The following is a 57,671-nucleotide window of genomic DNA, read 5'->3' on the forward strand; positions in this document are numbered from 1 at the left end:
AAATAATTAACCTAAACCTTCCTAGCTTTCAAAAAAACTACCCCAGCTAAGTCGGTTTAGAGCGTCCCGACGGAGGTCGGGAAGGTCATGGGCCTGTCTACTGACAGGTAGATTCGAATCCCCTAGGTCCCACTTTTTTAGACTTTGAGAGGTGAGAGTTTAGATACAAGATGCAAGACTCAAGATAAAAGATACAAGACTTAGTTTTTCCCAAAAAACATCCCATTTTCAATTATTCCTTCTATGAAAATTTAGGTTTAGAAATGGAGGATAAGAATGCATTGCAAAACTAGCTTGATTTAGTAGTGGAAGTGCACTTTGGTTCAATAAGTAAATAATAAGGAGTAAAGAACAAATCACAGCATTTGATGATGCTTTTCAGTCTTGGTCTCCACACACCACCTAAAGAAGAAATATCTATTCAAAATCCCGAATATCTCCTCTACAAAAATCATCTTGTCCCCTACTGCAATTCCCATTATCTTGCCAGCTTAAAGAAAATACCTATGAAGAAAATATACTTGCTAGTTCTAAGCATATCGCTGACTTTTCAGGTTTTCGCCCAAAAAAGCCCGGAAGAATTCCTGGGATATAAAATGGGAGAAAGATTTACTCCCCATCACCGTGTAGTTGCCTATTTTGAACATTTGGCTGCCACACTCTCCAATGTGAAAATGGTGTATTATGGAGAAACCTATGAGCACAGACCCTTATTTGTGGCTATTCTTTCCAGCCCGGAAAACATCAATAATCTGGAAAATTTAAGGTTAGATAACCTTAAAAGGACAGGTTTGGTGGAAGGTCAGGCCTCCACAGAGATAGCCTTTAACTGGATGTCTTACAATGTCCATGGAAATGAGGCAGTGGGAACCGAAGCAGCCATGAAAACATTCTGGCAACTGGCGGATCCAACTAATAGTCAATCCAAAGATTGGTTGAAAAACCAGGTTCTGATTATGGATCCCTGTGCCAACCCTGATGGCAAAGACCGTTATACCAATTGGTATAATCAAAAGCAGAACAGCAGACTTCAACCAGACCCTCAATCTACGGAACACTTTGAACCTTGGCCTGGAGGCAGACCCAATCATTATATGATCGATCTAAATAGAGATTGGGCCTGGCAAACACAAAAAGAAACGCAACACAGGCTTGAACTTTATCATCAATGGATGCCCCATTTATTCGTTGATTTTCATGAGCAAGGCATCAATGATCCTTTCTATTTTGCCCCTGCAGCACAGCCGCTCCATGAGCAATTGACTGCCTTCCAACATGAATTCCAGGAAATATATGGTAGAAATACGGCAAAATATTTTGACCAAAACGGCTGGTTCTATTTTACCAAAGAAAGATTTGATCTCTTGTACCCTTCCTATGGGGATACCTATCCCATGTATAATGGGGCCATTGGAATGACCATCGAAAAGGGCGGTTCTGGAAGGGCTGGATTAGGAATGTTAGATGCCTTAGGAGATACGGTCACTTTGAAAGACAGAATTGCACATCAACATATGGCTGGAATTTCTGCTGTGGAAGTGACTGCCCAAAATGCCTCTAGAATTACTGCTGAATTTGCCAACTATTTCAAAAACAACAGTTCAAACCCAAAAGCGAAATATAAAAGTTTCCTGATCAAAGGAGATCAAAATCCAGAGAGACTTAAGGCACTTTTGGCATTAATGGACAAAAACCATATCCAGTATGGATTTGCCGGCAACCGTTCCGGATTACGGGGATTGGATTACAACACAGGAAAAACTACCACTTTTTCCACTACAGAAAAAGATATTGTCATCAATGCCTTCCAACCCAAGTCTGTGCTAACCCAGGTCCTATTTGAACCGGAAGCAACCCTTCAGGACAGCATTACTTATGACATAACCAGCTGGGCATTGCCTTATGCTTATGGATTACAGGCCTATGCTATGGAAACCCGCTTGGATGCCACAAAAAAGTATGAAAATGCCGGTTTTGAAGCGAATAAAGTGGAAGGGAAACCTTTAGCCTATCTGGTACCATGGCATGCAACCAAACATGCCAAATTCCTTGCTTCATTGCTAAATGCAGGAATTCGGGTAAGATTTACAGAACATGAATTTGAAATTGGCGGTAAGTCTTATCCTTCCGGAACATTGATCATCCATAGAAATGGCAATCAATATATAAACAACTATGACCAAAAAGTGGTGGATCTGGCCAATAAGTTTGAAATAACCTTGGAAACCAGTAACTCTGCTTACGTGGATAAAGGAAAGGATTTTGGTTCTTCGGATGTAAGACCTATCGTAAAACCCAATGTAGCTATACTAGGGGGTAATGGAACATCCTCCCTGAATTTCGGGGAACTTTGGTATTTCTTTGAGCAGGAACTGGATTATCCTGTCAGTATTCTGGAAGCCGAAAACCTTGGCAGGTTTGATCTTTCCAAATACCATGTGCTTATTCTTCCTTCCAGTTGGGGATCCTATCTAACTGAAAACAATATGAAAAAAGTAATGGATTGGGTTAGAAGCGGAGGAAAAATTATTGCTTTTGAAAACGCAGTCAGTGCTTTTGCGGATAAGAACGGTTTTGACCTAAGCCGATATGATACGGAAGAGGAAAAAAAGGCCGCTGAAAAAGAACAAAAAGAAATCCTGAATGTGGAAAGACTGGAACCTTACCGGGATAGGGAAAGAATGGGGATTTCCACCACTGCTGCAGGCGCGGTATATCAATTAAAAATTGACCAGACCCACCCCTTGGGTTTTGGACTGGGTGATAAATTTTATACCCTTAAAAATAACGGTTCCAGATATTCTTACCTCAATCAAGGAGTCAATGTGGGCATTATCCAAAGTAATGAGGATTACAGGTTTGGATATATAGGCAATAAAATCAAACCAAAAATGGCCCAATCCATGGTTTATGGGGTAGAAAATCAAGGAAGGGGACAAATCATTTATATGGTAGATAATCCTATGTTCCGTAACTTCTGGGAAAATGGAAAGCTTTTGGTAGCCAATGCTGTTTTCTTTGTAGGACAGTAAAAGAAACCTTTGGGGTCTTTTTTGATCCCGAAGGTTTTGAACCAAAATTGGAGCATTATAAACCTTTGAAGTTTTTTGAACCTCAAAGGTTTTTTTCTTTATCTAATCCCCATTATAAAGACTAACTTTTTAAAGCAAAAGGCTCTATTTCCCTAAAACCCTCGAGGTATTGAAGACCTCAAAGGTTATTTCCCGGAATTGCTGACAAATGCTATGGACTGACTATCAGGAGACCAGGAAGGAACATTGATGGTACCCTGTCCTCCGTAAAGGTAAGCGATTACCCTCGGGGCTCCTCCTGAAGTAGGCATCAATTTAAGCGTTACCCTTTGGTAGGAAGGATGGCTGTTCATAGGAATATCTTCCGGAAATGAAATATAGACAATCCATTCCCCATCCGGTGATATATGAGGAAACCAATTATTATATTGATCAAAAGTCAATTGCTCAGGATCTGAGCCGTCAGGTTTCATTCTCCAGATCTGCATGGTGCCTGATGCACTTCCATTATAATATATATATTTCCCGTCAGGGGAATATTCACATCCATCTACATGCTCCCAGGGTTTGGTATCGGTGAGTGCAATTTCCTTTCCCCCATGAATGTTCTTTTTATAAATATCAAAAGATTGTTTTTCTCCTCTCTGTCCCACATAGATAACTTCTTCATTGTTTGGTGCCCAACCATGCCAGTAGGAAGGTGTTTCTTCAGTAACCAATTTGGGTTCTCCACCTTCCAAAGGAAGCACATAAACAGTAGAGCCCCATCCAGGATATCCTTCCCTTTGGTGACTGATTGCCAATAATTTTCCATCAAAAGAAATCCCATGGTCATTGTTATTTCGATTTGCAAATCCTGTATTGAGCTTTTCCAGATCGCCTCCCTCTACAGGAATAGTATACAAAAAACCATCCATATTGATCAACAACTTTTTGCCATCCGGCATCCAATTGGGGGCTTCAAATCTTCCATCTTTTTCATAAATCACTTTCCTGACACCTGTAAACACATTCATTGTCTCCAACCTACAGCCCAAATACCCCTCACGGCCAGGATTGTAATTAGCTGCAACCGGCTTATCCAATCTCACATTCCACACTTTGGCCTGTTCCAAAACATTTTCGTTGTGGGAACTGATAAAAATACCACCCAACACGCTTCCTTTTAGCGCTGCCATTTTGTGCGAACCGATTAAATGAAGTGGCTCTCCTGGATGCGCTGCTCTCATGAAGAATTCCTCCCCTTTACGTTCTAATTGTAAGATGGAATAATGACTTTTTGGTGAAAAAATCTCATCTTCCGGGTCTCTCATAAAGGCTCCTTTTAACTCTCTCCATTGCAGGACCGTCAATCCATCTCCATGTAAGGTGGCGGTAATATGGGCAGAATTGTCTTCTTCTGATTCCCTGACCATCAACCCAACTTTTCGGTGCGGGTCAGCTCCATTTCCTATAAACTCAAAATTGGCTGTTAAAATGAAATCCCCTTCAATTTTTTCAAAGGCATAGTGAAACTCGTCCTTTTCAAACCAGATATTATAACCTGCTCCCTTGAGATGGTAGGTCTGGGTTTGCGAATCATATATCGTTTCACCTTTTAGTTTGGGCATACCTATATCTTTTACATGGCTAAATATTCCAACTTTTGTTTCTTGTGCAATGGCAAATTGAACAAGAATAAAACCAATTAAGGCAATTAAGTATTTCATTGTCTTGGTGTTTAATAAGAACTATATCAAAAAATCGGGTGCTCATCATCATTTTCTGATGGTTTTAAAATTTAGGAAAAAAAATCCACATTCAAGCCAAATCCGCTTTTCTTTAAACAATGACAGCATTTTTCTTCCTCAAACTTAGAAACTCCAGTCATTTTACATTTCAATCACCAAATTCTACACTTCAGTCAGTTTAAATTTTTTGGGGCTGGATTCTGACCCAATTTTGGATGAAATCATATTGCTATGAGAATTTTATTTGCGATTTGTTTCCTTTTTATCATCAATCTGAGTGAGGCTCAATCCTTAATCAAAGGTACAGTAAAAGACGCTAAAGGGATTACCATCCCTGGTGTGAACATCTATCTTAAAGGAACTTTTGAAGGAACTTCTTCTGAAATAGATGGGACATATAGCCTGGAAATTGAGAAGGAAGGAAACTATATCCTGGTTTTCCAGTCAATGGGATACAAATCCCAGGAAATTGAGGTGCTATTAAATGGAGTAGAACTGATTTTGAATCCTACATTAAAAGAAGCAATTAATGAAATGACCGCTGTCACAATAAGCGCCGGGGCCATGGAAGCTTCGGATGAGAAAAAAGCAGTGGTTTTACGTCCTATAGATATTGTAACCGTCCCTTCAGCCATGGGCGATATTATTGGAGCCTTTCAAACTTTACCGGGAACCGCAAATGTTGGAAATGATGGACGTCTATTTGTAAGAGGTGGTGATGCAAGTGAAACCTCGATTTTTATTGATGGGATGAAGGTAGGTAATGCTTTTGGGACAACTGCCGCAAATGTACCCACCCGAACCCGGTTCAATCCCAACCTATTCAAAGGTTCATTTTTCAGTACAGGGGGGTATTCTGCTGAATATGGACATGCCCTTTCCTCAGCCCTAGCTTTGAACACAGTTGATTTTCCACAAAGAAGCCAAGGTGATATCAGTATCATGTCGGTAGGTGGCGGATATACCCAAACTTTGGCCAGTGAAAAAAATAGTATAACGGCTTCTGCAAATTACTTTGATCTCTTGCCTTATCAATCCCTTGTAAAGCAAAACTTTGATTGGGAGCGTGCACCTTATGGATGGGATATGGAGGTTTCTGCCCGACAAAAATGGGGAAAAAATGGCATGGTCAAAGTCTTTGCACATACCGAAGCGGGTGGTATGAAAATCTGGCAGCCCATCCCTGGTATTGAAGGCCGTGGTCAGTTAGTGAATCTCAAGAACAACTATTCTTTTGCCCAGACTTCTTTCAGGCAATTTGGGAAAAATGATTGGACTTATTATGGAGGGGTTTCTTTTTCCCATAACGTAGATGAATACTTGGTCAATTCCATAGATATGCGAAACCAAAACCAGGTATTGCACAGCAAATTGGTTGGCGTAAAAGAATTTTCGGATAGATTTTCCTTAAAAAGTGGCATTGAATCTTACCTGTTCAACTATGAAGAAAGACTTCGTTCAGAAAACCTGGAAAGAAATTTCCAGGACATTCAAATGACCTTATTTACTGAGGCAGACTATTATTTAAACAATAATCTAGTTCTGAGAGGTGGATTAAGAGGAGGAAACAGCAGTCTTGCAGGTCAGTCTTGGTTAGATCCAAGATTATCTTTCGCTTATAAGTTTAAAGATGGCGGTCAACTTTCGATTGCTGCAGGTAAATTCAGCCAAATGCCTATAGATGAACTCAGAGTCATTGAGACTTCAGTACAAAATACAAAGGCTGATCATTTCATCCTGAATTATTTCCTGATAAAGAATGGAAGGACTATAAGAGCAGAAGCCTTCTACAAGGATTATAATAATTTATTGAACTATGAAGGTATTAGATTTCAATTTCATTCAATCAATCAAATTGGAGAGGGCTTTGCACGTGGATTTGATTTCTTTTACAGGGATCAGAAAAGCTTCAAAAATACAGACTTTTGGATTACTTACAGTTTTGTGGATAGCAGGAGACAATTTGCCCAATTTTCTGAAATGGTACAGCCAGGGTTTGCCCCAAGGAATAACGGCTCAATTGTAGTAAAACATTTCATTTCACCTCTCAAATCCCAATTAGGTTTTTCATTCAGTATCAATGATGGTTACACCTATCATGACCCAAATTTACCTGGACAGATGAATTCAAAAACCAAAGGATTTCAGGACTTGAGTTTGAGCTGGAGTTACCTTGCCAAACCCAATTTGATCATCCATCTAGCTTGCTCGAATGTCCTTGGCAGGGACAATATCTTCGGCTATCAGTTCAGTCCTACTCCCAATGAAAACGGAGTTTATGAATCACTTCCCATCAGGCAGACCGCCCCAAGATTTATATTCTTAGGAATTTTCCTAACACTAAGCAAAGACAAAACAGCCAATCAATTGAATAACTTATAAACTATAAAAACCATGAAAAAGTACAGTTTAGCAATTCTTGTCATGATGTTGATTTCAATGCTTTCCCAAGCTTCCAATGATGCTTATGAACAAGCCATGATAAAAGAACTATTGGAAATGAAAAAAGCTATCAGTTCATCAGACCTTCAAAAGTCAGCCAATGGATTTGCAAGAATCGCAGCCATGATGCCGGAAGAATGGCTTCCGGATTATTATGCTGCTTTGGCCTTGGCAAATGCCGGTTTTAGAAGCCAGGGAGGCACGGAAGAGAAAGATGCCTTTTTTGCCCAAGCAAAAAAACATGCGGATAAAGCTGCAACCAATTCACCCAACAACTCGGAGATTGTCGCCCTTCAGGGTTTTATCACCATGGGAGAACTTGCAGTAGATCCAAACTCCAGGGGACAGCATTTATCGGGTGTGGCCATGCAGGCATTTGGTAAAGCAGTGGAATTAAACAGGCAAAATCCAAGGGCCATCATGATGCTTGGACAGATGGAATTGGGTATGGCCCGGTTTTTTGGCCAGGGTCCGGAAAAAGCCTGTGGCCTAATCAAATCCAGTTTGGAATTATTTGAAAAAGAGGAGGCAAATAGTCAAGAAGGCACTATCCAACCTACCTGGGGAAAAGAGATGGCGCTTCAACTGAAAGGAGTGTGTGAATAAATTTAAGAGATTATGGAGTACATCAGAATAAAAATTGGATTTAGAGCAATTTATATTGGTTTCTTAGGGTTTTTGTTTTTGGCGGTTCAGCAAGCAAATGGACAGCAACATGTAAATCAGGGTTTGGGTTTAGGTTTTCAGATCAACCAATTTCAACAGGATTTTGGCTTTGGGGTTCAGGTCTCCAGTCCTTCATTTTGGAATGAAATGGCAGTATTGAGATTCAAAACAAACCTAGTTTTTCACCAACATTTACACCAAGGTCAATACGAATGGTCAGGCTACCAAAATCTAACTCTTGGATTGGTAGGATATGGAGGATATGTAACAGAAAATATCAGGATTTATGGAGAAGGAGGATTGATTGGCCTGCTTCCGTCTACCAAGTTTTCAAATGAGAAGTTTCTTGCAAGTGGATATGGTTCCTTTGGAACAGAATTTTTCAGTACACCTGGATTTCATTTTTTCTTGGAAATAGGTGTTGCACCAACTAGGGCAAGAGCTGATTTAATGCCTGGAATGCCATTCTATCACAATGGTTTTTATACTACGATGGGGCTAAGGTCTAATCTTGCACGCAGAAAAAATAAATTGAACCCATGATACATAATGAAATCGGACTGGTGCATGTGATCGCATCAGTCCTTGCTTTGATAACCGGAACTTGTTTACTTCTTTCCAAGAAGGGGACTAAAAGGCATGTCCGATTAGGCTATGTATATGTTTTAAGTATGGTACTACTTTTAGGGACTGCTTTTAGTCTTTATCACCTTTTTGGTAAATGGGGCATATTCCATTATATGGCTATTTTAAGTACTGTAACACTATTTATGGGTATGTTTCCTGTTATCCAAAAACCCAGGAAACCTTTAAGCATTTACTATCATTTTTCATGGATGTATTGGTCTGTCTTTGGTTTATACGCTGCATTTACCAGTGAAATGCTTACCAGGTTACCGCAAACACCATTCTTTGGAATGGTGTTCTTCTCTACCTTTACCATAATGGCAATAGGTGGGTTCATTTTTGGAATAAAAAAAGAAAAATGGAAAAATGAATTTTCTATATTAGAAAGAAAAACCCTTAAACCATGAAAAAGCTTTCTTCCCTTTTAATGATTGGTATATTGGCAATTATTCTTGCTGGTTGCGCATCTGTTGAACCTATCGATCCCTGCCTTCAGGGAAAATCCTATGGTTTCTTGTGGGGTATCCTTCATGGTTTAATTGCCCCGATTTCATTATTGGTCAGTTTTTTTGATAAAGAGACTGTCATGTATGCTCAAAACAATTCGGGTTCCTGGTACGCTTTGGGATTTCTGATTGGTTCAGGTGGTTGGGGAATTTTAGCATCCAATTCATCCAAAAAGGGTAAATGATATTCCGAAATGACAGAAAAGAAAATAGCATATCCCGATAGTTTATCAAAAAAAGTATTCGCATCGGCTACCATTTTTACATCCCTAAGAAAATTTTTAATTCTTAACCTTGGAATAGCGGCAGTTTTAATGCTGATTCAATGTCCAGCCTGCCTGCTTTCAATTGAAGGATTGAAAGGCATTTTCCCTGATTTTATTTTTTCTTTCCTGATGTCTTCTTCCATCAGTTTCGGTGGATTTTATGTAGATGGATATTATGATAGGAGGATTTCCTGGATCCAACATCCTGTCAAAAGACTTGTATTAACAGCTGGTACTTACCTGGTATATTGTTTTATCATCAGTTTTATACTCACTACACTCTATGTATTGGTCACCATTGAGGGAGTAAACCTTAATAATATTTCCTGGATAAGGATGATAAAAAATACTATTTATCCCATTATGGTAGCTTTATTTATCATTTCTATATTCATTTCCAGGTCTTGGCTTTATGAATGGAGAAATGCAGCTATTGAAGCTGAACAGCTCAAATCTGAAAAACTGGCCAGTCAGTACCAGTCCCTTAAGGACCAGCTCAATCCACATTTCCTCTTTAATTCACTCAATGTGCTATCCAACCTGGTTTATGAAAGCCCGGACAAATCTGCCGAATTTATACAACAGCTCTCCAAAATCTATAGATATGTGCTGGATGTCCAACATGAACAACTGGTGAGCCTAAAAGATGAGGTGGACTTTGCGGAGCATTACCTTAGTCTACAGAAAATCAGGTTTGAGAACAGTCTGGAATATTTTATAGATGTGGCAGCCTCCTCAAATTTATATCTTCCTCCACTTTCATTACAGCTGATCTTGGAAAATGCTATCAAACACAATATTGCTTCCAAAGAAAAGCCTCTTAAAATCATCATAGAACAAGTGGACAACAGCCTTTTCATAAGAAATATACTACAGTCAAAACTGACAGAAAAATTACCAAGTACGGGAATAGGATTATCAAATATTAAAAAACGTTATGCCCTTTTGAGTAATGAAAAGCCAAAAATTACCCAAACTGACAAGGAATTTATTGTTGAACTTCCCCTTCTAAAAATCAGCCATTCATGAAAATCCTGATCATTGAAGATGAAAGACCCGCAGCCACCCGTTTGAAGCAATTGATATTGGACATACTTCCTGAGGCTAAAATCGACGGTAATCTCGAAAGTATTACAGCAGCTACCGAATGGTTGATGGCCAATGCTGAACCTGACCTTATATTTTGTGATATCCAATTGGCCGATGGCTTAAGCTTCGAAATATTCAACAGGGTGAAAGTTACAGCCCCGATCATTTTTACTACAGCTTTTGACCAATATGCCATCAAAGCATTCAAGCTCAATTCCATTGATTACCTTCTGAAGCCCATTGGCACCAAAGAATTGACAAATGCTATAGAAAAATTCAAAAGCTTTAAAATCAATCCCTTAGTAGATATCTATCAGCTTCAAGAACTTTTAATACCCAAACAAAAAGACTATAAAAGTCGGTTCATGGTCAAAATAGGTGAAAAAATTCAGGCCATTCAAGCCTCTGAAGCTTCTTATTTTCTTAGCGAGGAGAGGGTAACTTTTTTACAGACCTTTGAAGGAAAAAGATATATTCTCGACTATACTTTGGATCAATTGGAAACTATGTTGGATCCTAAGAAATTTTTTCGACTGAACAGAAAATATATTTCCTCATTTGAGGCAATTACAGAAATTCATACCCATTCAAACAGCCGTCTGAAAATTAAACTGATAAACTGTAAAGACAATGACATTCTTGTGAGTAGAGAAAAAGTAGGGGAATTTAAGCTTTGGTTGGATGACAATTAGATTTTTCCATGCAAAAAGTTTATTAGTAAGCCCTCCAAGAGTTTGAAACTCCTGGAGGGCTTTGCTAATTAAAACGGAATTCTGACATTAAGCGCTACATTTCTCCCCATCTGATTGATTCCAAATGGCCTGAAAAGGGATAAATGATCCATATAAGTTTTATTCAACAGGTTAGTTCCACTGACATATATATCCAAAAGCGTATTCCCCACTTTCAAATTTCCACCGATATTCATCCCCAATAAAAAGTAACCTGGGGTTGCTTCTTCCAATGGGGCAGGCTTGTTCTGGTCAAATACCAAAGATCCTAAAATACTGATGTACGGTTTTTGAAAGATACCCAAATCTTTTAACCTGAAATCTACGGATTGATTCCATCTGTAGGCGGGAATGTAGGGCAAATAAGAAAGGTCGCTTGTTCTTTGACCTATAACCATTGAATAAGAGGTTGAGGCTCCAAACCATTTCGCAGAAACAGGATGAAAATCAAATTCCATTTCGCCTCCATAGAGTCTTGCATCGGACTGTTCAAATGTCCAGATTTCTAAATCCTCCTCCATTTCTCCGGTTGGAGCAAAAAAGATGTAATTATTGATGTCATTGTAAAACACCTCACCCGAGATAGAAAAATTGTTGGTTCTATATCTTATACCAAAGTCAGTTTGTAAATTTTGCTCTCTTTGAAAATCAGCATTTCCTTTTTCAAACCGTCTTGTCCCAGGATGCACACCATTAGAGAAAAGTTCCGCCAGATCCGGTGCCCTGAATCCCTGGGCAATGTTTAACCTAAACCTCCAATGGGAATCTGGTCTGAAGGTAGCCCCAGCGGAAGTGGTAACCCCATCAAAAGTCCGCTCTAGTTTCCTGTCTTCCGGATCGCCTGGAAGTATAAAACCAAAATCTATGAAATGAGGGGCACTTGCATCCACATTCACTTTTCGGTAATCGTATCTCAGCCCTCCTTGAACTACCCATTTTTCCGTATTGTAATTCAAAAGGCCATATATAGAGCGGTCATCTTTCCTGGCATCCGGAATCAAATATTCAAGGGCATCATCATAATTGATGGTTTGAAGGACAAAACCCTGAACCCCAAAAATTGCCTCCAGGCTTGGACTTAATGATTTGAAGTATTTCACATCATACATGAAATTGGTTTGGTTAAGTCCCAAATCCACAAATTCACCACCGGTCTCGATCTCTTCTCTTAAATTTTTATGAAGTCCGAAAGTTGCTTTTATTTTATCCTCCCCAAGGAAAACGTTGGTTTCAGAAGAAAGAAAATGGTCGGTGACATTTTGATAAGGCTCCTGTGTCTTTCTGTCTCCACGAAAAGTAGCAAGTCCTTCTACATCAGATTCATCCAAAATGCCCAATTTTTGTTTTAGATAAGTATACCTTATCCTGGTATCTCCCCATTTTTTTTGAAGCCCTACCCCTCCTTTAAAGTTCTGGGTATTGAAGCGGGTATTGCCCATAGTCCTGCCATCCCCATCCAAATAATCAGCGTGTGATTCCATTGCCCCATTAAAAGACCAGATGAAACCCTTATTGGTATTTCCCTTTACTCCTGCCTCAGACCTTAATCCTAGGGTATTACTGTACCCTCTGAGATTTAGATATCCATCAACTTCTCCTTGAAGGGCATCTTTCTCCTCAATTAGGTTCACTACTCCCGCCATTGCCCCTGATCCATAAATTAAGGAAGCAGGACCTTTGATCAATTCAATATTCCCGATACCTGTCTCGGTTAATCCAAGCCCATGGTCTGCTCCCCACTGTTGATTTTCAAATCTTCCCCCCTGATATACGGACAGGACCCTACTAAATGACAATCCTCTAATTACAGGTTTACTTATTCCCGGTCCCAAAGAAATTTCATTGACCCCTGGTGTCCGGGTAAGGGCGGTCATCAAACTTGGGGAAGGCATTTTCAAAACGTCCACCAAATCAACTTTTTCAATGCTTATTGGGGAACTTTCTTTACTCATTACATAAGCACCGGAAACTACTATTTCATCAATATTGGTCATAGCTTCCTCAAGGGTAATGATCAACTCTTTGGTCTGTGCTCCGGCTTTTACAGATTTTACAATGGTAGAATAACCTACAAATGAAAATTTCAAGGTAATATTTGTATTGGGCAGGGACGTAATTGTGAAATTTCCATCCAGATCTGTTACTACGCCACGGTTTAATTCTGCTACAAATACAGAAACTCCGGGTAAAGGACTGTTTGTATTTTTGTCCAAAACTTTTCCCTGGATAACGATGTCCTGAACAGCTAAACTCCCTAAAGAAATTAGTGTAAAAGCAAATAGAAGTAAATATCTCATTACTTGAGTTTTAAAATAAATTAAAATTTATTGAATTAATGGGTCCTCTGTACAGAGAGCAATAAATAAAAATCAAGCAACGGAGGCCGGGGGACCCCTTAAATCAAATCCAATGGAAACTTCAGAGAAAAATTCCTGAGAAATAAAAATAGATTCTGTCCCATTTACCGATTCAATCAATTCCGGGATTTCAATCGTAGTATCGTAAACAAAGTATTCAGCATGGGCTATAAGATCAAGAATAATCAATTCCATTTCAGTATGGCCGTGATCAGAGCTTTCCTGAAGATCCTGAGTCAGTATCGGATGGGCATGCGTTATGATTCTTCCGTTCTCTAATTCATGGGAATGAAAAAACAATACCCCATTGGCCAGGATGGTCAACATCAAGGCTAAGCAAAAATGGCTTAGTATGGGTAGCATTTTCCGGAAAATTCCCATTTTACATTTCATCCCTCAAATTGATGCGAATATAGGAATTTAATTAAATTAGATATCCCTTTTTTATTTTTATAAGCAACCGAAATTATTTTTTAGTTTAACCTAAAAATTATCAAATTTCTAGTATTTTCTTAATTTTAGGAATGATTAATTACAATTTCAGGCCTGAGACCTATTTTGATGGAACAGGGTCTTCTATCCTATTGACAAAATTACACTATCCTGAAAGTCAATGGGGAGAAGAGATTTCCATCTATATAAATGTGATAGACGGTAAATACCATTACGAAGCTATTGATTTCTATGGAAATGATATCAACCTTTCACCTTCCAAAACAAATGATATTCTCAGCCTTCAAGAGTTGATTCGGATGATTGAAACCATGGAAGTAAATGCTGAAAATATATTGGGAAACATTGAACTCACCATTTCCGGTATACCTGAAGCTAAAAGCGACTTATATCCAGAACTGGAAAAATATTTTATAGAAAAAAGGAAATCTTTTGGTCTAAATTAAAAATCAAGAATAGTCTCATAAGGCCTTGTCAGGACATGATGGGATTTAAACCAATAATCATAAGTTTCAAATAAAATGCACTCATTCAATTCCATACCCTGGAAACTTACATTTTGGATACTTTCTTTTGGCAACCAGCTTCTAAGATCATTTGCCTGATCAATGGTCAGTTGGGCTAACTGCACCATTTTCTTTCCTTCAATGTTGAGTGGAATCAGTTTTGTCATCGTAATTTCTTTGTTTATCAAAGAAATAAAGAAAGAATAAGGATTTGGTTAATAATAAATTACGAATATGTTAATTTTAAACATCCTGTTCAATTCAGTCACCTGTTATTTCCGATGCTCAATATAATCCTAATTCCCGTTTTTCTATTTTTGGGAATACTTCTGCAAAAAATTATTTCGGCACCTGGGAAATTGGCGCGAAATCTTAATAATTTCCTCATTTATATAATTCTTCCGGCTTTGGCTTTAAAATACCTTCCCACGATTGAACTGGTACCGGAATTAGCTCTTCCTGTGGCCACAGCCTGGATCAGCTTTTCACTATCCTGGATAATTTTTGGATGGGCCGGGAAAAAGTTGGGCTGGAGCAATTCAATTACAGGATGTCTGATCATCACTGCTGGTCTTGCCAATACCTCCTTTGTGGGTATTCCCATTGTGCAGGCATTATTTGGGGAAGATGGAGTCCGGATTGCCTTTTTAATCGATCAGGCTGGATCATTTATCATTGTCAGCAGTATTGCTATCATTGTGGCTTCTATATACAGTTCAAACAAAAAAAGAAAAAGGGACATCACCAGGAAAATCCTGACTTTCCCCCCTTTCATTTTCTTCCTTCTGGCAATGCTGATGAACATCCTTAAAATCAAAACCCCGGTATTTCTTCAATTGCCCCTCGAAATAATCGTATTCACGCTGACACCGGTTGCATTAACTTCTGTAGGGCTTCAGGTAAAAGTGGATTTGAAGTCCATAAAATCAAAATACCTGTGGATAGGATTGAGCTATAAATTACTATTTATTCCTTTGGTTATTCTGCTCTTATTCCGGTACTTGTTCAAACTCGAGGGTCTGATTTTGAATGTCTCTGTCATCGAAACCGCCATGGCCCCTATGATTACAGGTTCAATAATTGCCATTTCCAATAATTTAGAACCCAAACTTGCTTCTTTATTGGTAGGTGTTGGTATACCCCTTTCTTTTTTTACTTTAGGCCTTTGGTACTGGTATTTGGGTTAATTATTTTTCTTGGTCGTGTCAGGTTTTGTTTGGGTTTTTCTACCAAGTATACCTTTCAAAACGCTTTTAGCCTCTTCTACAGCTTTTCCCATAGTCTCTTCCACTTTTTTCTCTGCTTCTTTTTTGACACTATCCTGGACCATTTCCGCTTTTAGTTGAATTTCTTTTTTTACACTGTCTTCAGCTGCTTTGAATTGCTGGGTTACCTGTTCCTGGATATTTTCCTTTTCTGCTGTAACTCTGGATTTCAATGCGTTTGCCAAAAGGTTTTCGATGCTATTTCCTCCGGCCAACCCGATTTTAGGACTTTTGTATGTACCTCCTAAATTAATCGCAACCGGGATTATGGTGGATTCATTTGCGCTTGTCCCTGAAATAGTGGCTAACAAAGCATTGGCCTGAGATCCGAACCTGCCGGCGGGGACCTGCATATTGATGAGGTAATTGATGGTTCCGTCAAAACCTGTACTCCCCTGAATATTGGCCTGATAATCCCATAGACGCAGATCAAAAGGTTTTACATCCATAACACCCTGATGAATTTCAATTGGAATAGAAATATTTCTGAGCTGTATGGTATTGGTATCATTCAATTTTGTTAAGCTGGTGATCCCCTGTAATAACTGGCTGTTTTTATAGGCTGCGTCAGCCACTTTTAACAAACCTTTGCCATCCAAAGAAGATAAAACAGGCATCATATCCTGCCCCAATATTCCAGAAAAACTCAGATTACTATTGAAATTACCGGTAAGGTGTTCAGCAATAGGAGCAAATGCTTTAACCGTATTGAAGGACTCAAAAGCCGAAGGAATACTTAAATTGGAAAGATTCAAATTGAAATCAAATTTTGGCGCCGCCAAATCCCTTGGATCATATGAACCGCTTAGCAGCATTTGACCTCCGAGGGTTTTCATGCCGGCATCCTTAAAAGTAAGGATACCTTCCTTTAAATTCATATTACCTTTAACCTCTTTCAATACCAAATTATCATACAAAACTTCATCGGCAGCCAATGACATATTGAAATCAATATTTTTCGGTAACTCAATAACACTTAGTTCAGAACTTTCGCTACTTTCAACCATCCATTCATTAACATCAAACTTGCTTGAATTCAAGGTCAATTGCCCTTTTAAGACCTCATCTTCATTCAGAATATAATTGAGGTAGTTGGACAGAAATCCTGTGGCCTGCAGAGGACTTTGGCCTATCCTTGAATCAAAGCGGGTCAAATTGATCCTATCCGGTGAGAAATTTGCCTCAGCTTCATGAATTCTTATTCCCTGTGGTAAATCTGTTGAAGTAAAATAAAATTTATTTAAGGCAATTGTACCTCTTGTATCCAATCGGTTAAACCTACTTTCTTCTACATCTTTGTAGGAACCTTTGGTCTGAATATCTGCAAGGACCTTCCCTTCCATAATTATACCTTCCATGGGAAAAATCGCTAACATTTTACCCAGATCAACTGCGCCTTCAACCGCTCCATCCCAATTCAAGAGAGAAAAATCAGATATTTTTAATCTCCCTGTTATTTTTTCATCTTCCAACTCAAATCCAAATTGACTTAAATCCACCAGAAAATCATTCATTTTGCCTGATTTGTTCAGGATGCTGGCATTGACATTCAATTTTTCGATAGGGGCTGGGTAATCTGCACTTTTAACATAAGCATCGCTCAATTGCATTTTCGCATCAATGGACGGAATTATTTTTGCAACGGAATCATATCGACCCTTAGCCTCGGCATTGACATCAAGAAGTCCCTTCACACTCATTCCTTCAATGGGGAAAATGGAAGTCAATTCTTCAAGATTCAATTTTCCAGTAAGTTCTCCGTCCATGTCATAAGTAATCAAATTGGCAAGAGTAAACCTTCCGGACAAGGGATTGCTTCCAAAATTCATCCTAAAAGTTGAGATGTTGATGCTTGTGTTGTCCAGATTCTCTGTGCTATTTTTAATTTGCATGTCCAAATTGACATCACTCACAGGCCTTGGCAAATCCGGATATTGGAACATGCCATTCTCCACTTTTAAAGAAATGTCAAAAGATGGGAAACTATTATCATTATAAAGACCCTTGAAAAATCCTCCAAAATCCATGGATCCGGAAGTTTTCAGATTGCCAAAACTTTCAGAATACATACCGGGAACCAGCGAAAGAATACTTTTGAAGCTGTTGTCTTTGCCTCCAAATTCCAAATCAAAATCAATACCTTCTACCGGTAAGGCTATAAAACCACCCAGATGAAAGAGGAAATCATTCAAGGCAAAATTGCCATCGCCAAAAGAGAACTTCATTTGATCCATATCAATATGCATCAGGGTCTCTCCTTTAAATTGTTTATTGCTTAGGTAATTGATCCCCTCAAATGTAATATCGGCTATCAATGCCTCTGCTTTTACAGGTAGGTCATATACATCCAATGTGAAGTCCCCCTTACCTTCTGCATGGATATTGCCTAAAGCCATAAAGAACTGCAAGGATCTATCATCATAGATAAGGTCCAGATTATTTACCTCAATCAAGTCAACACTGAGCTTAAAATTACTTTCGGTAGGAATCTCTTCGGATGGATAGGTAATATCATAATTGGCTGTACCATCTTCCAGTACCTTAACATATACGCTGCCTCCATCCAAATGAATTCCCGTAAGCGTGGGGTAATCATCAAAAATTATGGATTTAAGGTTAAAATCAACCTGAAGCAAATCCATATGGACAAGGGTATCATTTTGGAATGGTGGGTTACCGATAATCCCGGCATCTTTGATGGTGGCTGAAATATGAGGAAACCGCTTAAATATACTTAAGCTGATATTGTTGAGATCAAAGTAAACCTGGGCATTGATGGAATTGTCAATCTCACGTTCGATTCTTTCTGCTATTTTATCCTTAAAAATAAAAGGAAGTGCAACAAGCGCGGATAGTAAAAATAGAAATATGGCAAGAAATATGAGGATTGGCTTTTTCATGGTTCTCTTAAAATCTTATTGTATATCCAACGAAAATAATGTCCTTAAGGATGCCCAAAATCCTTGCCAAAGGTCCTTTTATTCAGACCAAACTTTCCGGATTTCACCATAAAATTGGTTATGGATATGATTGTTGGAAGCAAGAACCTCTCCCCCGAACAGGTAATTTTTCCCCATGTTGAAATCAGTGATTTTTCCTCCTGCTTCCTGGATAATGATTATTCCTGCCGCAACATCGTAAGGTTTTAGATTATATTCATAAAATCCGTCAAATCTACCACAGGCAACATAACACATATCCACCGCGGCACTACCCAGTCTTCTCAACCCATGACATTTTTCCATCAAAGCCCTTAAGATTTGAAGGTAATCATCAATTTTACCGAATGCACTGTATGGAAAGCCAGTTGCAATCAAACTTTCTTCCAGATATTGGGCCTTGCTGACATGGATACGCTGACCATTACAAAAAGCCCCCTGTCCTTTTAGGGCATAAAAACACTCATCCAGATTAACTTCATAGACTACACCAAGAACTATTTCATCCTTGTGTTTTAACCCAATGCTCACGGAAAATACAGGAAGACCATGAATAAAATTGGTGGTGCCATCCAAAGGATCGATGATCCAGGTATACTCCTTTCCGTCCCGTTCAGCAGTACCCTCTTCCGTAATAAAATCAGCTTCAGGTAAGATTTTACTTAGCCTGTCTACAATTATCTTTTCAGTCTCTTTATCCACATAAGAAACAAGATCGTTCAGTCCCTTTTGTTCTACCCTTTCCTGATCAAAGCTTTTTCTTTCATTTTGTATAAAGGCACCTGCTTCTTTAGCTACAGACTTGGTCTGTTCAAGTATATTCAATAAATCTATCATTGTTTTAAATTGATTTTTTTCCAAGATGTGAAAAATAATTAGGCATGTCCCTGAATTCCAGTTTAATTAAATCGAAACAAACACCTCAATACTGTGTAATCTTTGACAATTAATCATTGGAATTTGGTAATTGGTAATTGGTGATTGGTGATTGGTAATTTTAAATTGATCATTTATCACTGATTTGTCTGCCCGTGATCCCTTCCACCACAAGCACAATCTCCCCTTTTATAGGATGCTCTTGATAATACAATATAAGATCGGCCAAAGAGCCTCGGATATTTTCTTCGAATAACTTGGAAAGCTCCCTGGAGACACTGGCCATTCTAGCTGGACCAAAAGCTTCGGCAAACTGCTCCAATGTCTTCATCAAACGGTGGGGAGATTCATAAAATATCATGGTCCTGGTTTCTCCAACAAGTCCCTGAATTCTTGTTTGCCTTCCCTTTTTATGAGGAAGAAAACCCTCAAAGGTAAATCTGTCTGTGGGTAATCCAGAATTCACAAGGGCAGGAACAAATGCAGTAGGTCCCGGTAGACAGTTAACTTCCATACCTGCTTCTTTCACCGCTCTTACTAAAAGAAATCCAGGGTCTGAAATTCCAGGTGTCCCTGCATCACTGACCAAGGCCATCACCTCCCCCTTTCTTAGTCTTTCAATAATTTTTTCAACTGTCTTGTGTTCGTTGAAAATATGGTAACTCTGCAAAGGCCTGTTGATCTGATAATGTTTCAACAACTTTCCTGTGGTCCGTGTATCTTCAGCCAAAATGACATCCACTGATTTAAGAACCTCCAAAGCACGAAATGTGATATCTTTAAGGTTTCCTATGGGCGTTGGCACTAAAAATAACTGAACAGTCTTTTCTTCTTCCTGCTGCATCTCAGATTTGGTCTATTGCTTCGGCTAACTTTTTGTCCTTTTCTGTAACCATATTCCCTGCATCGTGGGTAGTCAATTCAATATTTACCTTATTATATACATTACTCCAATTGGGGTGATGATTATGGGATTCCGCTAAGAATGCTACCCTGGTCATGAATGCAAAAGCCTCCTGAAAATCTTTGAAAGTGAATGTCTTTTTCAATCTATTGTCTTCTTCTTTCCACATAACCTGATATATTTTTAAAGTGAAATTAGACCCTCAATTTTAGAGGCCCTGTCATATACATCCAAAATAGCATCACTGTTAGGCATCATGGCCTTTATGGTCGCTGCCACATATTTGCCCTTGGATGATTCTTTGATCGTCATCTTATTGTTTGGTAACAAGGCTGCAATCTCCAACTCCCTGCCGTTGGGCACAATGAATTTAAACATATACAATGTCGGAAAAGCAGTCTGAGCTTCTAACTTTTCTTTAAATGCCTGTCTGTCAAATTTAAATTTCATACTTTGCTAATTTAAATGTTTAACACCATTCCTCCCAAAATAAATCCAAGACATAAAAAAACCCGTAGATCGCTCTACGGGTTCATTGATTAAAATAAAATTTTAAAAGAATTTATATCTATAATCTTTTACATCTGCGAGGTCTTCCAAAGCCATCATGATCATGTATGCAGTTCTTTGAGAAGCATTCATTGTTACCTGGCTCTGATACCCACTATAATCAGCCACTTCTGATGCAGGAGTAATTGAATTCAATTTCAATACAATAATGCCAACATCTTCATGAACGGGGCCACTGATATCTCCAGGATTTTTCAAGCCAAATGCCGCACCAATTGCTTTTGGAGCAAATCCAACTCCAGGGAGTACAGAAGCACTCAACCTTAAATCAGAGGTATTATCCAAAGAAGCCTCGTTTGGATAGACTGCCTGCATTTCTTCCAAGCTTGATTTACCCTGAAGGCTCTCTTTGATCATTTCTGCTTTTTTGTCGTTCCTAACCTGAACCAAAACCTGGGCCCTGACCTGATCTAATGAGGCGGTACCCTCTTCATACTTTCTCTTCAAAGTGGCAACAATATAGCTGTTGTCCAGCTCAAAAACCGGAGATACTTTTCCTTCAGATGCGTCATTAAATGCCCACCTGATCACTTCTCTAGCCCCCTGTAAGTTGTTAAGATTTCTATCAAAAGCACCTATATTGTTCGCTTGGATAATTCTGTATCCCTCTTTTTCGGCATTTTCCGCAAACTCATTCTGATTGCCTGAATTTGCAGCATAGAAATCCGCTTTTCTGAAAATATCATTTCTTGTTGCATCACTTGCAATCAGTTCCAATTCCAAGGTGGCAATTTTATAGGTTTGGCTTTTGGGCAGTTCAGTGACCTCAATGATATGATATCCATATTCAGTTTCTACCAATCTATTGATCAAACCTGTTGTTCTTGCCGCGAAACTTACATTGGCAAATTCCTCCACAAAGTCTTCTTTTGCAAACCAGCCCAGATCTCCACCCCTTTGGGCAGTACCATCCTGACCATATTGTGCAGCTGCAGCTGCAAAATTCAACCCACCTTGGATTTCCTTCAGAACATTCTCCGCATTGGCTCTAACTTCTGCCTTTGCATCATCGCTTAGTCCTTGGGCACCAAAAAGAATGTGGCTCGCCCTCATTCTTGGTGTTCCGTCAAATTTATCCGTGATTTTATAAGAAACATAGGTAGATCTGTTTGTTAAAAATGGCCCATAAGTTTCTCCCACCATGATATTATCTACATTAGTAGTCAAAGAATTCGGAAGCTCCTCTCCAGGCAATATAGTTGCGAAAGGTCCTGCCGCTTCAGAATTTCTCAAAACAAATACCGAATCGGCGCTGCTGCTTCTCAATTCTTCAGTAAGTTCTCTTATTTCTTTTATTACTGCTGCAGAATCTTCCCCACTAGGTAGGATATTAAAAGACACATATTCCAAATCCACGGCATTGGACACCTTGAATTTTTCTTTGTTATTGTTGATGTAAGTTCTCAGTTCATTGTCGGAAACGGAAACTGCCGTATCAGCAATTGCATAAAAAGGAATGAACAGGTGATCAACATCTGCAACTGAATTGGTCATTTTATACTCCAATTTCCCTTCGGCTGAAGTGGCATATTCTGAAGTGGAAAGGAGGTTGTCATATTTAATCCTTAACCTGGAGTTTGCAAATAATTTTTCCTGCTGTGTCCAAAAAGCACGTTGTTCGGGGCTCGCTGACTCCAAAGACTGGAGAAAGGTCACCAATTGGGTCCTATCAAATTCCCCGGTCATCGGATTGGTTAACTGTTGCCTTAATTCGGCAATGATGTTTTTGCCCTGTACCATATCTACCAATTCCTCATCGGAAATGGTTAGGCCAAGTGCCTCATATTGGCTGGCAAAAACTTTATCCACTATCAAAGCCTGCCATGCCTGCTCTCTAATCGTGAACATTTCATTCTCTGACGGTGTTCTACCCGTATTTTGCTGGAAAGAAAATTTGATCTCTTCAATTTTCTGAATGTATTCCTCATAGGAAACACTTTCACCTGCAATCTCACCCACTTTGTTGGAGCTTCCACCTAAAAGAGTGGAATTGGGGCTTAAAATATCTCCTCCTACAAGGAAAAATATCAAGCCAACTGCTATAACACCGATTGCAAGACCTGTCTTCTGTCTGATTTTTTTAATTAATGCCATTCTACTGGTTTTTTGAAGTGCCGCAAAATAATTACATCTAGTGCTAAATTCAAAATATTATCACTGTCAATAAATTACTTATTGGAATTATTCTGTCTTATTGATTTTAACTTTTATGGTTTCTATGCGATGATCGAGTTTTGCCACTACTGTAAAAGTGAAATGATCATATATTACACTTTGGCCTTTATGTGGGATATCCTCTGTCAATGAGAGGATAAAACCCGCCAAAGTTTCAAATTCACCGTAAGGCAATTCCCAGCCATATTTTTCATTTAGGTAATCTATCTCATGGCGGGCGCTTAGTAGGTACTCATGGTCTGAAATCTGTTGTTCTATCAGGTCATCACTGTCATACTCATCATGGATTTCTCCAAAAATCTCCTCAATGATGTCCTCCATGCTTACAATCCCACTTGTTCCCCCGAATTCATCTACGACCAGCGCCAAACTTTTCCTTTCTTTGATAAACTGAATCAAAAGCTCGTTGGCCAATGCGGATTCAGGAACAATAATAATCGAGGTCAGGATATCAGATATTTTCTTGGGTTTCCGGAAAAGCTCCAACTGATGACAATAACCAATGACATCATCGATGGAATCTTTGAAAACTATAATTTTGGAGTGGCCACTTTCCGCAAAAACTTCCTTCAAATACTCCATACTATCCTCTATATCCACGGCAACAATGTCTGTCCTTGGAACCATGCATTCCCTCACCTTTATGGTTTTGAATTCCACTGCATTGTCGAAAATTTTGGTGTCTATTTCTACATTACCTTCCTGTTTGCCCTGATGAAGATTGTTTTGAATAAAACTGTTTAAATCTGTTACCCTGAAAACTGGCCTGTCTTCGCTGTATTCAAGCCTTAATACCTTGATGATAAAAAACCTGGAAAGTCCTACCACAAACCATACCAATGGATACATCAAAAAATAGATCACCTGGAAGGGTACTGACATGGCCGACAACATCCTGTTCGGATCCAAAATGAATACGCTCTTCGGAATAAACTCTGCAGTTATCAGGACAATGATAGTTGAAATAATGGTCTGAATAATCAAAACTGAAGCCTGATTATCAACATCCTGAGGCAACCATCCCCTGATCATGGGCTCCAATAAATTGGTCATAAAAATACCATAAACTACCAATGCAATGGTATTGCCAATTAAGGTTGTCCCTATAAATTCGCCTGGTTTTTGTAAAAACCTTGACAATATTTTACCGGACATTAATCCCTGTTTGTTCTGAAGTTCAATCTGAAGTTTATTGGCCGAAACAAAAGCTATTTCCATACCCGAAAAAAAGGCAGAAAAAATTAAAGTAATAACAACAAATAAAAGGTATGATGAATCCATTACTTTCTCTTTTGGGGATTATTCTTATCTGAGGGTCTTTCTTCCTCCGCTTTTCTTTGTATTTGTCTGTATTTATACCAAAACAACAACACCACAGACAACATGAAGATCGGATAGGATGCAGTTATTCCCAAAGTTATGGTCTGATGTGTACCAATGATAACAAAAGCAGCAGAAAGGGATAATAATATGATATCACCTGTTTTCATGATTAACTTCCTTCTCCCGGTAAAATGGTTCTGCTGTTTGTGATTTTGAACAATTTATATTCAGTGAAATTTTCATCTGCCTCCATCCCTGTTCCATTGAAAATGGTCAATTTTTCCTGTACTGTTACAAATTTATCTGTATAAATTTTTTTAGCATTTGGGTCCCAGAATAATTCTTCAGAGGAAAGGCTTTGGTCTTTTTCCAGATTATTTACCCTCACATTTCCCTCCCCCCTGTAAATATTATCCTTCCTGGTATAATATCCTTTATTTGCATTCATAGTAGTGGTTATTTTACCTTTAACATCGAAGAAAACAATTTCAATCCCCTCAGGAAACTCAAAATCTCCGCTTTCAAACTCGATCTGCTTCTTCGCCTTCAAATGGGTACGCACAATCGCTGAGTCACTGTGATATAGATCTATATCATAGGCTTCACTGATAGGCCCCACATAGGCTTCAAGTATGCTGGAATCAACTTCTTCCTTACATGAAACCAATGAAATTGAAAATATCAAGCAAAATACCAGGACAATTATCCTATTCATGACCACAAAGATACCAAAAGATTGAAAAGGATGATAAAAGAAATTTAAGGATGTCATCAGGTACAACAGCAACATTAATTTCTATATTTTACTGTATCCTATGACAGGACCAAGTCTTAGAAAGAATAAAAAAAGCCCTGATTTTATTTTCAGGGCTTCTCTATTTTATTTTCAACAGATCAGTCTCTTGTGGCCAAAGTAACTGTTTCTCCTATCCAGCAACCTGTATTGATGGTCTCACCAACCTGCTTACCTTCCGTAAACAATTCCTCTTTGGAAGGGAATCTAGCCCTTGCATCTCTCATCCCTTCACTGTTCCCAGCTCTTTGGAAGGCATTGTAGGCAGCAATGAAAATTGAATAATCTTTTGCCCTGCTTTCTCCTCCTTTACAATCGTTAAATGAACCCATGTACAATTGCCCTACTAAGGTGTAAGCATCCGAGGATCTCTCAGAATCTAACTTGGCTGCTTCAATAGCCGCTGATCTAGCTGCTGATTTTCTTCCAGCCTGTGCATGTACTTTTGCCAAATCAAACTGAACCTCTGCCTTTTGCTTATCATTTTCAGCTAAAGTCAGGGCTTTTTCCAAAACAGGCTGTGCCTTTTCATATTCTTTATTCTGCATGTATCTCATAGCCCTAACCTGAGAGGTAGAGAAAGTGGGGTTATCAGAATCTATTATTTCCAAAGCCATCAGGAATGTTTCTGAACCCAAACATTTATACTGAACAGAATATTTGAAAACTTGCTGTGCTAAGACCAAATTTGAAGGATCGGCTTTCAATCTTGGACCTAAGGTATTGTCAATGAAATCACAGTTGATCAATTCCATAGCTACCAATAAAGCCTCAACGTTTGATTTAGGAGTACTTACATCGGCACCTTTAGCCTCAGCTTCATCCAATAGGGTTGCTAATTTATCGTGGATGGCTAAAACTTCCTCAGCAGAATATGCTTTATTGAGTAGATAGTGTCTTCTCACTAAATCAAAATAAGCCGCTGTGTAGGCAGGGTTGATCGTGCCATTAACTTCGAAGGCTCTTTCATAGTAGCCTACTGCTTCAGGCAATTTTGCTTTATCATCACGGAAATATTGGTAACCGTAATAGGCTTTATTTTCAATCCATTTAGATTCATTATCAAAGTGTTCCCTTCTTAAATCATAAACCTTCATCACTGAATCCTGATAAACCCTCTTTTGAGCAGCATCAGATGTTTTACCAACAGCGCCGTTATAGACGGTTACCCCATTGATATAAATGGATTCATTCAATTTAGGTGTGTTCGTAAGTAACCAAGAAAGTGGCTTGGTGGCCTCAATAAACTGCTCAGACTTCATATAATCCACATAAGCGGCATTATATTCTCTGGCCTTTGCCTCTTGTTCAGGATCAGATGGCCAATTCCAATCCTGTGCCTGAGCGAAACCTACAAACGCAAGGGCAAAGAACCCCACTAGTACATTTTTAACTTTCATATCTGTTGTTTTTATTCAAATACTCTTTTATAGAACCAAGTGTTATCGTTTAATGAAAACCCTAAACTAAAGTTTACATAGTTTTCTCTTATCAATCCATTATCAGTAGTACCTCTTCTGCCGAACTTAACTGCAAAGTTTACCAAGGACAAACTGTTTATAGGTACTGATCCTCCAAAATTAATGCCAATATCATCGATTTGGGTATTGGACACCACGTATGGGGTCTGATAATATTCCATACCGAATCTGTATGTGATCCTCTTGAACAAGTTGTCAACGGCAGACAAATCAGGAACTATCATTCCACCAAATGAAACTTTAAATGCATCCCCCAAATCTGTGGAGGATCCATTAAATTCAATAACCTGACTTAACTTCTGATGTTGTGCTTCCAGACCTATTACAAATTTATTGATTTTTTCATAAGTCAGGCCATATCCTATGTTATTAGGTATGTAAACAGAACCTTTTACATTATCGCTGATCACATCACCTTCCGCATCGGGGTTGCTAGCTTGGCCAAAATCCGCCACCTTTGCAAATTCTTTTCCACTAATATTTCCATAATACTGATAAATGGCTCCTAAATGCAGGTTGCTTTTTGCTCCGATTTTAAAATAATACTGAGCTCCAGTTTTAAAAGCCACATCAGAAACTGTTCTTCTTTGGTAAAATTCCGAGGAAACACCAATAGGAGTTCCCTCCTCAGTCAACAAAGTCAATTGGTTGGTCCGGATAGTGGAACCAAAGAGATAGGACCCATGAATACCCAAACTCAAGTTTTTGGCAACCAAAAATCCTGTGGAAAGATAAGCCTCTGACACACCCCCATCCCCATCAATTCTATTCAGAGAACTTTGATTAGTATTGGCCACTTGACCTGTTACGTTCAAGCTATAGTTCACACTCGTTATCTGATTGATCCCTAAACCCAATGTGGATTTTCCGGAATTGATGGGGAATGACATCCCAACATAAGACAAACCTCCCCCATCTGCAATTTCGGAATCAGTGGAAGTAGAGACATTAATCCTTTGATAATTGAAAGCGGCCTGAAAATTAAAAATAGTATTCCTTGTGGTTAAGGCAGGATTTAAATAATTAAGCCCCCAACCTGTTCCAAAACTTATACCCAATCCTCCCATTCCCCGGTTTTGTGTTAAACCTGAATAGTTGAAATCACCCAAACCCAAGGCGGTATAATTGGAGGCACTGGATTGAGAATACGCTTCTGAAAATATGAAAAAGACACAAAGGGTGCCGAGAATTTTAAACCTTTTGGAGATTGACATTGTATGTTAATATTCTATTTAATCCATACAGGACCAAATTAGGGATTACAAATATGTGGTCTTTTGTTAAGCTTTCAAAAATTTTTGAATCACCTCCGCAAATAATCACCCTTAAGCCGGGGTATTTTGCCTGATAGGCTTGAATAAAACCCTGCATCTCATGAAGAATTCCATGATAAACACCACTTTTCATGCCATTGACAGTGGAATTCCCAATCAAATCAGGCCTTTCACCAGCAGTTAGATCCACCAGTGGAAGTCTAGCAGTTTGTCTGTGCATGGCCCTGAATCTCATCCGGAGCCCCGGCGAAATAGCTCCCCCATAGTACCTATCTTTTGCATCCAGAAATTCATAGGTAATACAACTTCCCAAATCTATGGCCAATAATGGTGCATTTTCAATGATGGATCTGCCCCCTATAGCGGCAGCCTTTCTATCCACTCCCAGTGTTTCAGGAGTAGCATAGAGATTTTCAATCGGGACAGGGGTATCTTTACTCAAAAATATAAATGAGAAATCAACCATTTCTTTCAGCTGCTCTTGGTTGTAAGTGACAGAACTGATTATAGCATATTGAAAATTTAAATTTTTTGAATAATCCGAAAAACTTTCGAATGTTTCAAAATTTTCTTCCAATACCAATTTTTCAGCTTCAAAAACGGCTGTTTTGATCCTGGTATTCCCGATATCTATTACAAACTGTCTCACTTTAGTCAATGGAAATTTTCGATAGCTTTACAAGGTTGCAAATTACTCAATTTCAAATAGCCCTCTTTTTGATTAAAATAAAATTAACTTTAGGGTAAGTTATTTAACAAAATTTAACCCATGGACAATCCGAATACTTATAAAATGATCGGTCTGATGTCGGGAACATCAGGTGATGGACTTGATATTGCCTACTGTGAATTTGTATTTGATGGAAAATGGCATTATTCCATACCTACATTCGAAACAGTGGGATTCCCTGAAAAACTTGCAAAAAAGCTCAGGAAATCCCACAAGCTCAGTGGATATAAACTTAGCCTTTTAGATGTTGCATTCGGTAAATGGATGGGAGAACAGGTCAGATCCTTTGTTCAAAAAAATAAAATTCAGGTAAATGCTGTAGCCTCACACGGGCATACTGTTTTCCACCAGCCTGAAAAAGGAATCAGCCTGCAGATTGGAAATGGCTGGGCTTTACATAGGTACTCTGGAATCCCGGTTATCAATGACTTTAGGATGCTGGACGTGCAATTGGGCGGCCAAGGGGCTCCTTTGGTACCGATTGGAGACCGATTGCTTTTCAGTGAATATGACTATTGTATCAATCTGGGAGGAATTGCCAATATCAGCATGGAATCTGCTGGCTTAAGGATTGCATTTGATATTTGTCCTTTCAATTTATTATTAAACTACTTTTCTGAATACCGAGGGTTGGCTTTTGATAAAAATGGGGAATTGGCTAGATCTGGCAGATTACTTCCAGGGGTATTTAAAAGCCTAAATAAAATTTCCTATTATGATATTGAAGGAGCAAAATCTTTGGGCAGGGAGGATTTGATTGATTTTATGGAAATCCTTGAGGGAGAAGATGAATACAAAGTTGAAAACATTCTTCATACCTTGGTGATGCATTTTGTGGAACAGATCAAAAGATCCATGAAACCCATTCCTTCAAAAAAAGCGAGTGTTTTAGTAACAGGAGGTGGTGCTTTTAATACCTTTTTCATGGAAAAATTGGAAGAGGCACTGAATCAGGAATTTGAAATTATTCCGGCTAACCCAACAATCATCAATTACAAAGAAGCACTGATTTTTGCCTTTTTGGGTGTTTTGAAATTAAGAAAAGAAAATAATTGCCTATCCTCTGTGACCGGTGCTTCAAAAGACAATTGCGGAGGGACGGTGTTTGGAATGGAGAATTAAGAATTTGGAATGGAACCATTGAGGAGTTTAGGTATTAAGGCTTTCATTAAGACTGTAATTTAAATAATCAGTTGTATGTGAGGAGATTTAAAATGATGAATGTTGCCATAGTTCTGACATGGTGGACAAGTGTCAAGCTTCATGGATTTAAAACTGGGAATTGCAAATAAAAATTACATGTTAGGTTTTTGGAATATACTTGGAACCGCCCTGTAGGGGCGGCCTATCGGTAGCCCAGGGTGAGGGAGGAACGACCGCAACCCTGGGTGAAATGAGCCAGTCCGGTTCCGAGCCGGCACTGTAAATGAAATCGGAGAATGGATGTGTACGCCGGCGATATGAAACGAAGTGGTGCATTTCGGAAGTCGGATTTCAGAATGGAACCATTGAGGAGTTTAGGTATTAAGGCTTTCATTAAGACTGTAATTTAAATAATCAGTTGTATGTGAGGAGATTTAAAATGATGAATGTTGCCATAGTTCTGACATGGTGGACAAGTGTCAAGCTTCATGGATTTAAAACTGGGAATTGCAAATAAAAATTACATGTTAGGTTTTTGGAATATACTTGGAACCGCCCTGTAGGGGCGGCCTATCGGTAGCCCAGGGTGAGGGAGGAACGACCGGAACCCTGGGTGAAATGAGCCAGTCCGGTTCCGAGCCGGCACTGTAAATGAAATCGGAGAATGGATGTGTACGCCGGCGATATGAAACGAAGTGGTGAATTTCGGAGGGCGGAAGGCGGATGTCGGAAAGGGATATTTTGAAGTATTCAATAAGAACCAAGGCAAAAGACAAAATTAAAAAGTTTGGAGCTTGTGGCTTGGAATTTGAATTTTGGGTTTTTATGTCAAGATTTTTAAAACTTGGTTCATTGTACCTGGTACTTGTTACTTTTAGGATTTGAAGCTTAAAGTTTGGGGGTTGGATTTTGGAGTCTCGGTCTTGAATATTGATCATTTGTAATTGATCAATGGAAATTTTTATAATTTAGCCGCCTGTAAACCCAAATACATAACATGAAAGATTTACTCAAAAAGTTTGAGAACAAACAGCCTGAGATTGTTTTTGAATGGAGCGATAGCGAATCAGAAGCAGAAGGCTGGGTGGTGATCAATTCACTCAGAGGTGGAGCAGCAGGGGGCGGTACCCGAATGCGAAAGGGGCTGGATAAAAGAGAGGTGGAATCCCTCGCCAAGACCATGGAAGTCAAATTCACAGTTTCAGGCCCACCTATTGGAGGAGCCAAATCAGGCATCAATTTCGACCCCAATGACCCCAGAAAAGAAGAGGTACTGAAAAGATGGTACAAGGCGGTAATGCCTCTCTTGAGAAATTATTATGGAACCGGAGGAGACATGAATGTGGATGAAATCCATCAGGTTATCCCCATCACAGAGTCATATGGACTTTGGCATCCTCAGGAAGGAATTGTAAATGGGCATTTTCATGCCACCGAGCCTCAGAAAATCAGAAAAATAGGTCAATTGAGGCAAGGTGTGTCCAAAGTCCTTGAAGACCCCCACTACACCCCAAATGGCCCAAAAAAATACACTGTATCCGATATGATTACCGGTTACGGGGTAGCAGAGGCCGTGAGGCATTTTTACAAAATATGGGGAGGAAAGCTCAAAGGGAAACGTGCAATAATTCAAGGTTGGGGTAATGTTGGGGCAGCAGCAGCATGTTTCCTTGCTGTGGAAGGGGTAAAAGTCGTCGGGATTATTGATAGGGTCGGAGGCCTGATCAATGAAGAAGGATTTACTTTGGATGAAATCAGGGAATTGTTCTTGAAAAGAGAGGGCAATAAGTTGGTGGCTGATAACCTGATTTCCTTTGAAGAGATGAACCAAAAGGTCTGGGATTTGGAAAGTGAAATATTCATCCCGGCAGCAGCATCAAGGCTGATTACCCAATCCCAGGCAGAAAGGATGGTCAACGCCGGATTAGAGGTGATTTCCTGTGGAGCCAATGTGCCTTTTGCAGACCCAGAAATATTTTTGGGACCCATTGGGGTTTGGGTGGATGAAAGAATTTCCATATTGCCTGACTTTATCGCCAATTGCGGAATGGCAAGAGTTTTTGCTTATTTAATGTCTGAAAAAGCTGTGGTAACCGATGAGGCTATATTTAATGATGTTAGCAAAACCATCCAACGGGCACTTAGGAAAACTTTTGAAAAAAATCCCGAAAAAAACCGTCTAGCCCAAACTTCCCTTGAAATAGCTTTAAAGCAGTTGATATAAAAATTATACCAATCATCAGCCGGGTTGAATTAATTTGAAAATAATTCAACCCGGCTTGTTTATTTTATGTGGTGCTTTTCATCCAAAATAAGTAGTTTAGCAAGAACAAACTTGGCATATTTAAATTGACCGATAAACATTTCCAGGTTTTTTGAAACCAATAACTTTGAAGAAGACTGCTTAATTTTAAATGAATGAAGAATCTGATAGTCGTTTTAGTGGTAATATTTGGAATATTGTTTTTTTCCGGCATTCCGGAATTACAAGCCCAAGAAAACACTCAAACTGAAGTTATAGATGCTGTAGAAGAAATTGATTCGATTACCGGAGATACCGGTCATGTTCATGACGAGGCTCACGAACACCATGACGAGGCCCCGGTCTGGTTGGTGATACCTTTTGTGGCTTTATTGCTGATGATTGCTACAGGTCCTCTCTTTTACGAACATTTCTGGCATCATAATTACCCAAAAATTGCGGTCGGGTTAGCCATTCTGGTTGTCTTCTATTATTTATTTGCTCTTCACAATGTGCATGGGCCTGTCCATGCCCTTGCTGAATATATCCAGTTCATTGCGCTTCTTGCTTCCTTATACATTGCATCAGGAGGTATTTTGATTGAAATAGACAAAAAAGCAACCCCTATGGCCAATGTTACCCTGCTATTGATAGGGGCTTTGGTATCAAACCTAATCGGTACAACTGGGGCTTCCATGTTACTCATCCGACCATTTATCCGATTGAATAAAGGCAATATCCAACCTTACCATATTATTTTCTTTATTTTCATGGTCAGTAACATTGGAGGATCCCTTACCCCAATCGGTGACCCCCCTTTGTTCTTAGGATTCCTAAAAGGAGTGCCTTTTTTCTGGACACTGGAACACAACTGGCCGGCTTGGGTTTTGGCACTCGTCATCCTTGCAGCAATCTTCTACTTTATTGACAGAAAATTTGGAAGGGCAAACGAAGAAGAACTGGAAGAGGTCACTTATACTAACAAGTTTGAACTGATCGGATCCAGAAATTTTCTCTGGCTTTTGATAGTCATTTGTTCCGTTTTCCTAGACCCCAATGTAATCGACTGGGTTCCTGCCATTCATTATGATGGCCAAAAATTCTCCTTTATCAGGGAAATCATCATGCTATCCGTAGCCTATTTCAGCTTTAAATTTGCTGACCAAAAAGCGATAAAAGGCAATGAATTCAATTTTGAACCTATACGGGAGGTAGCTTTCATATTCATTGGGATTTTCGGAACTATGATGCCGGCCCTGGAATTAGTAGGAAACTTTGCCAAATCACCTGAGGGGGCCCAATTGATTACACATAACACGCTTTATTGGGGAACAGGCGTATTGTCAGGTGTTTTGGATAATGCCCCGACTTACCTCAACTTCTTGGCTGCAGCAATGGCCTCCCAAGGAGCTGAAATCAGTAATATTGAAATGGTAAGGAATTTCGCCCTGAACAATTATGAAGATTCTGCTTTCGAACTCATGGCCATCTCCATAGCAGCAGTATTCTTTGGGGCAATGACTTATATCGGTAATGGACCAAACTTTATGGTAAAATCCATTGCTGAACAAAGCGGGATTAAAATGCCGTCCTTTTTCGGTTATATCATCCGTTTCTCCTTACCCGTTCTACTACCTGTATTGATCATCGTTTGGTTGGTGTTTTTTGCTTTTGTCTGATGTGGGTGACCGCCGAGGATATGGAAATGGAACGCAGATGACACGGATTAAGCAGATGGCCACAGATAAAAAGTCTCTCTTTTTTAAAAACACATAAATACATTTAACCAAAGAGAATAGCCCTAAAAGGGCTGAACCTTGAGTAGCCCCAGGTGAGGTTTACCGAAACCTGGGGTTGAAAATGACCAGCCCAGTTCCAGAGCAGGCGCTTAAGATGTAATCGGAAAATCAATGGAATCGCCTGCGACAAGAATCATAAATTTATCAGTAAGCACTCAGCTTAGTGACAAGTGGAAAGTGAGAAGTGAACGTCATGGGTAGGATAATTGGTAATTGGTAATTGATTAATTGGTAATTTTAAATTTTGAGCTTGGAGTTTGGAATTTCATAAGATTAAATAAAAACCCTACAGTACCTGCCTGTTTTTTTATTGCCTTTTTTGGTTTGGACAAACATTATTACTTTCGGGATGATTATTAGAGAAACCCAAATACGCAGCTATGCCAACTAAAAAAATCTTGATCATGTTCCTTGCTGGAGGACTACTTGCCTCTTGTAAACAGGAAAACAAATTCCCAAAAATTGAAGTGAATTATCCCGAGACCAACAAAATTGACCATACCGATTCCTACTGGGGTGAAACAATCACCGATCCATACCGATGGTTGGAAGATGATTATTCAAAAGAAACCAAATCTTGGGTTGAAGCCCAAAATGAAGTCACATTTGGCTACCTGGATCAAATCCCTTTCAGAGAGGCCATCAGAAATCGTTTGGAAGAAGTATGGAATTATGAAAAAATTTCAGCTCCCACTACTTATGGGGAGTATCAGTATTATTACAGGAATGATGGCCTCCAAAACCAATCTGTCCTTTATAGAAAAAAAGGACCTGAAGCCCCCGAAGAAATATTCCTCGATCCCAACAAGCTTTCTGCGGATGGCACTACCTCTTTGGGAGGAACTGCATTCACCAAAGATGGCAAACTATTTGCCTACTCGGTTTCTGTTGCAGGCTCAGACTGGAGGGATATTTATGTGATGGAGACTGAAAGTAAAACCCTCCTGACTGATAAAATCGTAGATGCCAAATTTACCGGGATTGCCTGGAAGGGAAACGAAGGATTTTATTACAGTACTTATGATAAGCCTGACGGTTCAAAACTTTCAGCATTTACCAATAATCATAAATTGTATTACCATCAGTTGGGAACGGATCAGTCACAGGACATTTTAGTGTTCGGGGATGACAATAATCCAAGGCGATATGTAGGGGCGTCTGTTACCGAAGATGGCAAATATCTGGTCATCACAGCTGCTAACAGTACCACAGGAAATGAACTGTATATTCAGGACATCAGCAGGACAATCTCACCGATTGCTCAGATAGTGAATAATATGGAAAACACCCACTATGTCGTCGATCATACGGATGGGGAACTCTTCATCTTTACCAACCTCAATGCGCCGAATAACAGGATAGTCAAAACAACTATTTCCTCCTTATATCCTGAAAACTGGGTGGATGTGATACCGGAAACTGAAAATGTATTGGATATTTCCACTGGCGGAGGAAAACTATTCGCCTCCTACCTCAAAGATGCCATTACCGAAGTGAAGCAATATGATTACAGCGGAAAACTGGAAAGGACCGTAGAATTGCCAGGAGTTGGGACAGCCGGAGGATTCTCCGCCAAGAAAGATGAAACAGATTTATATTTCACTTTTACTTCCTACATCACTCCGGGATCCATTTATAAATATGATATCGCTTCAGGGGAAAGTGACTTGTACTATAGCCCAAAAATACAATTTGATCCATCGCAATATGAAAGTAAGCAGGTATTCTATACTTCCAAAGATGGAACCAAAGTACCAATGATCATTACCCATAAGAAAGGCTTGGAGATGAATGGGAAAAACCCCACCATCCTCTTTGGATATGGAGGATTTGGTGTAAGTCTTACCCCTTATTTCAGTATTGCCAATACTGTTTGGTTAGAAAACGGTGGGGTGTATGCTGTCCCCAACCTTCGTGGAGGTGGAGAATATGGAGAAAACTGGCACTTGGCAGGCACCAAACAGAAAAAACAGAATGTATTTGATGACTTTATTGCTGCCGGAGAATACCTGATCAAAGAAGGTTATACTTCTTCTGACTTCTTGGCTTTGAGCGGCGGCAGTAACGGTGGTCTGTTGGTGGGAGCAGTGATGACCCAAAGACCTGATTTGGCCAAAGTGGCATTCCCTGCTGTGGGAGTTTTGGATATGTTGCGTTACCATAAATTTACCGCAGGGGCAGGTTGGGCATATGATTATGGAACAGCGGATGAAAGCGAGGACATGTACAGGTATCTGAAAGGCTATTCACCTTTGCACAATTTCAAGAAAGGTACGTCATACCCAGCAACTTTGGTGACCACAGCAGACCATGACGACCGGGTAGTACCGGCGCATTCGTTCAAGTTTGCGGCAGCCCTACAGGAAGCCCATGTCGGGGATAACCCTGTCTTGATCCGTATCGAAACCAATGCCGGCCATGGTGCAGGTAAGCCTACCGCCATGCAGATTGCGGAGATTGCGGATACATTTGCGTTTGGATGGTACAATATGGGAGTAAGTTTCCCAAATAATTAATTTCAGTCCTCCAAGGGTTTAAAACCCTTGGAGGACTGAAATTAATTATGATCCTAAAATTTATTTGAAATGAAAAATTCCTCCTTATTTCTTCTTTTCTTTTTACTATGTACCGCTGCCTTTTCCCAAACACCCGAAGAGGAAAAGGCAGCCATTGCCAAAACCATCCACTTGTATTTTGAAGGGATGATAGAAAGGGATAAGTCCAAACTGGATCAGGCATTTGATCCTTCGACCAGGTTGATCGGGTATAGGGGTGATAAATTTACAGTGACACCTTATGAGGAATGGGCTAGCGGAACTGCCAAAGGGGAAAAGCGCAATCCAGCTGATTTCCAGAACCATTTAGTGGGCATAGAAATCAAGGGCTATACTGCCATAGCCAAAACAGAGCTCTATTGGCCGGGGATTTATTATTATGATTTTCTGACCTTAATCAAGATAAATGGACAGTGGAAGATTGTGCATAAGACGTGGTTTGAGGAAAAAACCTCTGGCTAAAGCCAGAGGAAACCAAGAAGGCTAAAGCCAGAGGAAACCAATATTAGAGAAAATGCAAAAAGCAGTTATTCTTCTATCCTCTCAAAACCATGCTTTATGATCAAATCTTCATATTCTTCCAAAAAAGAATTCTCCCTATGATGAATATCCTGGTTAAGGATATATGCTTTAACCCTAGGCAGATGGGATTCCGAAATTGATATTCCGTAATACTCACGTTGCCATGCAAATTTCTTTGGGACAAGCTTTTCCTTATTTATCCAGAAAGAAGATTCTCCTTTGATCATTTGCATAATTGAACTAATAGTTTGATCCTTCTCCAAGGAAATCAAACAATGACAATGCTCTTTCTGGACGGCTAAATATTTAATGAAAATCCCCTTTTCTTTTGAGTTTTCAAGGATATGGATCCTTACTTTTTCCCTAAGTGACTTTCCGATCAATAAGGGTTTAAATTTCTTTGTGGTCCAGACAAAATGAATGTAAACTTTAAGAAATGGCATGGCGATTAGTTAAAAAATTAAAATATAAAAATCGGCCAAATCCTAAGGGAAACCAAAAAACTGACTAAACATAAACGGATAAAATTCTCAATTGGAACATTTAATTGGTAACCTCCACCTTTAGGTGGGGGATATAGACTCCTTGTGGTAAAAAAAATCCACTACCCCTTGCGGGATAGTGGCTTCTTTCACCTAACCTAAAAAAATTCTACTGCTTCAAAACTTTGATATGCTCTACTTTTTGTCCCCATTGGATTTCGACTACAAACACCCCTTTGGGTATTCTGCCTACCATCTGGGCCAAAGCTGCGTTCATTTCTTCTTCAGAAGCTACAGCCATTACCTGGGACTGTGCAGAAGGATGTACCAATCTAAAGGTGATCTTTTCTTCCTCATATTGTGACCTATCCAACAGGTTGATACGCAACTGTTGGCCATTGGTCGGATTGGGATAAGCTCTCCAAACCCCACTGGTGAATTCAATACCAGAGGTACGGACTGACATCACAGGAGAATACATATAATTTCCATTCATATCCACTTGCTTCAAGCGGTAAAGGACATTACCACCAGACAGGGGCAAGTCTTCATCCATAAATTCATATTCAGTTATACTGTCCTTGAAACCCATGGCAATTACTTCACCGATTTTTTCAAATTCCAATCCGCTTAAAGCCCTTTCAATCTCAAAGTGGCTGGATTGCCACTCTTTTCCAGTTGCCCAGGAAATGAGAGAAGTTCTGGTTTTGGAATTGTGGTGGGCATTATGATAAGTTAATTCTACGGGGAGAATTCTAGCACCAATATCAAATTGATCAATCCTGCAAGTCCCTGTTGCATTATCGATAGTGGTTAACTGATAAGTACCGACCGGAAGACTATCAATTCTAGCTTCTTCAGAATAAAACTCGATATCATCAAGTGATGTCCAATAATAAAAATAATCGCCCGCAGTAAATGTAACATCAATAACTCCTGTGGAATCACCTTCAAAGGTATCCGTCCTATCAACACTTTCAATTACTGTGTCGGATAACAATGCATTTGGGACAGTCACTGATTGGGCAACTTCAGTTCCTATCAAAGTTCCCTGTGTTACGACCAAAGAAACATCTATTATAGTTCCCTGCTCTTGATTTAACAATGCCGGATTAAACACGGTTGAAGTTTGAACAGTACCATCAGAAAATTCAAATTCCCACGCTAAATTATAGGGGTTGGTTGGATTTCCTCCAAAAAGAGAAGTGATGACAAATGAGACATTAGTCTGGGTATTATCTTCTATATAGCAGTCAAAAACAGGACCGAATGAATAGGCCAAGGTTCCAACTTCTATGGGAATGGTCGGCTGATTAAGACATTGTGCCGCAGGATAATCCTGACAGTCATATGCATCTTCCAAATCTTTACTGTTATTCCTTCCAGGAGTCCATGCTACTAATGGTCTTGATAATTCATAAAATTCATTCACACAATCCACAGTAATGTTTGGAATTTCCAAAGTCACGTAACATGTACCCGTAGTACATGGATTGAGGGTACCCAAAAATTCATTGATGTAATATTCATCTAAGGGATCTCCTTCAGGATCATTTCTGTCCCTCTTTAAAATGTCTGCAATAATCCTAACATTGTTGATTGGGGAATTTGCATTCGAGGTATATAATATTGAAATATAAAAAGGTCCGGTACTTTCACAAATATTGTTTGGATTACCGGCTGCATCACTGAAATAAACGTTAAGTATAGAATAATTTGAAGCATTTCCCCTACAGATAACGCAACTTCCATCTCTCAAATCAGGCTTATTCGGGTCCTGTCCGAAACTTTCGAATCCCACTCCCAGGAAAAGAAAGATTAAGGATACTATGGTGAATAAATTCTTCATAATTTTAATACGGTCTATTTTGTATTACAAATATATATAATTGTATTTCATATATCCAAATAAAAACAGATAAAAATGCATTTTTTTGCATTTCATATACTTTATTTTGCTTTTAGATGGCTTATAAAGGCTATTTTAGGGCTTATAAATGGCATCTTTAGAATGGAGATGACTTCCTTCGTCATCTTGAGCCGGAGGAACAGCTTGTCCCGAAGTATTTCGGGAAAGGCGAAAGATCCCTTAATATTCGAGTTAAGAGATTCCTCGTGCCTACCGATGACGTATGTTTCGAAGAAGCCGTCACCCTGAGTGAAGCGAAGGGTCTCAAGAGGATCAGGAAATGGAAAAATGGCTATAAGAGGCGGATCTCACAGAAATTCAAACGTCTAACTGTTCCACGGGAGATCCCTCGTGCCTCGGGATGACGGCTTCGAAGCAGTCGTCACCCTGAGTGCAGCGCAGGGTCTCAAGAGGATCAGGAAAAGGATAATATTCCCAAGAAGGGTTGGATTTCCTCATAAATTCAACCGTCTAACTGTTCAGCAGGAGATCCCTCGTTCCTCGGGATGACGAAGTTCTTATTCTCATTCATATTCTGACTTTCATTACCCCCTGCTTTAGCTGGGGACAAAAAAACCACTACCCCTCTCGGGATAGTGGAAAAAAAACAAAGTGAAAAAATTATTACTGCTTCAAAATTTTAATATGTTCTACTTTTTGGCCCCACTGGATTTCGACTACAAAAACCCCTTTAGGCATTTTTCTAGACAGATCAGCGAGCTCTTCATTCATTTCATTTTCCGACCCCACAGTCATAGGTTGGGTCTGAATCATAGGATGGATCAACCTAAAGGTCAAAGGTTCCTGATTATACTGACTGGCATCCATTAAGTTAATCCGCAATGAATTTCCATCGGTTGGGTTAGGGTAAGCACGCCATACTCCGTTTGTGAATTCAATACTGGATGCACGGACTGACATTACTGAGGAAAAAGAATAAGTGCCGTTTAAATCCACTTGTTTTAACCTGTAAAGAATATTGCCACCTGTTAATGGCAAATTAGAGTCCTCAAACTCATATTCTATTGCACTTTCACTCCAACCAGCAGCCTTAACTTCTCCGATTTTTATAAATTCCAAGCCAGTTACTGCACGTTCAATTTCAAAATGGGAAGACTCCCATTCCTTGGCTGTGGCCCATCTAATTACAGAGGACCTGGATTGTCTTAAAAATCTTGCTTCCACGTATACATACTCAACTGGAAGAATTCTACAATTTCCAATTTCATAAGTTGCCGTTGGTCTTTCAACGGTAACGTTACCACCCGATTCAGGGGGTAAATTTCCATCACCACAAACTCTAACTGAACCAAATTCTTCTACATCTAAAGTTCCATTATTCCCATCAAAATCAATGTTTCCTCCAACCTCAACTTCACTATTTCCTTTAACAGTTAATCCAGAATTACCCCTGATAATCAAATCTTCATCAATAACCATTACTCCACTTCCAAAATTCTCGACTGTTGCCTGACCTCTAACGTCAAGTGTCCTAGTTCTGAATAAACCTGCATTTCTAATTGAAATATTATTTGCAGCAAATGTAGTAGGGCCATCCACTACAAGTACACCTCCTTCATCTATTTGTAAATTTGAGGAATTTTGCAAATCAAGTGCATTTGTATAAACTCCTGCACCACCAACTGTATTACCACCAATTCTTATAACAGCTAATGCATTACCGGTTCCTGTGCCAATGTTCATACTGCCACCGATATTGAATTTACCCCCATCGTATGTGAATATTCTAAAATTTGATCCTTTATTAATATTAAGATTCCCACTTAGGTTTAGGTTTACACCTAGATTAACGTTTATCCTAATTAAATTTGTAGCACTTATTGTTAAACTGCCAATATTTATCTCATGATTAACATCAATAATTATAGTACAATTAGATGTGGTAGTAGTTAAAGGTGGAAATAAGGAAGAGGAACAAGTCCCTGAGAGGTCCCAGCACGACCCATCTGAAAAATAATTTGGATTATTTGAGTCACAAGTCCCGTTTGAAGTGTAGTAAATAACCTGCCCATACCCCTTCACTGCCACTCCAAATAGCAACAACAGGGAAAATAGTATGAAAGTAAAAAATCTCATCACTAGGGGGCTTATCTGATAATAAATTATCGGGCAACAAATATAATATTTTGCAGTTCATATAACAAACCAAAATAGAATAAATTAATTAAAATGTATTTCAAATACTTTATAATGTTTTTTTGATAGGATTTAATACTATTTGAATATTTAAAACCTAAAAAATTGATTAATATCCATATTCTATTTTAATCTTTTCCTATAGTCAATTATTAGCTTTCTATAAAATCCGTTTTTTTATATTTAGCACTCAAAAAATAAATATTATCAAAATAATAAAGAGGTATTTTAGTTTTATACAAAATTTTCTTTCATTTATAAAACTCATTCTTCAAATAGACCCTAGTAAAATACAATCCTTGGACCCGATCATTCCTCATTTCCTGAGGTATTCAATTCTTTATTCCTGATTTTTGGAACCCCCTCGATCTGAGCCAGTCCATTAAAAATATGCCCAAGGGAATGATGATTGTTGAAATAATTACAAACGATAATGTGGAGCGGATTAAGGTGATGAAAAAGTAATTTAGAATGTAGAGGGATGAATGAAGAATTTCGGATTTCGGAATACCATTAAAAGTTAAGGCTTTAAGGTTTTCATTGAGGGAGTTATAAACTCGACCGACCATCCGTCAGGTTTGGAATTTGAAGTTTGGATTTTGGATTTTGAAAATTGGTAATTGGCAATTAGTAATTGGTAATTGATCATTGTTTAATTATCTTGAGATACTCAATCTTCTGATCCCAGTTAACTTCGAGAATATAAATCCCATTTGGAACTGTCATTAATTTTTGGTGCAATTGATTGGAAATCTCCTTCAAATCAGAGCCTGATATCTGAATACCTTCGGCACTTGGAGCAACCAATCTAACTTCAATATTACCCTGTTCCAATTCTTCTATCCTGATCCGTTCCAGTTTAAACTGCTCGCCTGTGGTAGGATTGGGATAGACCCTCCACGCTCCTTTTGTAACCTGTATGGAGGGGATTCTGACAGAAATAACCTTACTGAAAGTTATTCCTCCTTCAAAACCCACCTGCTTCAATCTGTAAAGAATGTTTCCGCCTGATAAAGGAATATCACTGTCCTTAAAATCATATTCAGTCAGAGTATCCTTCCATCCCATACCCTGCACTTCACCGATTTTCTCAAAATCTTTGGTTCCTCCCAATGACCTTTCGATTTCAAAATGGCTATTCCCTTTTTCTATCGTTGTCGCCCATTTTAAGGAAGTCCTTCTTTCCTCCTGATGCCATGCACTTTCGAAATATTTTAGGGAAACAGGCATGATGGTAATATTACATAAAATGGGATCATCCAATATTTCATAAATGGCATCATCATCAATCTGATCAATTTCTTCAGGCTCTGGCCTCATGCCGCATACATAAACTTCACCCTGGGTAGTTATATTTATATTTGATCCACCATTCACCAGAAAATCAGTATAGATGGTAAGTGAGGCTGTTTCTGTTACATTTAAATTCCCACCATTTACCTCAACACTGCCTTCGACGACCACTTCGCTCTGACCAGTAATGTTAAGGGTAGAATTACCGGCAATAGTAATCCCTCCTTCAGGATCAGAAACATATACATTAGAACCTCCTGTCGTTGTAATATTGTTGGTAGCTCCTGCCACATCGATACTTCCAGTTTCAAAATTCCCGGCCACCAAAATATCCGATCTGTTACCCCTCATTTTTGTCTCCCCAAAAACAGTCAGATTTCCCCCGGCCCTAATATCTATTGTCACCTGACTGCCATTTAAATCCAATTCATCAAAGATGGCCTCTGCCCCATTATGGATTACCAAATTAAAATCATTCTTTACCTCTACCAGATTAGCGGTCAAAACCCCTCCAAAAACGTTAATGGTGGTACTCCCTTGGTTTGTGGATGTAAGATTTCCATTTATAGTCAAAGAAGCATTCATGTTCAAGGTAAAACCACTTCCTGATGCAAAATCTCCTGAAACGGTCCTGGGATGGTTTAAATTAACAGTTACTGCACAGTTGTTGGAAATCCCTACGAATGGCGGAACACTGGGAATGGTGACATTACCCGAACAAGATCCGGATCGGGTCCAGCAGGAGGCATCTGACCAAAGACCTGAAGCACATGGGGCAGAGGTATAGGTGATTTGACCATATCCCTTGGATATGGTACCAAAAATGATTAACATAATAATTAAATGGATAAAAATCCTATTCATATTTATTATTTAAAGTATGCCTGTTAAAAAGGAGAAACTTCTAATCAGTTTTTTTATATATCATTATTTTTTCTTTGTTTTTCATTTTATCCATGCTTTTGATTTTTGGGGCCTATCATTTTAAAAAATGTTTAAAAATTAGTTTATAAGGCTAATTTTTGAACTCAATTGTCCATGATAGATAGCATGAAAAACTATGTGAAATTGAATTAATTCTTAGAATTAGTCAATTTTTACCATGTATATTTTTAATTTTTGGGACACAAACCAGATTTCTGGATATGTATTTCGTTTTCAGCATTTTAAAAAAAATAAAAACTAAAAACACAAGTAAAAAATATATGAGTTTTTGATCTTATAGAGTCGTTATCCTGTTTCTGGAGAAGCAGGATAACAAGAGATCAAGGAAGTCTATCTACTAGAAGGGAATATTAATAAGTGAAAATACGAACCACAAAGTCAACAAAAGGGAACAAAAGAATGGGAAAAATATAGTAAAGGGTTTTAGGCGACAGACTTCCTATATCGGTCAACGGTCATCAAACATTTGAATATTTGAATGTCCTGCTTCTGGAGAAGCAGGATAACAAGAGGGGAACAAGGCAGAGAAATATAAAATTTATTACGTATTGGCAAAAGGCTAGAATGTCACTAATTTTTAGTCCTGCTTCTGGAGAAGCAGGACAACATAAAGCAGGACAGCATCAAGCACATAAAATCGATTATTGCTTTAGTACCTTGATATGCTCCACCCTGTTGCCCCAAGAAATTTCTACTACATACACACCTTTGGGTGATTGTTTCAATTTCTCCTGTAAGAATGAGGAAATGCTGTCCAAATCCAATCCTTTTAAAATTTGAATTCCTGAAGTTGGTGAAACGAGTTTAACTTCCAATTCTTCCCCTGCATACCTCTCAAAATCCAACAAATCAAGTCGGAACTGATCTCCATTGGTGGGATTGGGAAAAGCCCTCCATACTCCTTGGCTGATCTGAATGGATGGCAACCTTACTGAAATCACCCTGCTATAGTTGAAATTCCCCTCCTGATCAAATTGCTTGATCCTGTAATACAGCATTCCTCCCCCCAAAGGAAGATTTTTATCGGCATAACCCAAATGGCCTTGGGTGCTGATCTTTTGCCAATTGTCTAAATTATTGACGCTCCGTTCAATATCAAATTGAGTATCTATTTCTGAATCAGCCACTTGCCAGGACAATTCTACCCACCTGTCCTTCTCTATAAAATCAGCATCAAAGAGGAGAAAATCAATAGGCAAAATTCCAAAACTTATTCTTAAAACTACCAATCCAGCAGACCCAGCTCCTCCTGAATTCCTTCCTGCACCCCCTCCAGAACCTGTATTTGCTCTCCCCGCTCCTCCAAGTCCATTTTCCACAGTTCCTTCTCCATCACCTCCCAAATCTATTCCGGAAAATCTACCTCCTGTCCCTCTTCCATATTGGTTGGCAGGGTTTCTTCCTGTAGATCCTCCCCCACCACCAAAAGCATTTTGAATATTTGGTACATTGGTCAGTATATCCAGTGCAATACCATTTCCTCCGCTTCCAGGATTATTATTAGCCCCATTTCCACCAGCTCCTCCGGCACCACCACCTCCTCCGCCATTGAGTTGATTTCCATTTCCCCCTCTCCTTCCATCTCCTCCTTGCCTAGTATTGCTACCATTGTTACCTCCTCTTGTCCCAGCTCCACTCCCAGCTCCATTATTTGCGGCAGCGCCTCCTCCTGAACCTCCCATTGCGCCATTTCTTGCCCCTGAAGAAGATGAACCTCCTCCTCCTCCCCCAAGCGAAACTACTCCGAAAAAGGCAGAGACATTTCCATTATTTCCTCTTGAATTTAGAGCAGATGATCCTGTCCCCCCCGCTCCCACGACCACCGGATAAGCTCCTCCTACTACCAATGGAATTGCATCTCTCCTGATGATTTCACCAGCGCCACCACCACCAGCAGCTTCTCCCAAACCACCTCCGCCACCTCCCGCAACTACCGCTACAGAAATATCCAATATTTCTTCACCTGATGGCACAGGTGGCACAACAAAAGTATCTGAACAACTGAATATATACACCACATCATAGCCATTGCTGGTCTGAAGAATTTCCTGTTGTACACAATTTCTGGTTGGACAGGAGCCTATAACTGCCCCTCCTGCCAATGCATTCCCGGTCGGCGCCTTATTCACATTTAAAGGAGAACCTGCAGGTCCAAGGTTATTACCTGTAATCTGTCCATTATTTGAAAAAGCTCCGTTGACAGTGATACTATTGCAATGGTTGGAATTCAGGTTACTGATCTGACTGTTGCTGTTCAACTGCATCGCCCCTCCGACCGACAAATTACCAGCAAAATTGATACTTGTATTTGCGTTGACAACTACGGAACCTCCAATGCTGGTGTTTCCTTTTAGGGTCACATTGGCATTGCTGTTAAAATTAACCGCTCCTGTGATATTCAATATCCCATTACTGTTTAATGTGGAATTACTGGAAATCGTGGTGTTTCCGGAAATAGTCATTTCCCCGAAATTATTGATAGCCTTATTGGAATTGATATTTCCTGAAAAAGTAAACTGACTGTAATTATTAATGGTCCAATTACCATTAAAATCGCTATTGACTTGCAGAAATCCAAAATTTTCAATCCCTGACAATCCGGATAATTGCTGGGCATTACCGTTCCAGGTGGCTCCATCTGCTATACATATGGAAATATTATTCCTGTTGTTAAACGAAATTGGGTTGGTCCTGTTACCGGAAATACAGACCACACTTCCGTTAACCATAGCCCCAATAGGTACATCATTCCCATTTATTGTAACCGTACAATTGCTGCACTGTCCACTTACCTCAAAAATTACGGCAAAGCCAATTAATAAAACCCAAAGAATAAACTTAGAAATCCATTCAATTTTCATAAAATAATATTCAAATAATCTTTCATGTCATCCTGCCAAAAACATATTGCAGGTATTTTTATACACTAGGGCTTATAGTGAAATGTGCTATTACTACTAAATTTTCAGGTTCAAATATAAATGAAGAATATTAAAATTAAAATATTTTTTCATGTAATATTACAATTTACTAATTTTTGATTACAAAAAACAATTTTAATAATTTGAATGTAGATAATCATTGAAAATAAATCAAATTTTGAGTTTTGATCTGCATCAAACATCCCTAATCGGTTATAAAGTTTTAGGATATTGACGTTCCTGCTTCTGGAGCTGCAGGATAAATAAAGGATAAATAAGACCTGTCAGGTTTTGGAAACCTGAGAGGTCTGTCTGAAAGAACTATAATAAAAAAAACCCGACATCACTGACGGGTTTTCAAACTTGTATATTTTGGGCTATTTACCCATTCATGGAAATCAAAAATTCCACATTGTCCCTGGTACCTTTCATTCTCTGTAACAAGAATTCCATGGCTTCTTGGGAAGTCATATCGGACATGAGTTTTCTCAAAATCCAGACTCGCTGCATTTCTTCTTTGTCCATCAACAAATCTTCTCTTCTGGTTCCTGAACTTGGCACATCGATGGCCGGATAGATTCTTCTGTTGGATAACTTTCTGTCCAGGGCCAGCTCCATGTTGCCGGTACCTTTGAATTCTTCAAAGATCACCTCATCCATTTTTGAACCTGTCTCTACCAATGCCGTGGCGATGATGGTCAAAGAACCACCATTTTCCACATTCCTGGCCGCTCCAAAGAACCGCTTCGGTTTATGCAGGGCATTGGCATCCACACCACCTGAAAGGATCTTTCCGGAAGAAGGTACCACAGTATTGTAGGCCCTGGCCAATCTTGTTATAGAATCCAACAAGATCACCACATCATGCCCGCATTCCACCATTCTCTTGGCTTTTTCCAATACAATGGTAGCTACTTTCACATGTCTTTCTGCCTGTTCATCAAAAGTAGAAGAAATTACTTCTGCCTTTACTGACCTTGCCATATCGGTCACCTCTTCCGGTCTTTCATCTACCAAAAGGATCATCAGATGCACTTCGGGATGGTTTTCCGCAATGGCATTGGCAATCTGCTGCAAAAGAACTGTCTTACCGGTCTTAGGCTGCGCCACAATCATACCCCGCTGACCTTTTCCAATTGGAGCGAAAAGATCCAAAATACGGGTGGAATAATTGTCTGCTCTGGTGGAAAGGTTCAATCTTTCCTCAGGGAACAAAGGTGTCAAATATTCAAATGGAATCCTGTCACGGATTTCTTCTGTGGTCTTGCCGTTTACAGTAATTACCTTTAATAAAGCGAAATATTTTTCGCCTTCTTTGGGAGGTCTAATGGAACCTTTGATATGGTCACCTGTTTTTAAACCAAAAAGTTTGATCTGGGAAGGAGAGACATAAATATCATCCGGCGAAGCCAGGTAATTGTAATCCAAAGATCGTAAAAATCCATAGCCTTCAGCCATGATTTCCAGTACGCCTTCATTTTCAATGATCCCCTCAAATTCTTTCATGCTCACATAAAGTTTCTTTTTGTTGGGAACCACTTCGGCGCTTGGAATATGTGCTTCTTCTATATTTTTAAAGTTTTTCCTTCTGGGTAACTCTGTCTCCATTTCACCCGGCATTGGAGCAGGAGTAGGTGTGGATGATGATGAGGGTGCAGGCGATGATGATGCCACAGGTTGAGGAACTGCCTCCACCTCAACTACTTTTCTTCTGGGGCGGATAAACTTCGGTCTTTCTTCCTCTTGAACAGGAGCAGTAGTAGGGGCTTGTGCCGGTGCTGGGGATTCCTTTTTAGGTTCAAAAGATTCTCTTCTTGGCTTTGCAACAGCTACAGATTCAGTAGGTTTTTCTTCTTTTTTGGAAGTTGGCTTTTCTTCATTGGCCAGTTCCTCCACATTTTGTCTTCTGAATTTGGGTTTGCTTTGTTCTGGCTGCTCTTGCTTGGGTGATTGAGCTGGCTTTTCTTTTTTCTCCTCTTTGACTTCCACTTCGACTGAGGAGGGTTTCTTTTTGGGTAGGGCTTGCTCCGGGGTGATGGCCTGTTGGTCCAAAATCGCATAAACCAAGTCATCTTTCTTTAGATTTTTGAAGTTTTTCACTCCTAATTCCTCAGCGATCTCCTTCAATTCAGAGAGAAGTCTGATCCTTAATTCTTCTATGTTATACATAAAAAGCTTATGATATTAATTGATAATAAGATGTAATAAGTAGATGTGTAAATAATGTTGAATAGGTGTATTGAGTATTACTGATCTGAATAAAAAAGTATTCAGGAAAGTATAAAATCCAAGGGGAGGAGGATTAAATTATACTGTAACGCCACAATAATACGTCAACATTATCAAATACGCAAATTTTAGCCACAAAAGAAACAATAAGTTGCATTGGCCTTTGGGTTCAAAGTCTTTCTGAAATAAATTAAACCTTTTACTTTACTTATATACGCTATTAAAGTTCCAAAATATAAACCCTATTTGAATTATGAAACAACATAAATTCATCCGAACTAATGATAAAGTCGGTTTTAGATTTGAAAAGAATCCAATTTAAGCGCTAAAAAATTCATCAAAAGAAACAATCTATATATACCTTAAAAACTCCCATTTCCCACTTTTAACTTCTGCCTTTTGCCTTTTTACTTGGCTCTTATTTTTCCCACCCCATATCCTGGCCCTTGGCTAAAAATGTCCAAAAGGACATTTTCCTAACGGCCAGTCCTCTCCTACCCCATCATCTGCCTAAGCACTTTTACAGATTTCCATTCCGCTTCCTGTTCCAGGTGTTTGGAATAGAAAATCAACATATGGTCCAAGAGATTTTTACGAACCAAAGCGGGTATTTTTCCATTGAAACCGAAAGACTCCCGGATCAACTGATTCAAATAGTGTATCTCAGGTTCCCAATCAATCTGTTTGGTCAGGTTTTCCTTCAACTCCTCAAAAAACTCACCTGCTTCATCCGGGGCAAAGCCCAAATAGCGGGATGTTTCCCATAAGAAAGCAATTGGAAAATGGGAAAGTATAACTTTCTCTTCATCCAACAACTGTATAGAGTCCATCAGGAAATCGAATAAACTTTCATTCTGATAGCCCTCATAAATGGACTTGCCCAATACCTCCGCTATGAACATGGCAATTCCTGAACGTAAAAAATCAAATGGAATCCTTTGGAATGATTTGGACAATTTGATTTCTGAAATCCTGTTAAGGCTAACATTTTCTTTTTCATATACTACCAGATCCAAAAGCGTAAGGGGTTGGTAAAACCCCATTTTTGTTTTGGCCTTAGTGCTTCTAACCCCATTGACGATATAGGCTTTTAATCCCAATTCCCGGGTAAATATCTTTACAATGATAGAGGTTTCCCTATACCTTATATATGATAGGACAATTCCCTGGGTTTTGGTCAACATGACATGAGTAAATGGTAAAATGAACTATCCATTATGTGCCTAAAAACAAAAAACCAGATCATCTTATTTCTTGTCTTCAAAGAAACATTTTCTGCATCTTGCCTCATAGGCTTCTTTTTCTCCCAACACTACTTTCTCTTTAATATCGCTCAATCTTAAGGAATAAGAAGCAAGATCACCGCATTTCATGCAAATGGCATGTACCTTGGTAACATATTCAGCAATGGCTAACAACTGGGGCATAGGTTCAAAAGGATTGCCCTCAAAATCCATATCCAAACCGGCCAAAATGACCCTTTTCCCTGAATTGGCCAACACAGTAGCTACATGAACAATCCGGTTATCAAAAAACTGCACCTCATCAATCCCAACCACATCACAGTCACCGGCAAGGAGGATGATGTCTTCCGCAAAATTTACAGGAGTAGACCTGATTGCATTCTCATTGTGCGATACCACATCAAACTCATGGTATCTTTTATCAATTGTCGGCTTGAATATTTCAACTTTCTGCCTTGCAATCAGGGCCCTATTTAATCGTCGGATCAACTCTTCCGTTTTTCCGGAAAACATCGATCCACATATTACCTCAATATGTCCTTTTTTGCCTCTTGGGCCAAGCTTTCCAATGGAAGGTTCTATAAACATGTTCTATTCACTGTAAACCATGTGGGGGAATTTATTCTCCTCGGCTACCCGGATTCGGACAACACCTTTTTCTATTTTTGCCTGACAAGATAACCTTTCCGATTGACTCAATCTGCCCTTTTCCCGGAAAAATTCTTCCCTAGGACTTAATGGAGAAAGGTTATCCAACCCTTCCTTGACAATCATCTTACAGGTAGTGCACCTTCCCTTTTTTCCGCAGGCATGCATCCAATCAATATAGTTTTCATGAATTAATTCTATAACTTTACGATGATTTTCAGATGATTTGATTTCAAAATGATTCAGATTTTCTATAACAATTTTAATCATCATTTTCGTTGTTGAAATGTAATAAACTTTCTGTTTCCGATGAGTATAACAATCAATGAACAATATTTAAAGGAATATGCTGCCAAATTTACCGGCAAAATCTGTGATGATTATTATTCCAGTAAAGAATACATGACCGGACAGGCAATAGTTCAATTGAGCCCTGTAACACAGGTGAATTTTTTTATTATCAAGGCGCTCTTTGAAGCCTGGCAGATGGAATTGGAAAAATTAAAAAGCAATCCTTATTTTGATTATAGGGATATTACAGTCCATGAAGCCCTAAGGGAATTTATGAACGTACTTTCCAGAACGATCAAAATCAAAAGAAGGGATTTTGAACCTTTGGTAGAAAAAGCTGTTTCTGAAACCATTCTCTTAGCCCTTGACCCGGTTTCTTATTTTGAAAAAGAATTCGATAAATATGAAGCCAACCAATTAAACACTTATTTAAAGGATAATAAAAAATATTTCAAATGGCATGTGGAGCTTATTGAAAACCTTATTGATAAGGCAGGGCTTTCCCGTACCCATTCTGCCTATAAAAGCCATTTAAAGCAAAATTTTGTTAGGCTTGAGGAAAATTTTGTGTCAGGGGAAAAATTATTGGATTCCTTTAATACGGTGATTCCTCTTGATTACCAAATGCTGACCAAAGGTGGAAAACCGGCCAAAACGGAGGAAAACATTTCACAAAAAACAACTGAAGAATCAAAGCAAAATTCCAAAGCCATAACTGAAGAACATGAAAAAGCAGTTATAGCTGAAGAAAAACCCACAAAAATAAATGAAGTGGCTACGAATGGTACCCTTCAGGAAGGCGCTCGCAGACAGGCAATAGGGGAAAAGGCAATAGATCCTGGTCAGATATGGGAAAAATTTGAATCAGAGGGATATGCAATCATGAAAGGAACTATCAAGGACCTGACTGAAAGTGTAGGGATAAATCAGCGGATCATGTTTACCAAAGCACTTTTTGATGGAAATCCTGATTTATTACAGAATGCGCTTAAATCCATTAATTCCTGTTCTAATTTTTCTGAATCGGTTCAGTTATTGAACAACCGTTTTGTGGAAGAACTCAAATGGGATAAAAATTCAGAAGTGGTCAAAGAATTCCTTCAGTTGGTATATAGGAAATTTGATGTGAAAGGGTAAGTCTGAAGGTCGAATTTCGGAAGGCGGATTTCGAAAGTGAGAGGTCGAAAGTGGGATGTCAGATGTCGGATGTGGGTGTGTGTGAAGTCGGAAGTGGGGTGTCAGTGAGGATGTCGTATTTGGATGGCAGGGATATAAGCTTCGCGATATAAATGGAAATTTGCCTACGGCGATATATTTAGAGCTAAGTCCAGTTAAGATTCTTTTCGATAAAAGTGTCAACCATTTTCAGGACGAGACAAAGTTCATCAATCCTGAAGGGGTTGAACAATCCGAATTGAGATTTAAAAAAGTGTAAAGTTAAATCGTGTCGTGACATGGATGTAAAAGGAAATCATTGAAAAGCCTTAATGAATTTCCTTAATCTCTCAACTTCTCAATGGTTCAAAATCCGAAATCCGCTTTTCGAAATCCAGATTCCCTCAACTCATCCTTCCCAACAACTGAATCCTATGTGAATCAAGTTTGATGAAAATAAATAGGAGTATGGTAAAAGACCATAAAGAAGATCCACCATAGCTAAAAAATGGCAAAGGAATGCCCACCACAGGGAAAAGCCCCACTGTCATCGCAATATTGATCATGAAATGGAAAAGAAGAATTGAAATCACACAGTAACCATATACCCTTGAAAACCGGGTCTTCTGTCTTTCTGCCAGGTATACCAATCTGATCAGCAGGGCGCAAAACAGAAAGATTACCACAAAACTTCCTATCCATCCAAATTCTTCTCCCAAGGTGCAGAAAATAAAATCCGTATGTTGTTCAGGAACGAAATCAAACTTGGTCTGGGTTCCTTCTAAATAACCTTTTCCAATGAATCCTCCGGAACCAATGGCAATCTTGGATTGGGTCACATTCCAGCCAACTCCCAGTGGGTCTATATCCGGATTGAACAATACCATAATCCTATTCTGTTGATGTTCGGGCAATTTGGAAATTACATAGTCCAAACTGTAAGTATATCCAATGATGAGCCCTCCCAATAGGGAAAGGCCTAATATCCTGGAAATCTTCTTTTTCCCCATCAAAATCAGTAAAAGAACAATAAGCCCAACAGCTATTACGATGTATATGTTGTTTTGAACCCCAATTGCCAACAAGGATATTGTAATAAAAGTCAAACCAAGAATATAGTACCGCTGGGGCATGCCTTCTCGATAAAGCATGATAAAAAAAGCGGAATAAACCATTGCTGTCCCTGTATCTGGTTGGAGCATTATCAAAGAAACAGGAAGGAAAATAATCAATAGGGCCTGCAATTGATATTTGGTCTGACCCAGATCGAAGCTGGGCCTTTCCATAAACTTGGCGAGGGCAAGGGCCGTTGCGAATTTGGCAAATTCTGCAGGCTGCAACCTGAAAGCTCCAAATTCAAACCAGGCCCGCTGTCCATTGATTTCTTTCCCAAAGAATGGGGTAATCAGAAGAAAAAATAAAAATATGCCATAGAGTACGAGAGAAAGATTCTCAAACAACCGGTAATCTGCTACCATGATGACTGTGATCAATAGTAATGCAGTTCCTATCCAAACCAGTTGCTTTCCCGAATTAATGGAAAAATCAAAAATACTTTTTGCTGCCTGTTCATCATATACTGCAGCATAGATATTAAACCATCCAATTATGACTAAGATTGCATAAATGGTAATGGTCAACCAGTCGATCTTATTGATATATAAATCGTCCTGTCTCACGCTATTCCATAAATTTTCCTAACAGGACATATTCCTCCAAGGCAGGTCTGGAGATTTCCCCTTTGATGTATTTTTCTATCATCAAGCTCGCTGTACTGGCAGCTGCCCTCCCTCCCCAACCGGCATTTTCAACATAAACCGCAATAGCTATTTTAGGATCTTCTTTAGGGGCAAATGCTATAAAAACAGAGTGATCTTCCCCTTGAGGATTTTGGGCCGTTCCGGTCTTACCGGCAATGGTTATATCCTTGATGGCTGCTCTAGCAGCAGTACCATAAATGGCCTCTGCCATCGCATCCTGTATCAGATCAAAATGCTCTGGGTCCACACCGACATCATTCTTGGTACGGTATTGGGCCGGTATTTGATTGGGATCCCCATCAATGGCTTTGATCATATGAGGCGTATAATAATACCCTTTATTGGCAAATATGGCAGCAAGATTAGCCATTTGCAATGGAGTGACCAACATTTCTCCCTGTCCTATAGACAAAGAATAAATCGTTGAATATTTCCATCTACCAGGCCCATAAATCCTATCATAGAGCCTGCTTGAAGGGATGGAGCCTCCTTTTTCATTACTCAAATCAACTCCCAATGGTCCACCAAGACCGAATTTAACCACATATTCCCTCCATGCATTCAGGCCAACTTCTGTATCCTTAAAAGTATTGCGGGAGACTTCTCTATTGATCATGTTCCTATAGGCCTGATGGTAGTAGGGATTGCATGAATATTTCACCGCACCAAAAAGGTTGACCGGACTTGGGTGGTTATGACATGCCACCAATGACCTGTTACAGGAGTAGGTAGTATTCGGGGTAAGTACGCCCATCTGTAAACCTACCAGGGACTGTACAATCTTGAAAATAGATCCCGGAGGATACATGGCCATGATCGGTCTGTTGAACAGCGGTCTGCTTTCGTCCTGGTTCAATTCGAGGTAGTTGGAGCTGAATTTACCTCCGGTTAGAAGATTGGGGTCATAACTAGGTGCAGAAATCATGGCCAAAACCTCACCCGTCTTGGGTTCAATGGCAACTACCGATCCTCTCTTTCCAGCCATCAACATTTCTCCGTACTGTTGAAGGTCCAAATCAATGGTTGAAGTCAGGTTATGTCCTGCTACAGAAGCAGTGTCGTATTCCCCATTTTTAAACGGTCCCTTGTCAATACCACGGACATTTACCATTTTATATTTGACTCCTTTTACTCCACGGAGCTGATTCTCATAAAAACCCTCTATTCCGCTTAAACCTACATAATCTCCCTGGCGATAATATTTAAGGGTGTCTCTTTCAAGTTGACCGGGGCTGATTTCGCCGATGTATCCCAATGCATTGGCAGAACTAGGCTGTGGATAAGACCTTATCGCCCTGGTCATCACAAAAAGACCTGGATAGTCTATCAGATAATTTTGGATCCTTGCAAAATCTGTAGTAGAAATCTGCTTGATCAATGGGGAAGGTTTTACCGGAGAATACTTCCTTGCTGCAGTATAGGACTCAATCAGGTGTTCTTTGCTGATTTGAAAAATTTCACAAAACTTTGCGGTATCCTTTACACTGAATTCCTTTGGGATGATCATCAGATCAAAAATGGGGTTGTTATATACCATAATTCTCCCTTTCCGATCATAGACCAATCCCCTATATGGATGGTCCACTACGCGCTGAATGGCATTTCTTTCAGCTCTTTTTAAAAAACTATCATCCGCTACCTGGATCAAAAACAATTTAGTCAGCAATGCCAAGCCCACTAAAATGATGGCAATGATGATAATAAACGGTCTTTGGTCATTCATTTAAATACCCCTCCTTCTCCTGTAAAATAAAAGTTGGACAATTATACTCATTAGAAATGCAAAGATAGCACTCCCAATAATTTTCTGAACGACAGGAAGGAATAAATTCGTTCCCAAACTTTCGATAAAAAAAAATAAGGTATGATGGAGAAGAATCAAAGGTAAACTATAGGTAACATACCAGCCCATTCCCATATTAAGTAAAGAAGGATTGAGATTTTCATCATAACCTCCGGTAGGGGTCAGGATGTTTAGCCATGTGTTCCTGATAAATGCCGTTGCCACCAGACTGGCGGTATGGATTCCAATGGTGTCATAAAATAGGTCAACCCCCATTCCCATTGCAAATGAAATCAGCATGACGGGGATTGTTTTCATTTCTATGGGCAAAAGCAGGATAAAAAAAACATATAAAAAACAAAAAGATGTACCAAAAACAACCATGTTTTTAAGTAGCACAACCTGCACGATCAAATAAAGGATAAATCCTCCAACCAATAATAAAACCCTATTGCTAGTCATCTGCCTCCTCCTTAGGTTGGTTCAATGAATTTATTTCTTCAGCCTGGCTGTTTTCAACCAAATAAACAAAGGACAACTTGGTGAAATCCGTTGCCAATTCGATGGTAATATCCAAATAATTTGTTTCTGGTCCAGGTTTTACTTCTACTACAGTACCTATTGGAATACCCTCAGGAAATACAGCATTGTATCCGGATGTGACCACTTTGTCCCCTTCTTTTACCACCACATGCCGGGGAACATAGAGCAATTTAGCAAACTTTGGATCCCTACCATCCCATTTGGTTGATCCAAAAACCTCATTCGTGACAATTTTAGAGGAAACCAGTAATTCGGTATGCAACAAAGAAATAACAGAGGAGTAATTGGAAGTAACTCCTTTTACCCTACCCACTACGCCTTCTTCATTGAAAACACCCATGCCTTCTTTTATCCCATCTTTGGACCCCTTATTCAATGTGATAAAATTCTGGGATAAGTTAATGGAATTGTTGATGACCTTGGCACCCCTGAAATGAAAGTTGCTTGCCAAAACACTATCAATTTCAATAAAAGAACTGTCTTTGGGTTGCTTATATTTTTCAAGTTCAGATAATAATTCTGCATTCTTTTCCACCAAACTTTTATTGACGGAGGAAAGAGAAAAATATTCTACGACATTATTTTGGGTGTTAAGAATGCTTGCACTTAGCTTATTTGAACTATTAAAAAATACAGAGCCCTGTTGGGAATTATTGGATACAATCAAATAAATGGCGATTGTTTCCAATAACACGAAAATTAAAAAAACCCTTATCCTATAGAGAAATAGTAAAATGCTCTGCATCCAATCATTAGGTCATCAAGACAGTTCTGAAGTTATGAATATTTTTCAGGGCAGTACCTGTACCCCTCACCACAGCCCTCAGAGGATCTTCTGCAATGTGGATAGGCAGTTTGGTTTTCTGATGTAATCTTTTGTCCAGTCCTTTTAGAAGAGCTCCTCCACCAGTAAGGTGAATACCATTATCATATATATCCGCCGAAAGTTCCGGTGGAGCGATTTCCAAAGCTTTTAGCACTGCCTCTTCAATTTTGGATACCGACTTGTCAAGTGCAAATGCTATTTCAGAGTAAGAAACCTTGATAACTTTTGGAATACCCGTCATAAGGTCCCTTCCCCGAATTTCATAATCCTCAGGGGCATCTTCCAAATCGGTCAGCGCAGAACCTATGGCAATTTTCACCCTTTCTGCAGATCTTTCACCTATCAGGAGATTATGCTGCCTTCTCATGTAATCAAGTATATCTTTGGTAAAAGTATCACCTGCAACCCTGATAGATTGATCTGCCACGATTCCCGAAAGAGCAATCAAAGCAATTTCAGTTGTTCCGCCCCCGATATCCACAATCATGG

46 protein-coding genes (1 of these 46 running past the window's edge) are annotated in these 57,671 nt (G+C 39.2%); 16 read left to right on the top strand and 30 right to left on the bottom strand.

What is annotated here, in order from left to right; all coding sequences use genetic code 11:
• Positions 1 to 506 precede the first annotated feature (506 nt).
• Complete coding sequence (locus ACFSKV_RS20075; protein WP_380806983.1) at positions 507 to 3,032, top strand: M14 family metallopeptidase; 2,526 nt, start codon at positions 507 to 509, stop codon at positions 3,030 to 3,032.
• A 185-nt stretch (positions 3,033 to 3,217) separates the two neighbouring features.
• Here ACFSKV_RS20075 and ACFSKV_RS20080 read toward each other — a convergent pair whose 3' ends face one another.
• Complete coding sequence (locus ACFSKV_RS20080) at positions 3,218 to 4,741, bottom strand: TolB family protein (protein WP_380806985.1); 1,524 nt, start codon at positions 4,739 to 4,741, stop codon at positions 3,218 to 3,220.
• A gap of 252 nt (positions 4,742 to 4,993) precedes the next feature.
• On the opposite strand from ACFSKV_RS20080, the gene ACFSKV_RS20085 reads away from it, so the two are divergent.
• From ACFSKV_RS20085 to ACFSKV_RS20115, 7 genes are read left to right on the top strand one after another with little or no spacing between them, the layout of a single operon-like run.
• Complete coding sequence (locus tag ACFSKV_RS20085) at positions 4,994 to 7,144, top strand: TonB-dependent receptor (RefSeq protein WP_380806987.1); 2,151 nt, start codon at positions 4,994 to 4,996, stop codon at positions 7,142 to 7,144.
• Between the two features lie 12 nt (positions 7,145 to 7,156).
• Positions 7,157 to 7,810, top strand: coding sequence for a hypothetical protein (locus ACFSKV_RS20090; protein ID WP_380806990.1), 654 nt, complete (start codon positions 7,157 to 7,159; stop codon positions 7,808 to 7,810).
• A 12-nt stretch (positions 7,811 to 7,822) separates the two neighbouring features.
• The gene (locus ACFSKV_RS20095; RefSeq protein WP_380806992.1) at positions 7,823 to 8,413 is read left to right on the top strand and encodes a hypothetical protein; all 591 of its coding nucleotides are present in this window, start codon (positions 7,823 to 7,825) and stop codon (positions 8,411 to 8,413) included.
• Complete coding sequence (locus ACFSKV_RS20100; RefSeq protein ID WP_380806993.1) at positions 8,410 to 8,904, top strand: DUF2306 domain-containing protein; 495 nt, start codon at positions 8,410 to 8,412, stop codon at positions 8,902 to 8,904. The genes ACFSKV_RS20095 and ACFSKV_RS20100 overlap by 4 nt, the downstream gene beginning before the upstream one ends.
• Positions 8,901 to 9,188 (top strand): hypothetical protein, encoded by a 288-nt coding sequence (locus ACFSKV_RS20105; protein WP_380806995.1) that lies wholly within the window; start codon positions 8,901 to 8,903, stop codon positions 9,186 to 9,188. Before ACFSKV_RS20100 ends, ACFSKV_RS20105 begins: the two co-directional genes overlap by 4 nt.
• 9 nt (positions 9,189 to 9,197) lie before the next feature.
• Positions 9,198 to 10,298 carry a sensor histidine kinase gene (locus ACFSKV_RS20110; RefSeq protein WP_380806996.1) on the top strand — a complete coding sequence of 367 codons (1,101 nt, stop codon included), beginning with the start codon at positions 9,198 to 9,200 and terminating at the stop codon, positions 10,296 to 10,298.
• A complete protein-coding gene (locus ACFSKV_RS20115) occupies positions 10,295 to 11,050 on the top strand; it encodes a LytR/AlgR family response regulator transcription factor (protein ID WP_380806997.1) in 756 nt (251 codons plus the stop codon). The genes ACFSKV_RS20110 and ACFSKV_RS20115 overlap by 4 nt, the downstream gene beginning before the upstream one ends.
• A gap of 68 nt (positions 11,051 to 11,118) precedes the next feature.
• Here the strand turns inward: ACFSKV_RS20115 and ACFSKV_RS20120 are convergent, their stop codons facing one another.
• Both ACFSKV_RS20120 and ACFSKV_RS20125 read right to left on the bottom strand, forming a co-directional pair.
• A complete protein-coding gene (locus tag ACFSKV_RS20120) occupies positions 11,119 to 13,386 on the bottom strand; it encodes a TonB-dependent receptor (RefSeq protein ID WP_380806999.1) in 2,268 nt (755 codons plus the stop codon).
• A 72-nt stretch (positions 13,387 to 13,458) separates the two neighbouring features.
• Positions 13,459 to 13,809, bottom strand: a complete 351-nt coding sequence (locus ACFSKV_RS20125) for a hypothetical protein (protein WP_380807000.1) — start codon at positions 13,807 to 13,809, stop codon at positions 13,459 to 13,461.
• Positions 13,810 to 13,970: 161 nt separating this feature from the next.
• Here ACFSKV_RS20125 and ACFSKV_RS20130 point away from each other — a divergent pair, with 161 nt between their 5' ends.
• Complete coding sequence (locus ACFSKV_RS20130) at positions 13,971 to 14,345, top strand: UDP-glucuronosyltransferase (protein WP_380807002.1); 375 nt, start codon at positions 13,971 to 13,973, stop codon at positions 14,343 to 14,345.
• Here the strand turns inward: ACFSKV_RS20130 and ACFSKV_RS20135 are convergent.
• A complete protein-coding gene (locus ACFSKV_RS20135) occupies positions 14,342 to 14,572 on the bottom strand; it encodes a hypothetical protein (protein ID WP_380807004.1) in 231 nt (76 codons plus the stop codon). The two genes, ACFSKV_RS20130 and ACFSKV_RS20135, sit on opposite strands and share 4 nt — an antisense overlap.
• Positions 14,573 to 14,686: 114 nt before the next feature.
• Here ACFSKV_RS20135 and ACFSKV_RS20140 point away from each other — a divergent pair, with 114 nt between their 5' ends.
• Positions 14,687 to 15,592, top strand: coding sequence for an AEC family transporter (locus ACFSKV_RS20140; RefSeq protein ID WP_380807006.1), 906 nt, complete (start codon positions 14,687 to 14,689; stop codon positions 15,590 to 15,592).
• On the opposite strand, the gene ACFSKV_RS20145 is transcribed toward ACFSKV_RS20140, so the two are convergent.
• From ACFSKV_RS20145 to ACFSKV_RS20200, 12 genes are all read right to left on the bottom strand, one after another.
• Positions 15,589 to 18,570, bottom strand: a complete 2,982-nt coding sequence (locus ACFSKV_RS20145) for an AsmA-like C-terminal region-containing protein (protein WP_380807008.1) — start codon at positions 18,568 to 18,570, stop codon at positions 15,589 to 15,591. The two genes, ACFSKV_RS20140 and ACFSKV_RS20145, sit on opposite strands and share 4 nt — an antisense overlap.
• Before the next feature lie 78 nt (positions 18,571 to 18,648).
• Positions 18,649 to 19,446: an inositol monophosphatase family protein gene (locus tag ACFSKV_RS20150; protein ID WP_380807010.1), complete on the bottom strand. Its 798-nt coding sequence runs from the start codon at positions 19,444 to 19,446 to the stop codon at positions 18,649 to 18,651.
• A 169-nt stretch (positions 19,447 to 19,615) separates the two neighbouring features.
• The gene (rsmI, locus tag ACFSKV_RS20155) at positions 19,616 to 20,329 is read right to left on the bottom strand and encodes a 16S rRNA (cytidine(1402)-2'-O)-methyltransferase (RefSeq protein ID WP_380807012.1); all 714 of its coding nucleotides are present in this window, start codon (positions 20,327 to 20,329) and stop codon (positions 19,616 to 19,618) included.
• A 1-nt stretch (position 20,330) separates the two neighbouring features.
• Positions 20,331 to 20,558, bottom strand: coding sequence for a 4a-hydroxytetrahydrobiopterin dehydratase (locus tag ACFSKV_RS20160; RefSeq protein WP_380807013.1), 228 nt, complete (start codon positions 20,556 to 20,558; stop codon positions 20,331 to 20,333).
• A gap of 14 nt (positions 20,559 to 20,572) precedes the next feature.
• Entirely contained in the window at positions 20,573 to 20,839 is a 267-nt protein-coding gene (locus tag ACFSKV_RS20165; RefSeq protein WP_380807014.1) for a DUF493 family protein, read from the bottom strand.
• 102 nt (positions 20,840 to 20,941) lie between these two features.
• Positions 20,942 to 23,053 carry a SurA N-terminal domain-containing protein gene (locus ACFSKV_RS20170; protein WP_380807016.1) on the bottom strand — a complete coding sequence of 704 codons (2,112 nt, stop codon included), beginning with the start codon at positions 23,051 to 23,053 and terminating at the stop codon, positions 20,942 to 20,944.
• Between the two features lie 87 nt (positions 23,054 to 23,140).
• A complete protein-coding gene (locus ACFSKV_RS20175; protein WP_380807017.1) occupies positions 23,141 to 24,415 on the bottom strand; it encodes a hemolysin family protein in 1,275 nt (424 codons plus the stop codon).
• Entirely contained in the window at positions 24,415 to 24,624 is a 210-nt protein-coding gene (locus ACFSKV_RS20180) for a hypothetical protein (protein WP_380807019.1), read from the bottom strand. Before ACFSKV_RS20180 ends, ACFSKV_RS20175 begins: the two co-directional genes overlap by 1 nt.
• Positions 24,625 to 24,626: 2 nt before the next feature.
• A complete protein-coding gene (gene lptC, locus ACFSKV_RS20185; RefSeq protein ID WP_380807021.1) occupies positions 24,627 to 25,247 on the bottom strand; it encodes an LPS export ABC transporter periplasmic protein LptC in 621 nt (206 codons plus the stop codon).
• 104 nt (positions 25,248 to 25,351) lie between these two features.
• Entirely contained in the window at positions 25,352 to 26,650 is a 1,299-nt protein-coding gene (locus ACFSKV_RS20190) for a hypothetical protein (RefSeq protein WP_380807022.1), read from the bottom strand.
• Positions 26,651 to 26,661: 11 nt separating this feature from the next.
• Positions 26,662 to 27,945 (bottom strand): hypothetical protein, encoded by a 1,284-nt coding sequence (locus ACFSKV_RS20195; protein WP_380807024.1) that lies wholly within the window; start codon positions 27,943 to 27,945, stop codon positions 26,662 to 26,664.
• The gene (locus ACFSKV_RS20200; protein WP_380807026.1) at positions 27,923 to 28,654 is read right to left on the bottom strand and encodes a type III pantothenate kinase; all 732 of its coding nucleotides are present in this window, start codon (positions 28,652 to 28,654) and stop codon (positions 27,923 to 27,925) included. Before ACFSKV_RS20200 ends, ACFSKV_RS20195 begins: the two co-directional genes overlap by 23 nt.
• A 120-nt stretch (positions 28,655 to 28,774) precedes the next feature.
• On the opposite strand from ACFSKV_RS20200, the gene ACFSKV_RS20205 reads away from it, so the two are divergent.
• The 5 genes from ACFSKV_RS20205 to ACFSKV_RS20225 all read left to right on the top strand — a co-directional run bounded on the left by ACFSKV_RS20205 (position 28,775) and on the right by ACFSKV_RS20225 (position 36,936).
• Positions 28,775 to 29,857 (top strand): anhydro-N-acetylmuramic acid kinase, encoded by a 1,083-nt coding sequence (locus ACFSKV_RS20205; protein WP_380807027.1) that lies wholly within the window; start codon positions 28,775 to 28,777, stop codon positions 29,855 to 29,857.
• 1,018 nt (positions 29,858 to 30,875) lie between these two features.
• Positions 30,876 to 32,102, top strand: a complete 1,227-nt coding sequence (locus ACFSKV_RS20210; protein ID WP_380807030.1) for a Glu/Leu/Phe/Val dehydrogenase dimerization domain-containing protein — start codon at positions 30,876 to 30,878, stop codon at positions 32,100 to 32,102.
• A gap of 194 nt (positions 32,103 to 32,296) precedes the next feature.
• A complete protein-coding gene (locus tag ACFSKV_RS20215) occupies positions 32,297 to 33,799 on the top strand; it encodes a sodium:proton antiporter (RefSeq protein ID WP_380807032.1) in 1,503 nt (500 codons plus the stop codon).
• A gap of 500 nt (positions 33,800 to 34,299) precedes the next feature.
• Entirely contained in the window at positions 34,300 to 36,435 is a 2,136-nt protein-coding gene (locus tag ACFSKV_RS20220; RefSeq protein WP_380807034.1) for a prolyl oligopeptidase family serine peptidase, read from the top strand.
• 69 nt (positions 36,436 to 36,504) lie between these two features.
• Positions 36,505 to 36,936 (top strand): nuclear transport factor 2 family protein, encoded by a 432-nt coding sequence (locus ACFSKV_RS20225; protein WP_380807035.1) that lies wholly within the window; start codon positions 36,505 to 36,507, stop codon positions 36,934 to 36,936.
• Between the two features lie 65 nt (positions 36,937 to 37,001).
• Here ACFSKV_RS20225 and tnpA read toward each other — a convergent pair whose 3' ends face one another.
• From tnpA to ACFSKV_RS20270, 9 genes are all read right to left on the bottom strand, one after another.
• A complete protein-coding gene (gene tnpA / locus ACFSKV_RS20230; RefSeq protein WP_380807036.1) occupies positions 37,002 to 37,439 on the bottom strand; it encodes an IS200/IS605 family transposase in 438 nt (145 codons plus the stop codon).
• A gap of 208 nt (positions 37,440 to 37,647) precedes the next feature.
• Complete coding sequence (locus ACFSKV_RS20235) at positions 37,648 to 39,327, bottom strand: hypothetical protein (RefSeq protein WP_380807038.1); 1,680 nt, start codon at positions 39,325 to 39,327, stop codon at positions 37,648 to 37,650.
• 684 nt (positions 39,328 to 40,011) lie between these two features.
• Positions 40,012 to 41,484 carry an autotransporter outer membrane beta-barrel domain-containing protein gene (locus ACFSKV_RS20240; protein WP_380807041.1) on the bottom strand — a complete coding sequence of 491 codons (1,473 nt, stop codon included), beginning with the start codon at positions 41,482 to 41,484 and terminating at the stop codon, positions 40,012 to 40,014.
• A 705-nt stretch (positions 41,485 to 42,189) separates the two neighbouring features.
• Positions 42,190 to 43,671, bottom strand: a complete 1,482-nt coding sequence (locus ACFSKV_RS20245; RefSeq protein ID WP_380807044.1) for a T9SS type A sorting domain-containing protein — start codon at positions 43,669 to 43,671, stop codon at positions 42,190 to 42,192.
• Positions 43,672 to 44,423: 752 nt separating this feature from the next.
• Positions 44,424 to 46,643: a glycine-rich domain-containing protein gene (locus ACFSKV_RS20250; RefSeq protein WP_380807046.1), complete on the bottom strand. Its 2,220-nt coding sequence runs from the start codon at positions 46,641 to 46,643 to the stop codon at positions 44,424 to 44,426.
• 441 nt (positions 46,644 to 47,084) lie between these two features.
• Positions 47,085 to 48,872 carry a transcription termination factor Rho gene (gene rho, locus ACFSKV_RS20255; RefSeq protein WP_380807048.1) on the bottom strand — a complete coding sequence of 596 codons (1,788 nt, stop codon included), beginning with the start codon at positions 48,870 to 48,872 and terminating at the stop codon, positions 47,085 to 47,087.
• A 554-nt stretch (positions 48,873 to 49,426) separates the two neighbouring features.
• Positions 49,427 to 50,116 (bottom strand): DNA repair protein RecO, encoded by a 690-nt coding sequence (gene recO, locus ACFSKV_RS20260; RefSeq protein WP_380807050.1) that lies wholly within the window; start codon positions 50,114 to 50,116, stop codon positions 49,427 to 49,429.
• Between the two features lie 63 nt (positions 50,117 to 50,179).
• Complete coding sequence (locus tag ACFSKV_RS20265; RefSeq protein WP_380807052.1) at positions 50,180 to 50,764, bottom strand: thymidine kinase; 585 nt, start codon at positions 50,762 to 50,764, stop codon at positions 50,180 to 50,182.
• Positions 50,765 to 50,767: 3 nt separating this feature from the next.
• Positions 50,768 to 51,094 (bottom strand): 2Fe-2S iron-sulfur cluster-binding protein, encoded by a 327-nt coding sequence (locus ACFSKV_RS20270; protein ID WP_380807073.1) that lies wholly within the window; start codon positions 51,092 to 51,094, stop codon positions 50,768 to 50,770.
• Between the two features lie 39 nt (positions 51,095 to 51,133).
• Between ACFSKV_RS20270 and ACFSKV_RS20275 the strand changes: the two genes are divergently transcribed.
• Positions 51,134 to 52,252 carry a hypothetical protein gene (locus tag ACFSKV_RS20275; protein WP_380807053.1) on the top strand — a complete coding sequence of 373 codons (1,119 nt, stop codon included), beginning with the start codon at positions 51,134 to 51,136 and terminating at the stop codon, positions 52,250 to 52,252.
• 422 nt (positions 52,253 to 52,674) lie between these two features.
• Here ACFSKV_RS20275 and rodA read toward each other — a convergent pair whose 3' ends face one another.
• The 5 genes in view from rodA to ACFSKV_RS20300 are tightly spaced (at most 7 nt apart) and all read right to left on the bottom strand, a layout consistent with a single transcriptional unit that may run on beyond the window.
• Positions 52,675 to 53,949, bottom strand: a complete 1,275-nt coding sequence (rodA, locus tag ACFSKV_RS20280; RefSeq protein ID WP_380807054.1) for a rod shape-determining protein RodA — start codon at positions 53,947 to 53,949, stop codon at positions 52,675 to 52,677.
• 1 nt (position 53,950) lies between these two features.
• Positions 53,951 to 55,753 carry a penicillin-binding protein 2 gene (mrdA, locus tag ACFSKV_RS20285; protein WP_380807057.1) on the bottom strand — a complete coding sequence of 601 codons (1,803 nt, stop codon included), beginning with the start codon at positions 55,751 to 55,753 and terminating at the stop codon, positions 53,951 to 53,953.
• Positions 55,754 to 56,275, bottom strand: coding sequence for a rod shape-determining protein MreD (locus ACFSKV_RS20290; RefSeq protein WP_380807060.1), 522 nt, complete (start codon positions 56,273 to 56,275; stop codon positions 55,754 to 55,756).
• Positions 56,268 to 57,101 carry a rod shape-determining protein MreC gene (gene mreC, locus ACFSKV_RS20295; protein WP_380807061.1) on the bottom strand — a complete coding sequence of 278 codons (834 nt, stop codon included), beginning with the start codon at positions 57,099 to 57,101 and terminating at the stop codon, positions 56,268 to 56,270. The genes ACFSKV_RS20290 and mreC overlap by 8 nt, the downstream gene beginning before the upstream one ends.
• Positions 57,102 to 57,108: 7 nt before the next feature.
• A protein-coding gene (locus ACFSKV_RS20300) for a rod shape-determining protein (RefSeq protein WP_380807064.1) crosses the window boundary here: on the bottom strand, positions 57,109 to 57,671 show its 3' portion. Its footprint extends 466 nt past the window's final position; 563 of the gene's 1,029 nt are visible here — the last part of the coding sequence; its start codon lies off the right edge, out of view — the gene reads right to left on this strand; the stop codon is at positions 57,109 to 57,111.

The organism is Shivajiella indica (assembly GCF_042683085.1).
Lineage (GTDB): Bacteria > Bacteroidota > Bacteroidia > Cytophagales > Cyclobacteriaceae > Shivajiella > Shivajiella indica.

Bases quoted from the DNA above. Each gene is read 5' to 3' on its own strand.
- ACFSKV_RS20075 (WP_380806983.1), top strand. From the start codon at position 507: ATGAAGAAAATATACTTGCTAGTTCTAAGCATATCGCTGACTTTTCAG.
- ACFSKV_RS20080 (WP_380806985.1), bottom strand. From the start codon at position 4,741: ATGAAATACTTAATTGCCTTAATTGGTTTTATTCTTGTTCAATTTGCC.
- ACFSKV_RS20085 (WP_380806987.1), top strand. From the start codon at position 4,994: ATGAGAATTTTATTTGCGATTTGTTTCCTTTTTATCATCAATCTGAGT.
- ACFSKV_RS20090 (WP_380806990.1), top strand. From the start codon at position 7,157: ATGAAAAAGTACAGTTTAGCAATTCTTGTCATGATGTTGATTTCAATG.
- ACFSKV_RS20095 (WP_380806992.1), top strand. From the start codon at position 7,823: ATGGAGTACATCAGAATAAAAATTGGATTTAGAGCAATTTATATTGGT.
- ACFSKV_RS20100 (WP_380806993.1), top strand. From the start codon at position 8,410: ATGATACATAATGAAATCGGACTGGTGCATGTGATCGCATCAGTCCTT.
- ACFSKV_RS20105 (WP_380806995.1), top strand. From the start codon at position 8,901: ATGAAAAAGCTTTCTTCCCTTTTAATGATTGGTATATTGGCAATTATT.
- ACFSKV_RS20110 (WP_380806996.1), top strand. From the start codon at position 9,198: ATGACAGAAAAGAAAATAGCATATCCCGATAGTTTATCAAAAAAAGTA.
- ACFSKV_RS20115 (WP_380806997.1), top strand. From the start codon at position 10,295: ATGAAAATCCTGATCATTGAAGATGAAAGACCCGCAGCCACCCGTTTG.
- ACFSKV_RS20120 (WP_380806999.1), bottom strand. From the start codon at position 13,386: ATGAGATATTTACTTCTATTTGCTTTTACACTAATTTCTTTAGGGAGT.
- ACFSKV_RS20125 (WP_380807000.1), bottom strand. From the start codon at position 13,809: ATGCTACCCATACTAAGCCATTTTTGCTTAGCCTTGATGTTGACCATC.
- ACFSKV_RS20130 (WP_380807002.1), top strand. From the start codon at position 13,971: ATGATTAATTACAATTTCAGGCCTGAGACCTATTTTGATGGAACAGGG.
- ACFSKV_RS20135 (WP_380807004.1), bottom strand. From the start codon at position 14,572: ATGACAAAACTGATTCCACTCAACATTGAAGGAAAGAAAATGGTGCAG.
- ACFSKV_RS20140 (WP_380807006.1), top strand. From the start codon at position 14,687: ATGCTCAATATAATCCTAATTCCCGTTTTTCTATTTTTGGGAATACTT.
- ACFSKV_RS20145 (WP_380807008.1), bottom strand. From the start codon at position 18,570: ATGAAAAAGCCAATCCTCATATTTCTTGCCATATTTCTATTTTTACTA.
- ACFSKV_RS20150 (WP_380807010.1), bottom strand. From the start codon at position 19,446: ATGATAGATTTATTGAATATACTTGAACAGACCAAGTCTGTAGCTAAA.
- rsmI (WP_380807012.1), bottom strand. From the start codon at position 20,329: ATGCAGCAGGAAGAAGAAAAGACTGTTCAGTTATTTTTAGTGCCAACG.
- ACFSKV_RS20160 (WP_380807013.1), bottom strand. From the start codon at position 20,558: ATGTGGAAAGAAGAAGACAATAGATTGAAAAAGACATTCACTTTCAAA.
- ACFSKV_RS20165 (WP_380807014.1), bottom strand. From the start codon at position 20,839: ATGAAATTTAAATTTGACAGACAGGCATTTAAAGAAAAGTTAGAAGCT.
- ACFSKV_RS20170 (WP_380807016.1), bottom strand. From the start codon at position 23,053: ATGGCATTAATTAAAAAAATCAGACAGAAGACAGGTCTTGCAATCGGT.
- ACFSKV_RS20175 (WP_380807017.1), bottom strand. From the start codon at position 24,415: ATGGATTCATCATACCTTTTATTTGTTGTTATTACTTTAATTTTTTCT.
- ACFSKV_RS20180 (WP_380807019.1), bottom strand. From the start codon at position 24,624: ATGAAAACAGGTGATATCATATTATTATCCCTTTCTGCTGCTTTTGTT.
- lptC (WP_380807021.1), bottom strand. From the start codon at position 25,247: ATGTTGCTGTTGTACCTGATGACATCCTTAAATTTCTTTTATCATCCT.
- ACFSKV_RS20190 (WP_380807022.1), bottom strand. From the start codon at position 26,650: ATGAAAGTTAAAAATGTACTAGTGGGGTTCTTTGCCCTTGCGTTTGTA.
- ACFSKV_RS20195 (WP_380807024.1), bottom strand. From the start codon at position 27,945: ATGTCAATCTCCAAAAGGTTTAAAATTCTCGGCACCCTTTGTGTCTTT.
- ACFSKV_RS20205 (WP_380807027.1), top strand. From the start codon at position 28,775: ATGGACAATCCGAATACTTATAAAATGATCGGTCTGATGTCGGGAACA.
- ACFSKV_RS20210 (WP_380807030.1), top strand. From the start codon at position 30,876: ATGAAAGATTTACTCAAAAAGTTTGAGAACAAACAGCCTGAGATTGTT.
- ACFSKV_RS20215 (WP_380807032.1), top strand. From the start codon at position 32,297: ATGAAGAATCTGATAGTCGTTTTAGTGGTAATATTTGGAATATTGTTT.
- ACFSKV_RS20220 (WP_380807034.1), top strand. From the start codon at position 34,300: ATGCCAACTAAAAAAATCTTGATCATGTTCCTTGCTGGAGGACTACTT.
- ACFSKV_RS20225 (WP_380807035.1), top strand. From the start codon at position 36,505: ATGAAAAATTCCTCCTTATTTCTTCTTTTCTTTTTACTATGTACCGCT.
- tnpA (WP_380807036.1), bottom strand. From the start codon at position 37,439: ATGCCATTTCTTAAAGTTTACATTCATTTTGTCTGGACCACAAAGAAA.
- ACFSKV_RS20235 (WP_380807038.1), bottom strand. From the start codon at position 39,327: ATGAAGAATTTATTCACCATAGTATCCTTAATCTTTCTTTTCCTGGGA.
- ACFSKV_RS20240 (WP_380807041.1), bottom strand. From the start codon at position 41,484: ATGAGATTTTTTACTTTCATACTATTTTCCCTGTTGTTGCTATTTGGA.
- ACFSKV_RS20245 (WP_380807044.1), bottom strand. From the start codon at position 43,671: ATGTTAATCATTTTTGGTACCATATCCAAGGGATATGGTCAAATCACC.
- ACFSKV_RS20250 (WP_380807046.1), bottom strand. From the start codon at position 46,643: ATGAAAATTGAATGGATTTCTAAGTTTATTCTTTGGGTTTTATTAATT.
- rho (WP_380807048.1), bottom strand. From the start codon at position 48,872: ATGTATAACATAGAAGAATTAAGGATCAGACTTCTCTCTGAATTGAAG.
- recO (WP_380807050.1), bottom strand. From the start codon at position 50,116: ATGTTGACCAAAACCCAGGGAATTGTCCTATCATATATAAGGTATAGG.
- ACFSKV_RS20265 (WP_380807052.1), bottom strand. From the start codon at position 50,764: ATGTTTATAGAACCTTCCATTGGAAAGCTTGGCCCAAGAGGCAAAAAA.
- ACFSKV_RS20270 (WP_380807073.1), bottom strand. From the start codon at position 51,094: ATGATTAAAATTGTTATAGAAAATCTGAATCATTTTGAAATCAAATCA.
- ACFSKV_RS20275 (WP_380807053.1), top strand. From the start codon at position 51,134: ATGAGTATAACAATCAATGAACAATATTTAAAGGAATATGCTGCCAAA.
- mrdA (WP_380807057.1), bottom strand. From the start codon at position 55,753: ATGAATGACCAAAGACCGTTTATTATCATCATTGCCATCATTTTAGTG.
- ACFSKV_RS20290 (WP_380807060.1), bottom strand. From the start codon at position 56,275: ATGACTAGCAATAGGGTTTTATTATTGGTTGGAGGATTTATCCTTTAT.
- mreC (WP_380807061.1), bottom strand. From the start codon at position 57,101: ATGCAGAGCATTTTACTATTTCTCTATAGGATAAGGGTTTTTTTAATT.